This is a genomic window from Psychroflexus montanilacus (genome assembly GCF_020164535.1).
In the GTDB taxonomy this organism is placed as follows: Bacteria; Bacteroidota; Bacteroidia; order Flavobacteriales; family Flavobacteriaceae; genus Psychroflexus; species Psychroflexus montanilacus.
In genome coordinates this window covers 403,700-461,370 of record NZ_JAIQZC010000001.1, presented here as the reverse complement: position 1 = coordinate 461,370, position 57,671 = coordinate 403,700, and the positions used below count along the sequence as shown (strand labels likewise).

The following is a 57,671-nucleotide window of genomic DNA, read 5'->3' as shown; positions in this document are numbered from 1 at the left end:
TTATCCAAATCATGGTGCTGGTAGTGCTTGTGGTAAAATGATGAGCAAAGAGACCACAGATACGCTAGGCAACCAAAAACGAACTAATTACGCCCTGAGACCAGACATGACCAAAGAAGAATTTATAAAAGAATTGTTGGATGGTTTGGCACCACCTCCAGGTTATTTTCCAAAAAACGTATTGATGAATATTCAGGGTTATGAGAGCATAGATGACATCATCGATAGAGGTGAGCAACCTTTGGAGCCTGATGCTTTTGAAGCAGCAGCCAATGAAACCATGGCTTTAATTTTGGATACCAGAGAAGCCAAAGATTTCCACAAAGGATTTATTCCCAACAGCGTTAATATTGGTTTAGATAATAATTTTGCTCAGTGGGTTGGAGAACTTATCCCTGACATCAAACAGCAAATTCTTCTGGTTACAGAACCAGGTAAAGAAGAGGAAAGTATCATTAGGTTAGCTAGAGTAGGTTACGACCATGCTATTGGCTATCTGAAAGGGGGTATGGAGGCCTGGAAAGAATCAGGTAAAGAAATGGATACAATAAACAGAATTACTGTTGAGGAGTTAGAACATCAACTCAAATCTAAATCAGCGAAAGTATTTGATGTACGTAAGAAAAGTGAGTTCCAATCTCAACATATCAAAGGTGCAGAAAACACCCCTCTGAATGAAATAAACAAGCATTTGGCTGAGTTTCCAGACTCAGAATTCATCATTCATTGTCAAGGCGGCTACCGCAGTATGATTGCAGCTTCTATTTTGAAACAACGCGGTATCGACAATGTTGTTGACGTTATAGGAGGGTTTGATGAAATTTTAGAAAATGAAGCTATTCCTAAAACCAATTACGTTTGTCCTTCGACACTGTTGTAAATAAATAGGTATTTAATATTAAAAGCCCCGGTGGGGCTTTTTTTATAGATGCAAACCGCACTCTGTCTTTGGGTTGTTGTTCCAGCGACCGCTTCTGTCTTTCCCGGGAACCGTGCAATGTTTGCAGCCAATAGAATGGTAGCCTTTACTTACCAGGGGGTGGAAGGGTAAATTGTGTTTTTTAATAAAGTCATCTCTTTCTTCTCTGGAAACATCAAGCAGCGGATAAAACTTTAAAATTTCTCCGCGTTGTTCAAAAATATCCAGTGTATTTCTATGGTCGCTTTGCCACTCCATAAGACCAGATACCCACACAGTATATTTGTTCTTGATGATCTCCAAGGGCTTCACTTTATTGATAGAGCAGCAAAAATCAGGGTTCTTAGACCAGGTTTTGTCTTTTGTCGTGAATTCGTGTTCATGCTTCAAAGCACTCACAGATTTTACGTTGAGGTTATAAGTGTCAATGAGCTGTTTTTTGTAGTTCAAAGTTTCATCAAAATGATAGCCTGTGTCTATAAAATAGATGATTTGGTCGGTATTAACTTCAGAAAAAAGTTTTAATAGGAATGCTGATGTTGCTGCAAATGAGCTCGTGACCATTACTTCAGCTTGCTCGAAATCCTCGTACAAGGTTTTAATGCGATCTACTACGCTTAACGACTTATATTTTTGGTTTAATTCTTTTATTTCTTGCCTGGAAATGACTCTCTTTTCTGCAATTTCACTCATTCTATTTCTAGATATTTTAACTTTGCGAATATAAGTAACTGTTTACTTTTAGACTTTACTTATTAAATGTAATTATCGAGTTGATTTTCGACTCAATATAAAACTAAAATAATATGGGATTTTTTGACCAACTATTCAATACAAAATCAACTCAAAAGGAAGTAGAAACCAACAGTTCAAATTTTACCTGGAGAACATTAGAGGATATATCTCAACTGGATGCAGTCGAAAAACTTTCTGAGGAGAAACTGGTTGTCATTTTTAAGCACTCTGTAACTTGCGGTATAAGCAATATGGTTTGGCATCAGTTTCAAAATGAAATTGATTTTACAAATGACCATATTGAGATGTTGTATCTGGATCTTTTGGCTCATAGAGACGTTTCAAATGAAATCACCAGAAGATTTCAGGTTCTGCACCAGTCCCCTCAAATACTAGTCATAAAGAACGGAGAAGTTCTTCATCATGCGTCACATTCTGCTATCAGACTATCAAATATCAGGCAGTATTTACCAAAATAATAGGCATTATTGAATGACTAACTTCTGAGTTGTCGTCTGAGACTGGTAAGCTGATTTAACAAGATAAATTCCAGTTGAAAGTGAAGTTGTGTTTAGTTTTACTTCTGTATTTGATACGCGTTCAGTTGGAATTTCGACTTTTTGACCTACCATCGAATACACTTCGACTGAAAAGTCCTGACCAAAAGAATCATCATGTTTCAAGAATACTGTTCCACTTGATGATGGGTTTGGATATAGCTGGATTTTATTAGCCAGCTCATTATTTTGTGTAGATAAAGTGACAGGGTCAAAAGTAATCTCAAATCTGTCTGAAGCTTTTGATTCTGCAATAGAAGCATCTACAGAGAAAATAAGTTTGTTTTCATCATTTTCCAGCTGAATAACTTCATCGGTATAATTATCTTTCATGAATACATCATACCCCTCTATATCAGTAAGTTTTATCAGCATCGTATAATCTTGAGTTGTGTAATTACCAATCCAAAACGTCAATTTTTCATCTGCTTCTGGATACTCTCTTTTTTCAATAGCTAAATAATTCGCCCCACTGGTTAATATGCTAAAAGATTCTTCATTATTCCAAACTTTAGTCGCATCATTTTCATTTACTTCGTTGGAGTAATTTTCATTGAATTTGAACCGCACACCATCTACAATCTGGTTGGAATTATTTCTGATTAAAGTTAAATCAATCATTCCAACCTGCTCTGGAACACTGAAGGCTTCATTAGAAAATGTATTTCCAGTTTTGTGACTTTCTTTAAATACTAACGACGGTCTGTTTCCTTCACTTGCAGATGCTGCAGTTTCAACAAATACGGATTGATTGGGCTGAATATACCTGAACGACTCCTGATTAGTCGGATTATTTGTAGTTCTAGCTGGAATGTATTGAACAGGATCTGAATCTAAATCTACAGTAACGTATCCACCACTTGTTTGTAGAGCAGGAGACCAGGCATAGTAGAAATTCTGCTTTAAATGAGAAGAACTCTCTCTTAAAGCTTTTTTCAAGTCCACTTGAGCCTGATATGGATTTCCAATAAGAGAAAATCCAAATGCAGTTGGATTCAATTCTTCAGATACGTCTACATCTCCAGTAATTAATTCGCCTTTGCTTCTTAATGTTGTTGAACCCGTATATGCAGAATTACTTGAATATATATTTGTGCTTCGATCTCCTCTTACCAATAAGCTGTAAGACTTGCCAACTTCAAGTTTATTTTGATTTGTATTGCTAATTGCTTTCCAGGTTCCTGAACTTATATCCCAGGTAAAAAGAGATGCGTTACCAGTCAAAGATGCATCAAATCCATTAAGTCCCTGTTTGTTTCCTGTAATGTGTGTGCCATATCCTGGATTTGGATTTTGGTTGGAGGCATAATTATTCACGGTATTGTTGACTCCTTCCTGCCAGTCATCTCTAATGGATCCAATTGAATTTACTGAAGAACTTAAATATCTGTAGGCTCTATTTGAACTAGGTAGATAGCGTTCCGTTCTTACAGATCCAATGATTCTATTACCATTTTTTACTTCTGAAAGTATAGCGGTATGGACAGAATCAGATTTGAAAGTAATTAAATTTTCTTCAGAGTTATCTACGTTTGAGTTTGTATTTAGGTCACCATTTATCAAATCAATACTTTTAAAAATATCTAATGATCCTTTCTCTAAGCTTACACTGCTTCTATTATCGGTTACCAAAGTACCAACTTCGGCTTTAGAATTTAAAGTAATAACCTGAGGTTTATCACCTTTTAGATAAACTTCTCCCTCTTTTGAATTCAATTTACCTTCAGCCTTTAAGTTTCCGCTAAGTTCTAGTGAACTTTTGTTGGTAAGTTCAGCGTCTTCTCTTACAAATACATCAAATACTTTAAAACTTTTACCTATTACAGGGTTGTTTCTGGTTTTAGGAATTAGAATACTGCTATTGTTTCTGATTCTACCTGACCAGTTATTGTTATTATCTGTATCAGTAGAAAACTCACCGGTCCACACGACAACTTCAGAACCATTATCACATTTGTCTTTAGAAACGTTACCTGTCAATACCCAACTATTTGGAATTTTATTAAAACGTTTCACGTAAATGCTGCTGCCAGAGTTAGCAGATAGCTTTCCTCCGTGTCCAGACATTTTTTTAATATCTAAAGTGTTACAGCTAAAATCTGAAAAAATCTCACCTCTCAAGGTTAAATCTTCAAATTTAGCTTCGCCTAAAAATTTCAGCTTCGCGTTATTTTCAATAGTTGTTCTACCAGAGAATTCTAGTCCAGCACTAGCTTCAAGAGAACCATTCCAAAGGTTTACATTACCATCTATTTCTAAGACCCCATTTGCAACAGTAACTGCATCATTACTATTGCTATTGTAGCCCTCTTCAAATGCAAGACGCCCAGATAATGTGGTAAAACCTGTATTGATGAGCTTCTTATTAAATTCTGATACTCCGCCTAAAGTTAAATTGCCTTTGTTTTCAATATCTCCTTCAAAAAAAGCTTCCCCTTCAGAAGTAAATACCATGTCAGAACCAAAAGTTGTATAAGAACCTTGTTCTAATTCTAGTTTGGAATTGTAATCGTTGAATAAACTTCCAGAATTAAAATGACTATAGCCAGAAATTAGAAGATCAGCATTATTTATATTTTGCAGAGCACCTCCATTAAAGGCAAATTTAGATTCCATTTTTCCATAATTATAGATGAAGGAATCACTACTGATATCTATGGATTGACCGTATTCAAATTCACCATAATTATATATGGTTTTAGAGCCTTCAAAATTTAAGCCCTGAGACTCAAAGGTTACATTTTCTCCTACGCAAAGAGTTATATTATCACCTAAATTGTTCCAGTTTATCTCATAGTCAAAATCTCCCTGGAAGCAGATTGTCTTATCACGTGATTCTTGATAGCCATTGTAAGGAAAGCTTTGATCTTCATCTGTTATAATAACATCGCATTCACAATCAGATTCTATGTTTTGCGATTGCAAATCTGAGTTTGAAAAGCCTAATCCTAAAAGCAATATTGAAAATAGTAAACCTCTCATCTATGAAATTTTTTGCAAAAGTATGATGCAACTTTACTTTTAGCATTTTCATAATTGCTTCGTATTTATCAATATTGCTTTTTTTAAGTTAAATGTTTACAAATGAATTAACTAAGAAGTCAGTGTTTGTAAGACTTGTACTACTACATCGTTTGCGTTGAAATTCGACAGGAGTATGTATTTTAGTTTTTTTACATAAAAAAGCAATTTATATTAACTATAGTGATATAGGATAGTCTTATTGTTTCGCATTTGAATATCTTATGGTAGTATTTTGATATGAGATTAAATTTATCTCGTATACAATTGTTTTGTCTTAATTTGATCTCAAAACTAAATTATGCAACAAGTGAAATTAATAGATGCAGTAAAAAACCAAGACTTTGAGTTAGTAAAAAAGGTTTTAGAGTATCATCCAGAGCAAGTTAATCTTGTTGATGAAAGGGGTTTTACTCCTCTGCTATTTGCTACATATATGGGTAACTCAGAAATTGTAGATTATCTTTTTAAATTTAACCCTCATGTAGATGCGCAAGATATAACAGGTAATACTGCACTAATGGGTGTAAGCTTTAAAGGGAACCTAGAGATGGCTCAGTTACTGCTTGATCATGGAGCAAATACCGATTTAACTAATAAAAAAGGAGCTACTGCATTGATATACGCGGTAAACTTTAATCAGTCAGAAATTGTTGACTTGCTATTATCTTATGGAGCTGATGTTTCTATAAAAGATGAAAATGGCTTTACTGCAAAAGATCATGCCAGTAAATTAGGTTTGGAATCTATTGAAAGTAAATTTTAATAAATTGCACTTTAAGACAAAAAAATAGCCGAATCATATCGATTCGGCTATTCAAAATTCTAAGATTTGAGTAATTAGTCTTTAGAAGAATTAACTGCTAAAGAAAATACAACTAAACCAAATCCAATTTTGTTTACAGCATCACCAATGTTATAAACAACGTTCATAGACATTTGAGCTGCATCAATATCAGATACCAATTGTAATCCGAAAAGACCACCTTCAGTACCTAAAATGTATCCAAGTGGGTAGATAGCCCAACCTACTAATACAAACCAGCATAGTATTTTGTGAGCTTTTAATACTTGTCCACCAGCTGATATGGCAAGCTTTTTCGCCTCACCAAACCAGACAATGTATACAATAATGAAGTAGGCAATACCAGAGATAAGACCCCAAACCCATTGCATTGTTGGATTTCCAATAGCGATAGCTTCACCGAAGTAACCTGTAACAAGCATTACAACCGACCAGAAAATTAATTTCCACATCAATCCTACTTTAGCACCTGCTACTCTCAAGATTAAGAAAAATTCAACACACATAAGAGGTACTGTTAATACCCAGTCTACATATCTGAAAAATGTTGGAGATTCACCAACTTGATCCCAGTAATCTCTCATGTAGAAATAGTGTACTGCTGCAATAAAGGTAATTAAACCCGATACTAAAACTGAAGTTCTCCACTTTTTGTCAAATTGACTTAATGACAAAAAGAAAAAGGCAGATGCGGCCATCATAGCCATACTACCAACGAAAAAAGTAAAACCAACGTAATCGTCATTTGCGATCTTTGAGACGTCGGCCAATAAGTACATAAAAGTTCTCATAGCATTAAAAAGTTTAAGTTTGTTCAATCAAATGTAGGAAATAATTAAACATGAAATTTTACTTTTAAGAAATTTTTTGATTTATTTTTGTATTATATGAAACTTAATAAGACTAATTTTTACAATTACATAATTCTGTTAAGCTTCTTAGCAATAGGGGCTGCGGGAATCTTCCCGCAAGACGCTCAGTATGTTATAGCTCTTTTTGGCATCTTTAGCTTCGGGATTTTACACGGCTCAAACGATTTGTTTGTGATTGAAAATCTTAACACCAACAATAAACAAAACCAGTTTTTCAAATCATTATTTACTTATTTAGGGGTGGTTTTGGGTTTTGTAGTGATTTTTTATTTCATACCCCTTGTAGCCTTAATCGCTTTTATCATCATAAGTGGTTACCATTTTGGAGAACAGCACTTCCATCATCAACTTGAAAAACATGCCTCAGTATTAGCTTCAGTTTTTTATTTGAGCTACGGTCTATTGATTTTATTCCTTCTATTGTATTTGAATATGCATGAAGTTGTACTCATTATTGAAGATATGACAGGTTATAAAGTTCCAGAACCTGTTTTTTTGTATATTCTTATTACATCTTTTATCTTGAGTGTAATTCTATTTTTCATTCTGTCTTCAAATAATCCACGATTAAAAGCATCTACTTTTGCCAACGTTTTTTACTTAATCATGTTTTCAGTTTTATTTTATGTGAGTGATGTTGTCTGGGGGTTTGCAGTTTATTTTGTGCTATGGCATAGCTTACCTTCGCTCAAGGACCAGGTAAATGCTTTATACGGTGAATTCAAAGTTCAAAACTTTGTCAAATATTTCAAAAAAGCATTTCCTTATTGGCTGGCTTCCATAATTGGAATGTGCGTGGTTGTATGGCTTTTTAAAGACAGTAAAAATTTTTTATCGCTTTTATTTGCTTTCATTGCTGCCATCACATTTCCTCATGTATTTATAATGAGAAAACTTTTTGATCGTAATTAATCTTTGCTGATTTTCATTCTGAACGTTTTTGAAACCTCATCAAAGACTATAAAATCTGATGGGAACAAGCTGCTGAATGCTTTTTTTTGAATCAATTCTGAAGGAGATCCAAAAATCACTTTTTGCTGGTCAATTAATATGATTTTGTCACATAATTGAAGCGCTAGATTGATTTCATGGGAGGCAAAAAGAATACTTTTTAGAGAGGTTTTCACGATCGACTTTAAAAGTTGAAGCACATAAGCTTTGTGAAACATGTCTAAGTGCGTAGTAGGTTCGTCCATTAAAATTAAAGGAGTGTCCTGTGCTAAAGATCTGGCAATCAAAACTTTTTGAAATTGACCATCACTTAAGGAGTCACATAATTTGTCTTTCTTTTGAATTAAATCCACCTGGTTTAATGCCTTATTTACTTTAATTATATCCTCATCGTTCATTTGGCCAAGCCAGTTGGTGTAGGGATGTCTGCCTAAAGCTACCAGTTCAAATACCGTTAGTTGCCTGGAAACTGCTTCATTGGTTAAGACTAAACTTAAATAGGCTCCTAAGTTTTTTGTGTGCAAATCATCTAAAGATTGACCACCAATGTTTATCCCTCCTCCTAAAGCTGGAATTTGTCCTGATAGAGTTTTTAGCAAAGTAGATTTACCAGAACCGTTGATGCCGATCAAAGCAACCAGTTCTCCAGATGTTATTTCGAAATTGATAGCTTCAGCAATAGAAATGAGGTTCCTCTTTTCTCTATAACCAATGTTTAAAGAAGAAGTAGAAAGCAAAATTTTATTGTCATTAAATTCTGAAGGCATCTGTCAAAAATTGAGTTTTCGTTTTCTTAAAAGCAGCCAAATCACTACTGGAGCTCCAAATATAGAGGTTACTGCATTGATGGGTAAAGTATTTTCACTTCCTGGAAGTTGCGCGATGACATCACATAAAAGCATCAATATTGCTCCACCAATAATGATACTCGGCAGTAAGACTCTATGATCATTAGTAGGTATGAGTTGTCTAACCAGATGTGGAACAGCCAAACCTACAAAAGCAATTGGACCGGCAAATGCAGTAGCACTTCCTGCCAGAATAGATGTTGATATAATGATGAATACTCGGTTTCTTTTGAGCTGGACTCCCATACTTTTGGCATAATTTTCACCAAGAAGTAAGGCATTTAAATTTTTAAGGCAAAAAATAGCAAATCCAAGACCAATGAGCCAGCATGATGCCAAAATTCCAACTTCTTGCCATGATAAATTTCCTAAACTTCCAAAGGACCAAAAAATATACAGTTGAAGGTCGTCAGAATTGCTGAAATAGGCTAAAACACTTACGATAGCAGAAGTAAGGCTGGCGACCATCAAACCGATGATCAGTAGCGTCATAGTGTCTTTAACCCGCTGAGCAGTAGATAAAACAGCTAGCATTACCAGAATACTGCCACCACTAGCCGCTAAAATTATAGCCCATTTTGAAAAGATAAAGTCACCCAGAATTCCAGAAAGTAAACTCGCTCCCATAATCAAAAAGGCTACGCCAAGACTTGCTCCGCTGCTCAAGCCCAAAACGTAAGGACCAGCCAAGGGGTTTCTAAAGAGGGTCTGCATCAATAATCCACTTACGGCAAGCCCGGAACCAATAAGTATAGCGGTTATGGTTTTAGGCAGTCTATAATTCACGATAATATAATCCCAAGTTGAATTTTCTATCCTGAGTCCTGCCAAACTTTTGAAGATATCCTTTATAGGGATTGAAACAGAGCCCAAAGATAAACTCAAGAGGATTCCCAGAGATAGAAGCAGAAATAGTAAAAAATGATTTAAAACCGATTTACTCAAGATCCAAAGGTTTAAAGAAGGTAAATTTTTCGTTTTCTAAAATCTCTGGGTGAAAAATCTTAACGAGATCTTTCAGTACTAAATCCGGTCTGCTTGGACCTAATTCGTAGAAAAGCACACCACCCGTTTCACCAGTAGTTGATGCCATCGTGTAAATATTTTTTTCTTGAAATGCTTCAAATTTTTTGTAGTGCAGGTTGCTTTCTAGAAGCTGAGAATAAGAGGTGAATGGACCAGGTGAAATCCAAATATCTGCATTATTGGCATCTTGAAGGACTTTCTCAAAAGAAAATGCGGCACTGCCTTTTCCTTCAGTATGTTTGTAAATATAGTCGGCATTGGCATCTTCAAAAAACTGTGCTTGCCAACTTGTACCATAAGGCAAATACCAGCGGTCTTGATGCATTGCACCAGAAATAACAGTTGGTTTGTTGTCTAATTCTTCAGCTTTTCCTTTCAAAGAATTATATGCAGTTTTCACGTCTTCGAAGGCATCGACAGAAGCATCCAATTCCCCTAAGAATGCACCAAAAAATTTTATCCATTCAGCTTTGCCAAGCACATCATTTTCCAGCCAGTCTCCGTTATAAACCACTGGAATACCAGAGTTTTGAATTTGATTTAAGGTTTTATTCTGTCCTTCTATGGCAAAACTAAAGACGATGTCAGGCTCTATAGATAAAAGGATTTCGGTATTTAAAGATTCATTTTTACCCAGTTCTTTCACTTTTCCTGAATTTATTAATGCTCTGGCTTCTTCAGAAGAAATGTAATCCAGGTTGGGAAAGCCAACAAGTTTATCAATTTTATTTAAGGTAATGAGGGCGGGGATATGGGTAGTAGAGGTAATGACTAATTTTTGAATAGGCAATTCTATGATGGCGTCATAAGACTCACTTTCTGGAATGTTTACATTTTTATGTTTCAGCAAATAGACCAAATCTTTTTCAGCATCTTGCCACGGCGAATGGACTATAACTTTGGTAAAGTCTGAAAATTTCTGAATAGAAAATCCATTGGCATACTCAATGTTTATTTCGGTAAACTCTCTCTTTTCTTGTGCGGTTTCATCAACTTTTTTACAGGATAGAAAGCAAAAAATGAAAGCTAAAACAATAATTAATTTCATTCAGTAAAAAATTTAAACAAAAGTATGATTAATTATTTTGAATGTAATCCATGAAAATTTCAGTTTTATAAAATTTAAGTGAGAATAAGAAGGCTTTCTTTAAGAATTATCTATTTTTGCGATGCATTTTGGTTCTCAAAGGTTGTTTTAACTTTTGAAGATTAAAAGGGAATTTCGTTAAAATCGAAAGCTGTTCCCGCAACTGTAAGCTTAGTACGCCTAGGGCGTATGCTTGATTCCTCAACTTCGTAACCACTGTCAGCTTAAGGCTGATGGGAAGGTTGAATAAAGACGCAAGCCAGGAGACCTGCCTCAATGCTTAATTTAAAACGAAGACTTTCGGGATAAAGGTCTGGTGGTGTATGAATTATTCTATTATTTACAGTGCTTTGGCGTGTTTTATAACGACGCTAAGTTACTCACAGTTGGATTCCATCCAGAGATTGGATGAAGTGTTTGTAGTTGACCGTCAAATCAATCGGTTTTCTACGGGCCAACTCCTACAAGACATTTTAAGCTCTACTTTGCAGGATTCTCCAGGAACGCTTACGGATTTGCTGCAGCAAAACAATCCTATATTTTTAAGGCAAAATGGCTACGGCATGGTGTCGTCTCCTTCATTTCGCGGGACTACAGCTCAACAGACGGCCGTGGTTTGGAATGGATTTAACATCAATTCGCAACTCAATGGTCAGACCGATTTCAATACTCTGCTGGTAGATGGATTTGATGAGCTGTCTGTAAGACCAGGTGGGGGAAGCGTGATTTATGGAACTGGCGCTATAGGAGGTAGTGTTCATCTTAAAAATGAATTGAAATTCAATGGTGAAACCAAGGGTACCTTAAGTGCCAGAGCAGGCAGTTTTTCCACTTATCAAAACCTTCTGAAAGCATCGACTTCCACCGATAAGTGGAGTTTGTCGCTTTCTTTATCACGGTTTTCTTCTGAAAATGATTACGACTGGCCTGGGACTTCAAGACAAAATTTGAATGGTGAATTTGAACACTACAATGCCAACTTCAGTTTGTCTAGAAAATTAAATACAAACAATAGAATTACTTACCACGGCATGTATTTTAATGGTGACAGGAACTTTTCCCTTGTATTTCCTTCAGATCCGCCTTCCAGCTATTTTAACGAAGACCATAGACATCTTTTGGAATGGGAAAGTCAGCTATCTGATGTGACTTCCATTTTGAAGTTTGCTTTTTTCAATGAAGACTTTCGGTATACAGCAGACACAAGAACTCCAAGACCTACAGGAGCTTCCGCTCAAACTCTGCTTGCTCGCTACAGCTTGTTTTATACGTATAAGGCTTTCGATTTTAATGTGCTAAGTGAGTATAACTACAGCAGTGCCAGCGGAGATAATGTCCTGTCTGAAAGTCGGAACATCGCCAGTTTTGCTTTTTTGACCAAACACCATTGGAAAAAATTGACTTCAGAAGTAAGTGTAAGGCAAGAATATTCAGATGTTTATGATAGTCCATTTTTATTTAGCGGAGGCTTGAATTATAAGTTTTCAGAAGTGATTTCAGCTAAAGCAAATGTGTCCAAAAACTTTAGAATTCCAACCTTCAATGATTTGTACTGGGAGGGAAGTGGAAGAACCGATTTACTTCCAGAAACTTCCAATCAGATAGAAGCTTCTCTCATACTTTCAGATCCTGAGAATACTCATCAATTATCTTTTACGGGATATTACAATGATATTACCAATCTCATCCGGTGGATACCAAATTCTTCCAATGTCTGGCAGCCAGAAAATGTTGACGAAGTTGAAACTTACGGACTGGAAGCCAATTTAAGCAGCAGTTATGAGTTTGGTATGCATACATTCGACTTGAGATCTCTCTATGCCTATACAATTTCTGAAAATAAACAAACAGGCTTTCAACTCACGTATGTGCCAAAACATAAAGTTACCAACAGCTTGACTTATAGCATTGATCGGTTTTCAGTCGATGTTCAAAATTTATATAACGGGGAAGTTTTTACAAGATCCAATAACAGTGCGGGTGATGTTTTGGAAGATTATTGGCTTTGGAATGCCGGTATATCCTATACATTTCCAAAACTACAAAATCTAAAGCTTTCATTTCAAGTACGGAATGTAGGAGATATAGCTTACCAAACCATAGAAAATAGACCCTTGCCGGGCAGGCATTTTTTTATTAAAACCCAAATCAATTTTTAAAACCAAAGTAAATGAACAAGTACTCAACGTTATTTTTATTATTTTTTTCAGCTTTTATTATCTCATGTAGTAGTGATGACGATATCACCGAGCCAGTCATTCCAGATGGTGATTTTGCAAACGGAACCCTTATTTTGAATGAAGGAGGATTTTCAGGAGGCTCTTCGGTTTCATTTATTTCGAATGACCTCAGTGAAGTAGAAAATTCTATTTTCGAAAATACTAATCCTGGTCAAAGTGTTGGCCTATTTCCTCAGTCAATATTTTTTGATGGTGACAGAGCTTTTATAATTTCCAATGGTTCAAATATAATTAGTGTGGTCAATCGATTTACTTTTGAATTGATAGAAACTATAGATGGAGATTTAGATGTACCACGTTATGGAACTGTTCTTAACGGGAAAGTTTATGTCACAAACCAGGCTGCTTTTGACTCAGATCAAGACGATTTTATTGCAGTCATAGATCTTGAAACTTTGCAAGTACAAGAAACCTTCTTAGTAGGAGCAGTAGCAAATCACATAGTGAATTCGAATGGAATTATTTTTATACAAAATCCTTCCCTCTTTGGTAGTGAAAATCCAGTTTCTAGTATTTCTGTTTTTGATCCTTCAAGCAACAACATTGATGAAGTAATACAGGTAGGTGATGATTTAAATTCTTTAAAAGCTTTCAATAATAACGTTTATGCTCTAGATGATGATGGTTTGAAAATCATAAATACAGTAGATTTTAGTATTGAAACTGTAATTAATAAGCCTTCAAATTTGACATCTCTAAATAATTTAAGGATAGAAAGCGGACAAATGTATTACACTTCTGGAAATGCGGTCTATTCATCTTCTATTTCCTCAGGAGAACTTTCATCGGAGCCAATATTTGATTACGGAAGTGAACTTGCAAATGGAGCACTATATGGATTTGATGTTCATGAAGGTCAATTTTATTTGGCTGATGCTGGAGACTTTGCTTCTGACGGTACAGTATTTATTTATTCCTCTTCCGGAGATTTATTAGCCGACTTTACAGTTGGTTTAAACCCGAATGGCTTTTATTTTCAATAAATCTTAAAGCTTCATCCTGTTTTAAGTAAATAGCCTTGTACGTTCAGTATGAGGCTTTTTAAGTTGATAAGTTTAAATTTCGAAATACAAGTCTATATGTATTAAAATTGTAATTTCGATAATTAAAAGATCCAACTCGAACGTGATAAAACGGCTAAAAACTGTCATCCAGCAATCTACTTTTTTGAAAGTTAGCTCTTTCAACAGTCTATCGGTGGTAGTTAAAATGATAGCTGGCTTAGGCGTTTCTAAACTCACGGCACTTTATCTTGGCCCTCAAGGCATTGCTTTACTGGGTAACATGAGAAATGGTTTAGAACTATTTCAAAAGTTTTCAACTGGTGGTTTAGATAACGCTGTTGTAAAATATAGTGCAGAATATAAACAAGATGTAAAAGTTTTCTCTCCTTTTTTGTCAACCTTAATAGGGGTAGGGTTTGCCGTTTGTGTTTTAACGATGGGTTTTATTTTTATGTTTTCTGAATCTATCAATGCGCTTATTTTCAGAACCAAGGATTTTGTTTTTGTAATCAAATTGTTGGCATTTGTATTACCACTTCATGTGATGAATATTTATTTGATGGCCATTTTGAAAGGCTTTAGTGAATTCAATAAAGTCATCAAAATAAATATAGCCTCTCATATTTTGAATCTTACATTATTTGCTATTTTACTTTATATCCAAGGTTTGGAGGGCGCCTTATTAGCTGTCGTTTTGGTGCCTTCTGCAATGCTTTTTTTTACATTATATCACGTAAAAATTTATTCTGGTAAACTAATGGCATTTTCGTTTAGCCAGTTTTCCATACCCATGCTAAAGAATTTGGGTCAGTTTGCATTTATGACTCTTATTTCTAGCGCTACCTTTCCATTTGTTTATCTGGGAATTCGTAATTTTTTGATAGATACTATTGGCGAGGAAGAAGCTGGTTTCTGGGAGTCCACTCAAAGAATATCCAATTATTATCTGCTTTTTGTGTTGTCGCTATTGAATTTATATATTTTACCAAAGCTCGCAGAAGCCCAATCCAGGCAACAATTTAGAGATATTATTTTTTCATTTTATAAACAAATTTTGCCCATTTTTATTTTGGGTTTGTTTATAGTCTATGTATTAAGAGATTGGATTGTACGATTAATTTTTTCAGAAGAGTTTATACCAGCAACTGATTTATTTTTGTGGCAGATGGTTGGAGATTTTTTCAGAGTTCTAGCACTGGTTATGGTGTATCAGTTTCACGCCAAAAAAATGATGTGGCATTATATCCTTACGGATTTATTTTTAGCCTTAAGTTTATATTTTTCAGCCTTGTATTTCATACCCAAAGTGGGTTTGGAAGGTGTAGTTATAGGACATGCGCTAACCTATGTTGCTTATTTTTTAATTATTTTATTCCTCTTTAGGAAGCCTCTTATTTATAATCAGTAATGAAAACCAAACCAGCATTGGAGATTTTGATTTCTACTATGAACAGAAAAGACCTTTCGTTCTTAGAGAAGATGTTTCCAGTCCTGGACTTAGATCAGTATCAATTACTTGTCATCAACCAAACTAAACTTGATGAAGATTTAGTTTCTCATGATAAAAGAATTCGAGTTATCAATTCTCGAGAATTTGGGTTGAGTAAAAGTCGAAATCTAGCCATTGAAAATGCAATAGGAGATATTTTACTCATTGCAGATGATGATATAGAATATTTACCAGGCTTTAAACAGATTATTCTAAAAGCTTATGAAACCTATCCAGAAGCAAGTTTGATTTCGTTTCAATTTTTGGATGAGAATGGCAAATTGGCTAAACTTTATCCAAGATACACCGGCTATATAAAATCCAATAAGCGCCCCCTATCTTCTGTTGAAATATCAATAAGGAAAGAAGATATACTTCAGAATGAAATTTGGTTTGATGAGCGTTTTGGAATTGGGGCTACTTTCCCCTGTTCTGAAGAGCAAGTACTAAGACATCAAATTTTAAAAAAGGGTCTTGGAGTTGCCTATGTATCTGAACCTATTTGCATTCATACTGGCCTAACTTCTGGGCTAAAATTAAGCTCTGCTTCTATTTTAGAAGCCACCACAGCATATAAATTTATACAATACAATAACTTAGTGTATTTATGGTTAGTAAAATATGTTTTTTTTCTATTTAGACATACACATATATCTTTTTTTGGACAAATCAGAGCTTATCAAACTGGCGTAAAAGCAATTTCGAAACTTAAACGATTAAGAAATGAAGATTAACCTCAAGCCTTTTCTGTTTTGGATAGTTCCTGTCTGGATTTGTTTTCTGTTCGAGTTGTTATTTGCTGATTTTAGATGGTATAATTTCCAGAATTTGGTAGAGCATTTTGTGTATTTATCTTGTATATGGCTTGCTTTAAGTATGATTAAAATCCAAAAAGCAAAAGCCATTTTAACTTCACTAGCTTTTACTTTTTTTATCTATGGTTTGTGGTTTGAAACCTCCTTTTTCTATCTGTTCAGCACCTATTTTTCGGCTTCTTCTATTTTTATCTTTTTTGAAACCAATACAGCTGAAATTTCAGAATTCTTAAATCTTTATGTTGATATTAAACTATTAATTCTCAGTGGATTGTTGTTGGTTATTTTGATTTCGTATTTTATTAAAATCAAAAAACCTGCTTTGGTTTTGTCGAAAAATTTTCCTTTTAGTTTAAAAATAGGACTCATTATAATTTTTGTAGTTGGGCTGAAATGGAGTGGTTATATTGTAGCCAACTTTCCCTTTCAAGTACTGAAAGGAACACTAAGTTATGTTTACGAAACTTATAAATTTTCTGATCTAAATTTAGACCAGAGGTTTGGTCATTTTGAAAAAGTTACCTTCAAAGGAAATACAGAATCTCACACCTTTGTCCTTTTAATAGGGGAATCAACCACCAGAAGACAAATGGGCATATATGGATATGAAAGGGAGACTACTCCTTTGCTCTCTAAGATGAAGGAGGAATTATTGATTTATAATGATGTCATAAGTTCAGAGTCTCATACTATAGAATCCTTGGAAGATGCACTTATTTTTAAAGATTTTCAAAATAAAACTGAATCTTCTATCATTCAACTCATGAATCAAGCTGGGTTTAAAACTTTTTGGTTATCCAATCAAATGCCAATAGGAATGTACGAAACCTTCCTTACCAAAGTTTCCAAAGCTTCAGACCATTATATCTACACCAATACTACACGTTGGGGTTCTGTAACACCTTTTGACGAAGTACTACTCCCACACCTAGATAAGGCACTGGAAGACGAAGCTTCTAAAAAATTTATAGTCATAAATTTTTTAGCAACGCATTCCAATTATAATTTGAGATATCCAGATCAATTCAAGAAATTTCAAGATAACCCCAAGACCCCTTTTCCTTCAAAAGAAAATTTTGAACTTATCAACCACTATAACAATTCTATTGTGTACTTAGACTTTTTGATACATAGCATCATAGAAAAAGTAAAGGCAAAGGATGATAAAAGTTATGTACTATATTTTTCAGACCACGGCGAAGAAGTTTTTTTTGAAAGAGAGTTTGTAGGACATGTTTCATCAGATATTCCTACAAAATCTATGTTTGAAATCCCTTTTTTTCTGTGGACTTCTCCTGAATTTGACTCTGATTATAATTTTGAATTTAAGCCGGATAGGCCATATTCTTTAAGTAGCTTTATCCATTCTTTGAGTGATTTATCTCAAATAGACTTTTCTAAACTTGAAACGCAAAAAAGCATTTTTTCTGAAGATTTTAAACCGAAAAAGAGATTAATTTCAAACGGGATTGATTTTGACCTTTATTTTGAAAGGCAGAAGGATTCAATGAACTAACTTATCTAAAAGCTGTTAAATAGATATTTTTTTTAATAAGCAGCAACTGAATCTTTTTGAAAAATCTCAAGACGTTTGGTGAGAGTTTCATCAAAAACACTTGTTTTTGAGTAAGGTTTGTTCGATCAATGTCATTCACAACCACTTTCCATAGCTTACTTCCATCCATTTTGCATCTTACAACTAATGCATACCTAAAGACATCTAAGTATTTTTTGAGGGATAGGTTGTCTTTTTCTTGGTCTTTAAATTTTGAAATAAAATAGAGGCGGTCTTCATTGTATTTTGATTTAGCTAAGTTGTTTTCACTGTCTTTATAATATCGCATGCCAACCTTAGGATGAAAGGCAATTGAATATTTTAAGGCGGCTCTTGCAAAAAAATCTAGGTCCTGCGCTGTTCTCAATTTTATATCGAAAGGACCAATCTCTTGAAACTTGTCTTTGCTAAAAGCAGCCGATGAAGTCCAAATAATGGGGTTTATTAAACTGGATTCAAAATAATCACCTATAAGTTGCGGCTTATTGCCTAAATCAATATTAAAATTTGCCTTGCGGATGGTTTTGTTTTGCATCATAATTTCATAAGCATCGCAATAAATCCCAGCATTTGGAAATAACTCTATAAGTTGCTTAAGTGAATTAAGGTGATGGGGATACCAGTAGTCATCGGCATCTAGCAAGGCGATGAATTGGCCTTTGGCTTCAAAGATACCTTTGTTTCTGGCTACAGATACACCTTGATTTTCTTGGGAAATTACTTTCAGTCTTGGGTCTTTTACAGACTTTACTCTTTCTAGGCTATTGTCAGAAGAACCATCATTCACTACAATGATTTCAAAATCATTATACTCTTGTTTTAAGACACTATTTAAAGTTTTTAGGATATAATTTTCCTTATTAAAAAGAGGGATAACAACAGAGAAGAAGTGACTCATTGCCTGTTGATTTTACAGAAATAGCCTAATTTATAGATATTGAATAAGGTCACAGTGTTTCTCTCTGATGTTAATCTATTTCTGATATGATTTTCAAAATAAATGAATGTACGAGCAAAAATTCCTTCAAGTTTAAGAGATTTTAATTTTTCAAAAACATTCAAAATTTGAATTTCATCAGAGGGAATCAATTTCGAATCGTAGATAGTTTTCAAATTTCTTAAGGAAAATTCATTTTTATCAATAAACACAGAATCTTCATCTATGTCTTTGTGAATAACCGGATTGTTTATATGTTCTATATGACTTCGCTTTTTTTTCAATTCATATGCAAATAAAGTGTCTTCATGTCCGTATTTGGTGAGAATTTCATTAAATTTTATTTGCTCAAATAGTTCTTTCTTAATAAATAGATTGTTTGTTAATGTTGATAAATAAGGCTTTTTTAAACGTTCTACTACCGTTTTGTCTTCTTTGTAGTAGCCATATTTCCACCTCAATTTATTCTTATGTTCTATAGAATACTCATGCTTTCTTCCGCCATAAATGGCCTCAGTTTTTTTTGTGATTTTTGATAAATAGTTGGTCAAAAAAGAACTGGAATTTGGCATTACATCGCAATCTAAAATAAGTAGATAGTCAAAACTAGCATGTTCTGCTAATAAATTAATAATCCTGCCTCGACCTAAATTTTGGTCTAAATATTTATAATTTAGATTAAACTCTTGAGCTACTTTTCTATTTTCTTCAACAAAGGAAATTGAATGATCATCAAAAACTATGATTTCTATAGTTTCATTCAAGACCAAAGATTGATGATACAATTCTTTTATCAATGGGGATACATCAAAATTGTATGCAGGAATTAATATAGAAAGCATATCAAATTAGGTGTTTTTGTAGGAGTACATGAGTGGTTGCATATCTCAGCCATGTATTTTAAGGAGTATCTATGCAACATTTGAATTCAAATTTGGTATATCTGTACAATTCTAGATTTTAACTAACTTTACAAAGTTAACCAAATTCGGATGTGTTATTAAAAATCGACAACAAATAGCAAAGCATATTTACAATCATCTTGATAGCAATCGAGAAGAGATTCTACGTCAATTCCAAAATAATACAAATACGATCCCTTATTTCTATTTGGACGAGTTACTTCCTGTTGAATTTGCCAAACAACTTTTTGATGTGTTTCCAAAGAGTTCTGAGATGATGCATAAAAAAAGCATTAGAGAAGATAAGTATGTAGGTTTTAAAATGGATAAGTACAATGCATTGCTCGAGGAGTGTATTTATGCCTTTCAGGATTTAAGAGTTGTAGAATTAATTTCTGAAATATGCGGAATTGAATCAGCACTTCCAGATGAACATCTCTATGCAGGAGGACTCTCTAGCATGGGCAAAAATCAATTTTTGAATCCTCATTTAGACAATTCACATGATAAAGATAGAAAGCTTTGGCGAGTTTTAAATCTCTTATATTACATCACACCATCTTGGGAAAAAGCTTATGGTGGGAACTTAGAGTTATGGCCAAATGGATTAAACAATGAAGCCATTACTATACATTCTAAATTTAATCGATTGGTAGTCATGGCAACACATCAAGAATCTCTTCATTCGGTTTCACCTGTTACACACGAAGGTTTTAGATGTTGCATATCCAACTATTACTTTTCAGAAAAACCATTTCGCGAGGACGATGAATTTCACGTCACATCATTTCGAGGGCGACCAGAAGAAGCTTTAAAAGATAAAATCTTGAAATTAGATAGCAGCATTCGAATGGGAATTCGAAAAGTGTTCAAAAAAGGGATCATCAAGAATCCTCATGTTTACAAAAAAGATGAAGATTAATCCTTTGCTTTGGACTTAATTCCCAAGGCCTTATCTAAAAAATTCAAATGAATAAAACTGCATACTTTCAAATGCTTTAGTTTTCTTTCGATACAGGAAAACCTCTATCTCTCATCAAAGCATCAATTTCGGCATCTCTACCTCTAAATTGTTTGTAGGCTTCAGCTGGGTCTATAGCGTTTCTTGGAGCAAAAAGGAATTCAACCAATTTATTGGATAAGGTTTCATCATAAAATCCGCCTTCAGCTTCTGCGAAGGCTTCAGCCGCATCAGAAGTAAGCACATCTGCCCATAAGTATCCATAATAACCTGTGGCATAGCCTTCACCTGAAAAGACATGTCCAAAGTGGGGAGAGCGATGACGCATCACCAATTCTTTTGGCATTCCTAACTCGTCCAAAGTTTCCTTTTCAAAAGTTTTAGGATCTATTTCACTCGGATCTGTAGTATGATACTTCATATCCATAATAGCTGAAGCTAAAAACTCAGTAGTAGCAAATCCTTGGTTGAATTTTGAAGCTTTCTTGATTTTTGCTATCAATTCTGCAGGCATCGGTTCGCCGGTCTTGTAGTGTTTCAAATAAGTATTAATGACTTCATCTGTATATATCCATCGCTCCAATAATTGAGATTGAAACTCGGTATAATCTCTCACGCCACCATTTAAAGTGGGGTATTTCACGTCTGCACTCAAGAAATGTAAGGCATGCCCAAATTCATGAAAGAAGGTTTCCGCATCATCCCAGGAGACCAAAATCGGTTCTCCTTCTGCTGCTTTTACAAAATTCGAATTGTTGGAAGCCAGTACGTTGGTTTCACCATCAAAATTTGTATAAGATCTGTAGGTTGTAGCCCAAGCCCCAGAGCGTTTCCCTTTTCTAGCATATGGATCCAGATAAAACAAACCAATATGCTCTCCATCGGTTTTGCTAGTCATTTCATAAACTTTCACGTCCTCATTGAAGACAGGCACGCTTCCATCGGTGATTTCAGAAAACTCAAAATCAAATAATCGACCAGCAACATAAAATATGGCTTCTGTAAGGTTTTCTAAAACCAAATATTCTTTTACTTCTTCAGAGTCAAGATCGTATTTCTCTTGTCTTACTTTTTCAGCATAGTACCTGTAATCCCAGGCTTCTATTTCAATTCCTGCGTTTTCCTCATTGGCGACTTTTTGCATGTCCTCAACTTCTTCATCCACTCTGGCGATAGCAGAGGGCCACACTGCCATCAATAAATCCATGGCGTTTTCAGGAGTTTTGGCCATTCTATCCTGAAGTCTCCATTCTGCAAAATTATCATATCCTAAAAGCTCAACACGTTCATCTCTCAACTTCAAGATGTCTTTAATCAGTTCATTATTGTCGAATTCATCTCCGTTATCACCTCTGGAATAGTAATTTCTCCAAACTTTCTCTCTTAGATCTCTTTCATCAGAATAGGTAAGAAAAGGATCCATAGAAGACCTTGTGTTGACAATAGCATATTTATCTGGTTTTCCTTGTTTCTCAGCTTCTTTCTTGGCTGACTTTATAAATGAATCCGACAAACCACTTAACTGATCTTCATCCAAGAATGTAACATAGTTTTCTTCATCATGAAGTATGTTATTTGAGAAATCGGTATAGAGTTTTGAGAGTTCTTTATTGATTTCTGCATACCGCTTTTTACCATCTTTATCTAAATTGGCACCGTTCATTTCGAAGGATTTGTAGACCAGTTCTACAACGCGCTGCTTCTGTGGTTCAAGGGCTTGTTCTTGACTTTCGTCATAAACAGTTTTGATTCTCTTAAAAAGCTTCTCATTTTGACGAATTGTTGATTGATAGTCAGACAGTTTTGGAGATAGTTTTTGCTGGATTACTCTAAATTCTTCAGAAGAGTTGTTACTGCTCCAAATACCATAATATGTATAAACTCTATCTACCAACTTACCAGCTCTCTCCATGGCCTCTATGGTATTTTCAAAAGAAGCAGATTCACTATTATTAGTGATCTCTTCAATTTCAGATAGATGCTTTTCTATGGCATAATCCATAGCGGGCTCCAAATCTTTCAAATTCATGTCTTCAAAATTTGGCACCCCTTCGTAAGGTCCTTCCCATTCTTTTAAGAGTGTGTTTTCTGTCATCAACTTACCTTTAGATTCCTTTTCTTCAGAGCAAGCTAGACTTAATGCAAGCATGCCCAAAGCAATTAATTTAATATTGAATTTCATATTGTAAAATTTAATGCTGTTGTTGTTTTTGAACCACCTCAAAGAGACGCTGACCATCGCATTTTAAAGTTTTGGAAGGAAATTTCAGTAGTAAAGCATAATCGTGTGTCGCCATCAAGATTGTATTCCCGTTAGCATTAATTTCCTGAAGTACCTGCATTACTTCCACAGAGGTTTGCGGGTCTAAATTACCTGTTGGTTCATCTGCAAGGATGAGTTCTGGGTCGTTGAGCAGCGCTCTAGCAATGGCGATTCGCTGTTGTTCTCCACCAGAGAGCTGATAAGGGAACTTAAAACTTTTAGTCTTCATTCCAACTTTGTCCAGTACCTCATCAATCTTTTGCTCCATTTTAGACTTATCTTTCCAGCCGGTAGCTTTTAAGACAAAAATCAAATTTTCCTTGACATTCCTATCATTTAGTAATTTGAAATCTTGAAAAACAACACCAAGCTTACGTCTCAAAAACGGTATTTGTTTATCCTTTAGGTTTTGTAATTCTACACCTACAATTTGCCCGAAACCACTTTTTAAAGGCAAATCTCCGTAAAGCGTTTTCATAAAACTACTTTTACCTGTTCCTGTTTTACCGATGAGGTAAACGAATTCTCCTTTTTTTATTTCGATATTAACATCGGATAGGATGAGAGCTTCCCTTTGAAAGATGCTGGCATTACTGAGTTCTAGAATGGTTTCTGACATATGGAGTTAGAAAATTTACAAGTTATAAATATAGGATTATTTAATAGATGATGAAAAATCAATATGCGATTCATCATAATTAAAAATAAGCTTCAGCGTTATATGTGTATATAATTTTATCTTTGATTGATACTAAAAAACGTATAACAATGCCAAAAATTTTCTTTCTGTTCATCTTGTTTGCTTTAACCAACCTTCAAGCACAACAAACCCAACGTTCTACAGATGTCTTAGGGAAGTACCAAGACGCTTTACATTTTTATGAACAAAATCAATTTGATGCTGCCAGTACAGCTTTTCGATCGATTTATTCTGAAATTGATAGTGATCAGTTAAAGTCCAATGTCGATTATTTTTTGGCAAAGTGTGCAATTAAATTGGGTAAGCCAAATGCTGATGAACTGATGGAGGATTTTATTTCTGAAAATCCCACCAGCCTGAAGGCTAACAAAGCATATCTGGAGGTTGGTAACTATTATTTCACTAATAAGGATTACAATAAAGCGAATAAATGGTTGAATAAGGTAAACACCAATTCTTTATCCAGAGATGAACTTAAAACGTATCAATTCAACTTTGGTTATACCAATTTTAGAACCAAAAATTATAAAAAAGCCCAGCAGCTTTTCGAAAGCGTAAGAAACGATAAAGAATATGGGGCTCAAGCTAAATATTACATAGGGTTTATTGCTTATGAACAAAACGAATATGAGTCTGCATCAGAATTGTTTGACGAAGCTAGGAGCGAGGGCGTCAAGGGAAACAATATCTCCTACTTCCAAAGTGATATGAATTTCAAATTGGGAAATTTTGAAAAAGCTATCCAATTGGGTCTAGAGCAACTTCCAAAATCGAATGTCCGCGTACGTTCTCAGCTCAATAAAATTATTGGTGAAAGTTACTTCAACCTTAAAAATTATTCAAAAGCTATTGAGTATTTGAAAGAATATAGAGGCGATAGAGGAAAATGGAATAATACCGATTACTATCAATTAGGCTATGCGTATTATGAAACTGGTGATTATGAATCTGCTATTGAAGAGTTTTCAAAAATCATAGATGGACAGGATTTTGTTGCTCAAAATGCGTATTATCATCTCGCAAAAGCATATTTGAAAACAGACAGAAAAACTCAAGCTTTAAATGCCTTTAAGAATGTAACAGAAATGGACTTTGATAAGGATCTCCAACAAGATGCATTTTTGAATTACGCAAAACTGAGTTACGAGATTGGAAATGCCTATCAGTCTGTGCCAGAGGTTCTTCAAACTTATATTGAGACTTATCCAAATTCAGAAGAAACAACTACAGTTGGTGATCTTTTGATTGACTCTTACCTGACTTCAAAAAATTACGAAAAGGCAATTTCAATGCTAGAGGGCAGCAGAGACTATGACTACAAGCTTGCTTTTCAAAAAGTAGCTTACTATTACGGTATTGAACTCTTCAAAGATAATCAACTCAAAGAAGCCAAGACCTATTTCGATAAATCCTTATCTGAGAGATTAGACAGTGAGTACACTGCAAAAGCGACCTACTGGAAAGCTGAAGTGGATTATGCGTTAGGAAACTATGAAGAGGCTCTTGTAGGATATAAAGAGTTTAAGGGAATGGCAAAAGCAAAGGAATTGCCTGAGTACTATTCTATAGATTATAATATTGCTTATTCTTATTTTAAAACTAAAAATTATAGATTATCAGTTTCATTTTTTGAGGACTTTATAAAAGTAGAACGACCTTCACAGCGCCTGCATGATGCTTTTGTAAGACTTGGGGATGCTCAGTTTGCGTTAAGGCAATACTGGCCTGCTATGGAAGCTTACAATAGTGCAATTGAGATGAAGAATTATAAGAGTGATTATGCTTTTTTTCAAAAAGCATATAGTTATGGTTTTGTAGATAGAAATGAGCAAAAAATTCAAAACTTGAATTTATTCATTAAGAATTACCCAAAATCAATCTATAAAGACGATGCTTTATATGAACTAGGAAATACCTATGTGGCAGAAAATAAAGACAGACAAGCCATTCAAGCTTATCAAAATATTTTGACCAACCACAAGAATAGCTTGTATTACCCCAAGGCACTTTCCAAGCAGGCTTTGATATACTACAATCAGGAAAAATATGATGAATCTCTAACGAAGTTTAAACAACTGGTCAATGAGTTTCCAAATACGCAAGAAGCACTTCAGGCAGTACAAACTGTCCGATTGATTTATATTGATATGGGGCAAATCGATAAATACTCAAGTTGGGTAAACACCCTCGATTTTGTTGAAGTCGCCGATTCCGATATTGAAGAAGCTACTTATGAAGCTGCAGAAAATAAATTTCTTGATAATAACATTGAAAAAGCAATTTCAGGATTTAAGACTTATCTCAAAGAATTTCCAAATGGAAAAAATAGTTTAAAATCAAATTTTTATCTAGCTCAATTACTATACAATAAAGGAGAAATTCAAGAAGCCCTTCCTTATTATGAAACTGTAGTAGATAGCCGCTCTAGCGAATTTACTGAAGAATCTTTAAGACGAATCTCTCAGATTTATTTATCTAATGATGATTATGAGAAAGCCATAAGCAGTTTAGCTCGTCTGGAAACTGAAGCTAGTTTTTCTCAAAATGTAATATTTGCTCAGTCTAATTTAATGAAAGCTTACTTTGAAATTGAAAATTATGATAAAGCTTTGATTTATGCTGAATTGATTTTATCTAAAGACATTAGTGATGAAGAGGTGGTGAGCGATGCTAAAATTTTTATTGCAAGATCTTCGCTTAAAGTGGGTGATGAAAAGCGAGCAGAATCTGCCTACAAAGATGTGCTTGAGTCTGCTACAGGAAAATTGAAAGCTGAAGCCCTATACTACGATGCTTACTTTAAACATAAAGCTGAAGACTACGAAGCTTCTACAGCTGTAGTCCAGGATCTGACCAAAAATTATTCTAGGTATAGAGAATTTGGAGTGAAAGGCTTATTGCTGATGGCCAAAAACTTTAATGCTTTGGGAGATAACTATAATGCTACGTATATTCTAGAGAACATTATCAAGAACTTTCAGTCGTTTCCAGAAACAATTTCAGAAGCAGAAGAATTACTAAAAACCATCAAAGTTGAAGCTTCTGAAACCAATTCCTCTGTAGACGTAGATCAAAATTGATCTACAAGCTTTACCATTAAAAAAGCCCTCAATTGAGGGCTTTTTTGTATTGTAATAAAACTTCTGAAAATTAACCCAGATAAGTCTTTAATATTGTACTTCTAGAAGTATGCTTCAGTCTTCTCACCCCTTTTTCTTTGATCTGGCGAACACGTTCTCTGGTCAATCCAAAGGTTTCACCAATTTCTTCAAGTGTCATTGGCTGTTGATTTCCAAGACCGAAATAAAGTCTGATAACGTCAGCTTCACGAGTGGTTAAGGTTTCTAGAGCACGTTCAATTTCAGTCTGAAGAGATTCGTGCAGCAAGTCATTTTCCGGACTTGGTGATTCTCCAAATTTTAAAACATCGTAAAGGTTGGAATCTTCACCTTCAATAAGTGGTGCATCCATAGATAAATGACGACCAGAGTTTTTTAAAGACTCTTTTACGTCATTTACAGTCATTTCCAATTCCTTAGCAATTTCATCTGGACTTGGAGGTCTTTGATGACGTTGTTCTAAAATAGCAAAGGTTTTATTGATTTTGTTGATAGATCCAATCTTGTTAAGCGGTAGTCTTACCACACGAGATTGTTCTGCCAAAGCAGAAAGAATGGATTGTCTAATCCACCAAACGGCATAAGAAATGAATTTGAATCCTCTGGTTTCATCAAAGCGTTTTGCTGCTTTTATCAATCCTAAATTCCCTTCATTAATGAGGTCGGGTAGGGTAAGACCTTGATTTTGGTATTGTTTGGATACCGAAACCACGAATCTTAAATTCGCTTTAGTCAATTTTTCTAGAGCAAGATCATCTCCAGCTTTAATGCGTTGAGCTAATTCTACTTCTTCTTCAGCAGTAATTAAATCTACTTTTCCAATTTCTTGGAGGTACTTGTCTAGCGATGCAGTTTCTCTGTTGGTAACCTGCTTGGTAATTTTAAGTTGTCTCATTTAGATATGTCCTCGATTATCGTTTATCTACATATCATTTTACGATTGAATGTCTTCAAATGTTACAAGTACGGTGAAAATATTTTTAGAAGAACATCAATGATAATAGAAAAAAAGCCTGCTTATCAATGATAAACAGGCTTTTAAACTCAAAAATTATTTTAAAATTTATTCTCTGATGTGTCCATCACCCCAAACATAATATTTGTTGGTAACCAATTGTTTAAGACCCAGCGGACCTCTATGGTGTAACTTATCTGTAGAAATCGCAAGTTCTGCACCAACTCCCATTTGTCCACCGTCTGTAAATCGAGAAGACGCATTTTGGTAGACAGCTGCACTGTCTATTTGTTGCATAAAGTCTAATGCTTTATTATCATCCTTGGTGATAATTACTGAAGAATGACCACCTGAATATTTATTGATTTTCTCAACGGCTTCATCAAATGAATCTACAGAGGCTAAAACAATTTTTAGAGCTAAAAACTCTTCTTCCCAGGTATCTTCAGTAGGTAGGGTTGGATAATCTGTAACGTCTTCAACCTTACCGTCTGCGAGAATTTCTACTTTGTAGTCTTTCTCTAAGGTATGGGCTAGGTCTTTTACTCTTGCTTCAAAATCAGCCAGATTTGTGTCTATTAATACCTTATCTAAAGCATTGCAACCCGATATTTTATCAGTTTTAGCATTGATAATTACTTTTTTAGCAATATCCCAATCTGCATCTGGTGCAACATATAGAAAATTATTACCTCGTCCACTTACCAAAACAGCACCCTTAGCAGTTTTCTTTACGAAATCAATCAACTTGTCTCCACCTCTAGGGACAACAAGGTCTATTTTTTCTGGTGGGTTGCTTAGGAACTCTTGTGTTTCCTCTCTGTTGAGGTGTAATAAAGTGATCCAGTCCTTGGACAATCCATTTTCTTCTAAGGCCTGGTGCCAGCATTCTTCCAGAATAATATTACTATGATTTGCTTCTTTACCACCTTTCAAGAAAATTTTGTTATTTGCTTTAAAAGCTAAAACAGCAGCTTCAATTGTAACATCTGGTCTAGATTCATAAATGATTAAAATCGTACCAAACGGGTCGGTTTTATTTACGATTTTAAGACCTGTATCCAAAGTTCTTTCAGAAATAGTATTTCCAACAGGATCTTCTTGATCTTTTACTTCTTTGATGGCTTTTATCATGCCGTCGACTTTATTTTGATCGACAACGAGTCTGTCATACAAGGCCTGGTCATTTCTATTGAAGGATTCCAAATCCTTGCTGTTTTCTTCTATAATCTCGTTTCTCCTTTTATCTATAATATTCATCATAGATTGAAGAACTTCATTTTTTATTTGTGTGTTTAGTAATTTCATGTGTACTTAATTTTAAACTGTAAATTTTGTTCCTACTTCTTTTCCTTCAAGAATATCTATTATGATGTTCTCATCTTTACCATTTGCAATGTAAGTAGGTATATTTTTACTAGCAGTCATCTTAGCAATTTTTAACTTGGATTCCATGCCTCCACGTCCTTCGCCTTCACCTTTTTCATTTTCCTGGACATATTTCTCCACGTTATCGTGAACTCTTACGTGTCTCAATAATTCTGAATCTTCGTGATCTGGATGACCAGTGTAAAGACCTTCAATATCTGTGAGCATGATCAACATATCGGCACCTACCAATTCTGAAACTAAACTAGCTAACTCATCGTTGTCTGAAAACATAGACATTGACAAGGAAACAGCATCATCCTCATTGGCAATAGGAATAATACCTTCTGTTAACAGGCCTTCGTAACAATTGATCATATTTTCACGGTATTTCCCTGGAGCAAAATCTCTTTTGGTTGCCAGAACTTGACCGCATCGCATTCCAAAATCATGGAACATGGTGTAATAATGTCTCATCATCCTAGGTTGTCCAACAGATGAATAGATTTGTCGTCTTGTAGACTTATCTTCTGAGGAACATGTCCCCAAAACCTCTTTCCCAGCAATTGCAGAACCTGAGGAAACAAGAATTGTTATGATGTCTCTTTCATACAAATATGCAATTTGTCTAACTAGGTTTTTTAATATAGGACCAACAATTCTATTGTTTCTATTGGTCATAACATTTGTCCCAACTTTAACTACTATACGTTTAGCATGCATTCTATCTGAGTTTAAATTATTCATCACCTAATTCTACTGCTCTGTTGAAGGCTGCATAAGCTGCATCCTGAATAAGCTGTTTTACATTATTATCGTCCATAGAGTCTAGAGCAGCTCTGGTTGTACCTCCTTTTGAAGCTACTCTGTCCATCCATTTTTCAGGTGTTAGGTCAGATTCATTAAACAAATGAACTGCACCTTCAAACGTGTTGCTTACCAGGATTTTAGAATCATTGTCTGAGAATCCCATTTTCTTTGCAGCCTCTAGCATAGATGCCATAAAATAGAAGATGTAAGCAGGACCACTACCAGAAATACCAGTAGATTTGTTGATGAAATCTTCATCTTTTACGCGTATAGACTGACCTGTTGTATCCAGTAAATTTCTTATCATAAGAAGTTCTACTCTGGATACTTCCTTGGACTCTGTATAAGAAGTCACACCTTTTCCAACTTTTGCAGGAAGGTTGGGCATTGTTCTTACTACTTTTTTGACGTTTAAGCCATTTTGAATATTTTCAATTGTTACTCCTGCCATCAAAGAAACTATGATTTGTTGATCATTAAGCATGGGCTTCATCCTTTCGAATAATTCCTCGCTGTGATATGGCTTTACGGCCAAGAAAACAACATCTGCATCAGTCAGACAGTCTTCTAAATTATAAAAAGTATCATAATATGATACCTCGCTAAGTTTCTTTAATAAGTCCGAAGAGACATCATGGATCATTAAATTTTTTCGGTTCAATAAAGGGGATTTTGCCATTCCTTCAGAGTAGGTTAACCCCATATTACCTGCTCCAATTACTAATACTTTCATTTTATTTTTTTAAGATTTATAAAAATGATTGTTTAATACTGTGCAACCTTTATGCACATTTACTAAAATACTTATATTATTAATTTATTTTGTATTATTAAACATGTTTTGTGATAAAACAGAAGTTTTCATCAAAAAGACTCAACAAAACACGCAATTTTCGCATGAAATTGTGTCAGTTGCGCAAGTCTGTCAGTAAAAAAAAAGCGGCTTAGAATGTTCTAAACCGCTTAAGATGATTGGATTTTATTAAGACTTTGAGTTTTCGTCTTCTTTTTTTGGACTTCTTTCTGGTTTTTCGAGAAGCGCTTTTCTAGAAACTTTAGGTTTTTTGGTTCTAGGATCTACACCAAAATATTTGACTTCCAGAACATCACCAAGTTTCACAACATCGGCTACGTTTTCTGTTCGTTCCCAAGCCAACTCAGAGATATGAAGCAGTACCTCATTTCCCGGAGCAGCATTATATTCTACAACAGCTCCAAAGTCTAAAACTTTTACAACAGTTACTTCATAAACATTACCTTTCTCAGGCTTGAAAGTAACTGAATCAATTTTAGCTAATACTTTATCAATTCCTTCCTGCTTAGTTCCAAGGATTTCAACAATACCTTCTTCGGTTACAGGATCTTCGTTGATGACAATTTCTGTTCCTGTTGATTTCTGTAACTCCTGAATTACTTTTCCTCCTGGTCCTATTAAAGCACCAATGAATTCATTCGGAATTCGTCTGGTGATGATTTTAGGAGCATGAGCTTTTACATGTTCGTTAGGAGCTGGGATGGTATCAGTCAACTTCTCTAGAATATGTAGTCTTCCTGCTCTTGCTTGTTGTAAAGCTTCAACTAAGACTTCGTAAGGCAAACCTTTCACTTTTATGTCCATCTGGCATGCTGTAATCCCGTCTGCAGTTCCAGTAACCTTAAAGTCCATATCACCAAGATGATCCTCATCTCCTAAAATATCTGAAAGTACAGCGTGACGTTTACCATCAGAAATCAATCCCATAGCGATACCAGAAACAGGCTTAGTCATTTTGATACCAGCATCCATCATAGCCATAGTTCCTGCACAAACAGTAGCCATGGATGAAGAACCATTGGATTCTAAAACTTCAGAAACAACTCTTACTGTGTAAGGATTATTTTCCGGAATCATACCTTTAAGCGCACGTTGTGCCAGGTTTCCGTGACCAATTTCTCTTCTTGAAGTTCCTCTTATTGGGTAAGCCTCTCCTGTACAGAAAGGAGGGAAGTTATAATGCAAATAGAAAGTCTCTTCACCTTGGTGAGTAGGCATGTCTATCGTGTTGGCTTCTCTAGAAGTACCTAAAGTAACTGTCGCAAGAGCCTGTGTTTCTCCTCGTGTAAAAATGGCTGAACCGTGAACAGAAGGCAAATAATCAGTTTCACACCATATTGGTCTGATTTCGTCTGTTTTTCTACCGTCCAATCGCAATCCTTCAGCAAGGGTAAGTTCTCTTACGGCTGCCTTTTCTGTTTTATTGAAATAAGCTTTGATTTGCTTTTCATTTTCTTCCAATTCTTCTTCAGTAAACAAAGCTAAAACTTCATCTTTTACTGCCGAAAATGCTTCGCCACGCTCTCTTTTGCTGTGGCCTCCTTTTGCAATTTCATAAATCTTATCGTAAGCTGCATCATGAACTCTTTTTTCAAATTCTTCATTTTCTTCTTTTACAGCATACTCTCTCACTGGCTTTTTACCAAAAGCTTCAGCCAAACGGATTTGAGCTTCTACTTGTTTTTTGATATGCTCGTGAGCGAATTTAATGGCTTCTGCCATTTCTTCTTCAGAAATTTCTTTCATTTCACCTTCTACCATCATGACAGAATCTGCAGACGCTCCAATGATCATGTCTATGTCAGATTCTTTTAATTGGCTTCGGCTTGGATTGATGATGAATTCACCATTAATTCTTCCGACTCTAGCTTCAGAAATAGCAGTTTCGAAAGGAATATCAGACAATTGAATAGCCGCTGAAGCAGCTAGCCCTGCAAGTGCATCTGGCATAACTTCTTCGTCATGAGACATCAATTGAATCATGACTTGTGTTTCTGTTTTATAATCTGAAGGGAATAAAGGACGCAATACACGGTCAACTATTCTCATCGTAAGTACTTCACCATCGCTAGGTCTTGCTTCTCTTTTGAAAAAGCCTCCTGGGTACCGGCCAGCTGCTGCAAATTTTTCTCTGTAATCCACAGTTAAGGGGAAAAAGTCCATCGTGCTTTCTTTGTAAGATGATACGACTGTACAAAGCAACATAGCGTCGCCCATTTGAACAACCACAGAACCGTGAGCTTGTTTTGCAAGTTTACCAGTCTCGAGTTTGATTTCTCTACCATCTCCGAGATCGATGATTTCACTAAATGTTTTTGGAATCATAAATAATGATTTAAAGGTTATACGTTTTTCTTAATTACGTGTTGTTGTGTTGTCGTTTAGAAAAAATGTAAAACCAATTGAAGTCGTTCCAAGGAACGCTTTTAAACTAAAAAAGGGGCAAATTTGCCCCTTTAGTATTATTTTCTTAATCCTAATTCTTTTACAATTGCTCTATATCTCATAATGTCTTTTTTCATGAGATAATCAAGAAGATTTCTTCTTTTACCAACCAATTTTACCAAAGATCTTTCAGAATTAAAATCTTTTCTGTTTGTTTTCAGGTGTTGTGAGATGTGCTCGATTCTTTTTGTCATCAAAGCAATCTGTCCTTCTGCAGAACCAGAGTCTTTCTCGTCTTTACCGTGTTTAGCAAATAATTTGCCTTTTTCTTCTAATGTTAAGTACATGCCAATATTATTTCAATAATTTTTATGCTAGAATAGATTTTCTATTCAATCGTGCAAAAGTAATCTTTTAAATTTAATTGCAAAGTAAATCTTTGAGATTTATGCTCTTACAGGCTGGTTCATAATGAGATCAATATATAAATTGATCTTATGTTTGAGTTCTTTCCTGTGGGAAATGAAATCTAAAAACCCATGTTCTTTTAAAAATTCTGAAGATTGAAATCCTTCTGGCAGGTCTTTCCCAGTCGTATCTTTTACAACTCTGGGTCCGGCAAATCCTATTAAAGCTCCTGGCTCACCGATGTTGATATCGCCCAGCATAGCAAAAGACGCTGTTGTTCCACCGGTTGTAGGATCAGTACATAAAGAAATATATGGCAAATTTGCTTTTGCCAATTGTGTAAGTTTTATAGACGTTTTAGCAAGCTGCATAAGTGATAGCGCTGCCTCCATCATTCTTGCTCCACCAGATTTTGATATAATAATGAGGGGGCAGTTGTTTTTAATAGCATGATCTACGGCTCTTGCAATTTTTTCTCCAACGACAGAACCCATAGATCCTCCTATGAATTTAAAATCCATTGCAGCAATCACTATATCCTTACCTTTAGACTTTCCAATAGCTGTTCTTATCGCATCTTTGAGGTGTGTCTTTTCTTCAACTTCTTTTAGTCTGTCTTTATATTTTTTGGTGTCCTCAAATTTCAAAGGATCTTTGGATTTTAATTTTGCATCCAACTCCTCAAATTTTCCATTATCAAATAATATATCAAAGTATTCGGCACTTCCTATTCTTACATGATAATCATCTTCAGGACTTACAAAGAAGTTTTTTGCAAGCTGTTCTGCATCAATAATTTTTCCAGTAGGGGATTTATACCACAAACCCTTTGGAACATCTTTTTTGTCCTCAGTTGCTGTTTGTATACCTTTCTTTTTTCGTTTAAACCAAGCTGCCATATAATATAGATGCTAAATTATAATGTATTGATATTGTTCAAATCCTTAAATGCTTTCTCTAATCTAGTAATGAATGTAACTTCACCTTCTCTTAGCCATTTTCTTGGATCATAGTGTTTTTTGTTGGGAACGTCATCTCCTTCTGGATTTCCTATTTGAGTGGAAACATAGTCTTTTTTACCGATCATATAATCTCTTATTCCTTCTGTAAAGGCATATTGAAGATCGGTGTCAATATTCATTTTGATTACACCGTATCCAATGGCTTCTTGGATTTCTTCTACAGTAGAACCACTTCCTCCGTGAAAAACAAAGTCGATATGATTTTCTTGTACCTTATATTTTTTGGAAACATATTCCTGTGAATTCTTGAGAATTTTAGGTGTTAATTTTACATTCCCAGGTTTGTAGACCCCGTGTACGTTGCCAAATGCAGCGGCAATGGTAAATTGGTCAGAAACTTTACTCAATTCTTCATAAGCATAAGCTACTTCTTCTGGCTGAGTATATAACTTAGACGAATCAATATCTGTATTATCTACACCGTCTTCTTCACCACCAGTTACTCCTAATTCTATTTCCAGAGTCATTCCCATCTTTTTCATACGTTCAAGATAGGTTTTGCATGTTTCGATATTTTCCTCGATCGGTTCTTCAGAAAGATCAATCATGTGTGAACTGTAAAGTGGTTTACCATGAACTTCATAAAACTTTTCACCCTCATCCAATAAACCATCTATCCAAGGCAATAATTTTTTGGCGCAGTGATCTGTGTGAAGAATTACAGTTGCTCCGTAGGCTTCTGCTAAATCATGAACATGTTTTGCACCAGTGGCAGCACCTTTGATGGCAGCAAGCTGATCTTCATTAGACAAGCCTTTGCCTGCGTTAAATTGAGCCCCTCCATTAGAGAATTGAATAATGACTGGGGAGTTTAATTTGGCTGCAGTTTCAAGAACAGCGTTTATTGTGTTGGAACCTACAACATTTACAGCTGGAAGTGCGTAACTGTTGTCTTTGGCGTGCTGAAAAATCTCCTGAACTTCTTTTCCTGTAGCTACGCCTGGTTTTATATTATGACTCATAATGTCTTATTTTTAAAATTAAACGAATGTAAAATTAATAAATATATATCTACTAGAACGGATAATTGATTCCGAAGTTAAATACTGCATTGCTGAAATTGTAATCTTTAAACCATTTTGAGCCCTCACTTCCAGGATTATAGGTTTTGAATCCTAAATCCATCCTAATCACAAAAAACTCAATATCATAGCGTAACCCAAAACCTGAAGCTATCGATAATTCACTAAGATCTTCTATACCATCGAAGGTGGCTGCGGGATCATCTACATTGTCAAAAACATTCCAGATATTTCCTGCGTCTATAAATAAAGCACTGTTAAGACTTCCAAATAAATTGAACCTGTATTCTGCATTGAAAGACAGTTTAAAATTAGCTTCGTTGAAATCATTTACGCCATTGGTTCGTCCAGGCCCTAAGTCATAAGGTCGCCAGCCTCTATTATCGTTGGGTCCACCGCCAAAAAAACTCCTAGGGAATGGGATCGAATTTGCGTTGCCGTAAGGAATAGCTATTCCGCCATATGCTCTAGTAGCTATTACTTTTTTGTTTCCTAAATCCCAATGTTTAATATAGTTAAGCTCTGGTTTGATGTACTGTGAAAATTGTACACCAAACAATCTGTAATTTCCATTTTGAGTTTCTTCCAGGCCAAGTGGTTCTGCAAATAATGATAATAGATTCCCTGCCCATTCTATCTTCGCTCTGAATTGTGAAAAATTTTCATCAAATAAATCTCGTCTTGTGCTGTAATCAAAGGTAAAATTTGAAGCAACTATCAGGTTGTTTTCCGTGAGTCGTTCTCTTCTTTCGATAAGGGAATTTGCAGTTACACGATCTTCATTATTAAGATTTACGCTTTGATTATTAATATCTTCAATAAAACCTCGGGTACCTTCAGGAATAATCAAATTTTGTTCTCCTTGCTCATTTTCAAAGAGAAACTCTGGGTTTACTTGGTCTAAATTGTTTCTTGATATTTGATTTAATTCTGTGTAAGAGTTTCTAAATACATTAAAAAAATTGGCGGCATTCAAATTATTCACAAACTGAACATTCATAAGGTCAAATTGATAAGAAGTCCTGTCTTTTGGTTTCCATCTGTAACCAAATTTAGCATTTAGGTTTCGTCTATCAAGACCAATGTTTTGCTGTGTACTAAAGCCAACGCTGGCAGTTGTAAAAGGTGACATTGTATTTTTAATAATTTGATCTGTAGGCAGAGGAAAAATAATTCGTGGAAAGTTCAACCTTAAATCCATACCATACTCAAGTATATCCAAAAACTGATCTCCAGAATTTCCGAGGTCTCTGGATGAGCCAAAATTCCCTCTTCCAGATAGCTCAAGAGTTTCTGCTCCTCTGAAAATATTTCTAGAAAGAATCGAAGTATTGAACCCTACACCAAATTGCTGGATATTACTCTGGCTAACATCAATACCAAAGTTGGTAGAAAACCTTTCTTTAGGAGTCAACAAAACATTTGCAATTAACCCTGTTCCTGTCGTGTCTCTTGGGTCTTCTTCGTATAAAATATTAGGATATTTAAAAATACGTGTTTCTGCAATTCTATTATTTGTTCTAGACCTGTCAATGTCTCTGTAAATACTGTCTTTTTTGATAAATACAAATTTTGCTAGGACTTCAGGGTTTAACTTTAGGTTTCCAAAGGAATATACATTGGTATTTTGATAAACTACAGAGTCTTCAACTTTTGTCGTGATACCATCATAGTCTGCAAATACGTTGACCTCACTAATTCTATGTACTTTAAAGGGGATAGAAGCAACAGTATCTCTTACATCTATAAGCCGATTTGCAATATTTAGTTCGAGGTTAATTTTTTGATTGTTATTCAGGGTGTCTGCATAATAGGATATGTATTCTTTTTCAAAATGATACAATCCATGATTTCTGAAGTACCTACTTATAAAGTCTCTGTCTATGTTGAACTCTTCTGTATCGTAAGGTTTGCCAATTTTTACTCTATTGTTTTTCTTTATTAATTGGTAAAGGGAGTCTGCAGCGGCAGATTCTATATTTTCTGATATACTATCGATAATGTATAAATTCCCTGGGGTGATTTTATAGTCGATTTCTACAGTTTGATCCACAGAATCCCTTTTTACTTCGTATTCAGCTTCAGCATTGAACCAGCCATGATTCCAATACCATGACTTAAGTTTTTTTAGTGAGGTTTCAGTCTTGCCCTGGTCAAATAGAGTAGGGGCTTCCCCCGTTTTTTTGATGGAATTATTCACATTTACCCATGTTTTCTTGAGCTGAACGACCTGGCGTTTGGATAGCAGGGAAACAAGCCGGTCGGAGCGTTTTTCTGTTTTACCCACCCAATTGATAAAGCGATTTTCAGGATTGGTTTGCGCGAGATTATAAATTTGAAGCTTTAGAGGGAAACCCAGTAATTTTGAATTGGTCTGCTGGGAAAGCTGTTTGTATATTTCTCTTTTGTTAACTAAAGTATCACTGCTTAATATTTTTTGTTTGGTAATCAAAAACTCATCAGTCTTTAGCTTTCTAGTGACATCGCAGGAGAAAAACAGGAGAGGAATTAAAAGAATTAATGGTAGTTTTGTGAGTCCGTAGTTCAAGTGTGTGATGTTTTCAAAAAATATAATTTCAAATGCTCAGCAAAAATCAAATTAAGCTTATAAAAAGTTTGAACAAAAAAAAGCACCGTTTAGAGCATGATCTCTTTGTTACTGAAGGTGTAAAAGTAATCAAAGAATTTTTAAAAAGTTCATTCAAGTTAAACGCATTATATTCAGTTGCAGATATTTTTCATGTAGAGCAAGGCGAAAGCCATATTATTTCAACCAAGGAGTTGGATAAAATTACAAATTTGAAAACTTCACAGACAGCTTTGGCTGTTTTTGAAATTCCAAAAGCCATTCAGCCTAAGGAAAATGCGAAGCTGAGTCTGGCTCTGGATGGAATAAGAGATCCTGGGAATTTAGGAACTATAATTCGCATTTGTGACTGGTTTGGGATAGAGCAACTCATCTGCTCACAAGATACTGTAGATTGTTTTAATCCTAAAGTGGTTCAGGCGACAATGGGTTCGCTTACACGTGTGAACATAATTTACACAGATCTGGACTCTTTTTTATCGGCTTCTTCTGCTCATAAATATGGAGCTTACATGGACGGTAAAAACGTCTATAAATCTTCAATCCAAACTGAAAATTCAATTATTGTTTTGGGTAATGAAGCGAATGGAATTACACCAGAAATATATGCCCATATAGATGACAAAATTTCGATACCTAGCTATGGAACATCCAAAGGAGCAGAAAGTCTTAATGTAGCAATGGCAGGAGCTATACTTCTGAGTGAGTTTAAAAGAAGATAGTTTACTGAAAGGTAAAATTGAGAAAAATACCTCGGGTTTTAAGCGATTCTATATTGGAGGTCCAGGGGCTGTTTGGGTCTTCATCTCTTACAAGCTCGTTCCCCATTCCAAAAACTCCTCTAATTGAAGGAGTGAATTTGAAATAATCAAAGTAAATATCCACTCCAAAGCCTACTTCGTAATAGTAATTTTGAGTTTTTAATCTGAACTGACCTGCAGAATTGTCCTGTGGATTGTCTTCATTACTCGATAAATTATGAGAAACAGATGCACCTCCAACTATGAAAGGCTTGAAGTTATTGATTCGTTTTGCAGAAAATTTTAATAGTAGAGGAATGTGCACATAGGAGGAATTGACATCTCTGAAGCGATCATTTTCCTCTGTGAAATTTGGAAAAGTGAGAGTCCGGTTGGAAAAAACTACTCCTGGTTCTAATCTCAAATCCAGATATTCATTTATCCTCAAGTTTCCAATGAGTCCAACATTGAAACTTGGACTTTTACCTACATCAATATCCTCTCCCTGGTCGTTATACTTGATTTGAAAATCATACATGTTCATGCCCAGGTAATATCCCCATGACCAACGTTTCTTATCAAAATTTTCTTTGTTTAAGACCCTTTCCTTATTGAAAAGCTGGGCGTTGGTATAATTAAACCCCAGCAAGAAAATCAGTATAAAAAGTAACCTCATAACTATTTTTTAGATGCAGAATATATCGTAGAAACACCAAATGTTTGCGGATGGTCTTCTACGTCTGTAAACCCGATTTTCTTTAAAATATTGTTGAATTTTTCACCATAGGGAAAAACAGATGCACTTTCGCTTAAATATTGGTAGGCGCTTTTGTCTTTTGAAAACAACTTTCCTATAGTTGGTAAGATGTAATTAGAGTAAACCCTGTACCCTTGCTTGAATGGAAATTTGGTAGGCACAGAAGTTTCCAGCACTACAAAAATCCCACCAGGGGAAAGCACGCGATAAATTTCTGCTAGACCTTTTTCTAGATTTTCAAAGTTACGAACTCCAAAGGCTACAGTTATAGCATCAAAAGTATCATCTGGGTAGGGCAGGTCTTCAGAATCTGCCTGCACCATTTCAATGCGTTTATTTAGATTTTTGGCGTTGATTTTATTTTTGCCAACCTGAAGCATGCCAGCAGATATATCCAAACCAATTATTTTCTCGGCATTGGAGTCTGCCATAGCAATGGCTAAGTCTCCAGTCCCTGTAGCCACATCCAATATGAATTTCGGCTGAGTTTCCTTCACCATTTTTATAACTCGCCTCCGCCACTTTAAATCAATCCCAAAAGATATGACTCGGTTAAGTCCATCATAGTTTTCTGAAATATTGTCAAACATCTGTTCGACTTGTTTTTTCTTTTCTACCTCAGAATCTTTATAGGGTTTCACATTTTTACTCATTCAAGTTTTTTGTTGCGAAGATACATCTTCTTGAGAATACACTTCTTTAATATGAAGCCTCTTAGTACTTCTTTTTTAAAATTTTGCATTAGTTTTGTTATCATGAAAATAATAATTGCAGGTGCTGGAGAAGTTGGTTTTCACTTGGCTAAACTTTTCTCTTACGAAGCCCACGCCATTACTTTGATAGACATTGATGAAGAGCGCTTGGAATATGCAAACAAGCATCTTGACATAAAGATTTCCTACGGAGATGCTACACTTCCGAGCTCACTAAAGGAGGCTGATGTGGCCAATGCAGATATGCTTGTTGCAGTGACTTCCAACCAATCCATCAATATTTCTATTTGTGTTTTTGCGAAACAAATGGGGGCTGGCAGAACAGTAGCCAGAGTTTCTAACCAGGAGCTATTGGATAGTGAAGATGTAATAGACATGAAAGCTTTAGGTATTGATGAAATGATTTCACCAGAAGCATTGGCAGCCAATGAAGTGAAAATGCTTCTCAATCAGTCGGCATTTACAGACACTTTTAAGTTTGATGACGGGGCATTAACTATGATGGGACTCACTTTGAGATCTAAAGCCCCATTTATAGGGAATACCGTTCAAGAAGCAGCAGATATTTTTCCTGGATTGCACTTTGTTCCTATTGCTTTACAGCGTTACGGGACACAATATACCATTATCCCAAGGGGTGATACAGAGTTTAAAAGAGGGGATAGGGTCTATTTTATCACAGATTCTGAAGGCGTTGAAGAACTCTATAAATTGACAGGAGCCGAAAGGCGTTCCATTAAGAAAGTAATGATTCTTGGAGGAAGCAACATTGGTAGAACATTGGCCAAAGACCTTTGTAAAGAAAATTTTTCAGTTAAAGTAATTGAGAAGGATCATAAGAAAGCTGTCGACCTTGCCAACATTTTGCCCAATGCTTTAGTGATAAATGCCGATGGTAGAAATGTCGAGATTTTAAAAGAAGAAAACATAGGCAAGATGGATGCTTTTGTAGCAGTTACAGAAGATTCTGAAACCAATATCATTACTTGTCTGGTTGCTAATTCAAAAGGGGTGCGTAAAACCATAGCTTTGGTAGAAAATATGGATTATTTTCAGTTAAGTCATTCCATAGGTATTCATTCTTTGGTCAATAAAAAATTATTGGCTGCCAACAGCATTTTTAGATATTTGAGAAAAGGAGATGTTGTAGCCATGACTAAACTCAATAATATGAACGCGGAATTACTTGAGTTTGTTGTTAAAGCAGAATCTAAAGTAACCAATAGTAAAATTGTGGATATTAATTTTCCAAGAACAGCTGTTGTTGGTGGTGTGATTCGCGATGGAAAGGGAATTATTGCTTTGGGAGATTTCAAAATAAGAGAAGGCGATAGAATTGTGGTTTGTACGCTACCTAAATCTATAAAAAGTGTAGAAAATTTATTCTGTTAGTGTGGCAAATTTAAATCTTAAAATCGTTGCCCATATCATGGGTGTTCTCCTCGTTTTCAATGGAGGGTTTATGATCATCCCTTCTATTTACAGTTGGATCATTGGTGAATCTGTTGCTCTGGCTCTTGCAGAATCTGCATTGATATCAATTTTTATTGGACTTACTGCTATGTTCTTTACCAGACATCACGATAAGGACATCACACAGAAGGAAGGATATCTCATCGTGAGTTTAGGCTGGCTTTTCATGGTTTTGAGTGGAATGCTTCCCTATGTCATTTCAGGAAAAATTGATGGCATCGAAAACAGTTTTTTCGAAACCATGTCTGGTTATACAACAACAGGTGCATCCATTTTAAATGATATCGAATCCCTTCCCAACGGAATCTTGCTCTGGAGAAGCTTTACGCATTGGATTGGAGGTATGGGAATTATTGTTTTGGCAGTGGCTATTTTACCTTTATTTGGTATAGGGGGTATGCAGCTGTTTTCTGCAGAATCTCCAGGACCAAGTGCAGATAAAGTAAAACCTAAAATTGCTGATACTGCCAAACGTTTGTGGCTTATCTATTTTGGTTATACAGTCTCTGAAACTATTTTACTAAAGGTTGCTGGGATGGACTGGTTTGATGCCACCAATCATGCTCTTAGTACTCTATCAACTGGTGGTTTCTCTACTAAAAATGCGAGCATTGCTTATTGGAATGATTCCCCACTCATCCAATACATTATCATCCTATTTATGTTTCTTGCGGGTACCAATTTTGTTGTAAGTTACTACGCTTTTAAAGGTAAAATCAGTAATGTGCTTCACAACGAAGAATTTAAATGGTTTTTCTTTTTTATAGTAGGATTCACCGCCATTACTTCATTTTCTATTTATTTTTTTGCAGATACTAGTGTTGCTAGTATAAATTACCCTATGGTATTAGGGGAGGCAGAAAGTGCTTTCAGACATGGTATTTTTCAAGTTTTGGCGATTATCACGACTACAGGTTTTGTCACAGCAGATTATACTTTGTGGACGCCACTGCTTACCATATTATTTTTTGGCCTTTTCTTTTTAGGTGGGTCAGCGGGCTCTACCTCTGGAGGTGTAAAGGTGATTCGTCATTTGATCATGATTAAAAATGGTTTTCAAGAATTTCGAAGAATATTGCATCCTAATGCTGTACTGCCAGTTAGATATAAAGGTTCTTCCGTAGATCAAAAAATCGTTTATAACATTCTTGGCTTTTTTATTTTATACTCACTATCCTTCATCATTGGAGCTGTAGTGTTTGCGGGTACTGGTTTGGATTTTGAATCTGCTATAGGGGCGTCAGCTTCTTCGCTAGGTAATGTTGGTCCGGCATTTGGAGAACTAAGTCCTGTCGACAATTATGCTTCACTTACTGTATTTGGCAAGTTTTGGAGTTCATTCCTTATGTTGATAGGTCGACTTGAGCTCTTTACCGTACTCATCATATTTACACCTTATTTTTGGAAAAGTACATAAAAAAATCTGCTAATTTTTTATTAGCAGATTTGTAAATCAAAGCTTAACTTTCAATAATTAAAATCCTATTTTTTCTGAAGCTCTGGTGTATTCTCTTTGGAATAGTTCCTGTTCTTCAATCATTTCGGCAGTTTTTTCTGGTAGGGCTAGCTGCCATCCATCTTCTCCATTTGATATTTTCTGAAGAATATCTCTTGAGAAATAACCAAGGATGTCTTCATTGTAATCCTTAATATCAACAACTCTTCCATTGTATTTAAAGAACTTGTACAATTCTTTCATCCTAGGATGGACTTTCAAATTATCACTATCTGTAAGTTTTCCTGTCTTAGGATCTTTGTATGGATAGAGGTAAACTCTTAAATCTTTGAAGAACAATTTCCCAAAGGCTTCGAGAATTCCACCGCTAAGATGTCTATAGTATTTCTCATCAAAAACATCTATGAGGTTATTGACACCCATCGCTAATCCCATTCTTTCTTTAGTGTAATTTGAAAAATACTCTACAAGCTTATAATATTCCTGAAAATTAGAAATCATAACTGTGTGACCTAACGCACAAAGCAATTTTGCTCTATCCATGAAGTCTTCCTCATTGATTTCTCCCTCAGATCTTAAGTTGGAAAGTGTAATTTCAAAAACAGGTTGAATGTTATCTTTTTTAACCTTCTTCTCTTTTTCAAAGAGCTCTAATGCAGTTTCATAGATGTCCATATTTACTTTAGTCACTGGTCTAAAGCTGCCACGCAAAGCAAGAATATTTTTTTTGTAGAGTGCTTTTGCAGGTAAGATATTATTTCCATCTGGTGCAAACATGACAGCTTCCGTCATGCCATTTTTCACTAACTGTAAGCTCATTAACCTATTATCAACTTCTTCAAATACAGGTCCTGAAAAATTGATTGTATCTATTTCTATTTGATCTTTATGTAAGTGATCATAAAGCTCATTTAAAATTTGTTTTGGGTTATTATGTGCATAATATGCAGCATAAATTAGATTGGTACCTAGAATACCCAATGTGTTTTGTTGCAATCTCGCATCATTTTCTTTAAAACGAATGTGCAATACAATTTTGTTGTATTCAGATTTTGGTTTCAACTGGTATTTTATACCAACCCAACCATGTCCTTTATAGCGTTTAGCGAAGTCAATAGTTGCTACCGTGTTGGCGTAGGTAAAAAATAATTTGTTAGGATGTTTGCTTCTGTGTATGCGTTCTTCAATTAGATTGGTTTCATGGTCCAGCATCTTTTGTAGTCTGCTTTCAGTAACATAACGCCTGTCCTCTTCAATACCGTAAATAGCATCACTAAAGTCTTTGTCATAAGCACTCATCGTTTTAGCAATCGTACCCGAAGAACCTCCAGCTCTAAAGAAATTTCTGACGGTTTCTTGACCAGCTCCTATTTCTGCAAATGTGCCATAAATATTTTCATTGAGGTTTATTCTTAAGGATTTGTCTTTGATGGAAGGTGCGCTTTCAAAATCTTTGTCACCCATTATTGTAATAGACATAAGCTGAGGTTTTATGAAGTCTTAAACAGTTTTTAAACTCTAAACAAATGTAATATATAGTCATAGCTTAAGAAAAAAAAACTATAGTTTTGTATCAAAAATAACGTTTTGAAGGTAACATTTTTAGGAACAGGAACATCTCAAGGTGTTCCTATTATAGGAAGTGAGCATCCAGTTTGCTTAAGTAAAGACCCCAGGGATAAAAGACTGAGAGTTTCAGCTTTGCTGGAGTGGGATAACTACACCTATGTTATTGATTGCGGTCCAGATTTTAGACAGCAAATGTTAGCTAATAATGTAAAGAAAATCGATGGTATTCTCTATACTCATGAACACAATGATCACGTTATAGGCCTGGATGACGTAAGACCATTTTATTTCAGACAGGGAAACATTTCTATTTATAGTCATAAACGTGTTTTAGAAAGCTTGAAACACAGGTTTGAATATGTGTTTGAAACCGAGAATAAATATCCAGGAGCTCCTACTATGGATACGAATATTATCGATGATTCTCCGTTTATTTTGGGCAATAAAGAGGTGATTCCTATGAATGTGTATCATCCAGAGCTTCAGGTTTATGGGTTTAGATTTGGAGATTTCGCCTATGTGACAGATGCAAAAGTAATTCCTGATGAAGAACTCAATAAACTTAAGGGGGTAAAAACTTTAGTGCTGAATGCATTGAGAAAGGAAGAGCATAGGTCTCACCTTAATCTAGAGCAGGCTATAGATGTAGTGAATTATTTAAAGCCTGAAAAAGCGTATTTTACTCACCTGAGCCACCACATGGGATTTCATGAAGAAGTTCAAAAAGAGCTGCCTGATGGAATGTTTTTGGCTTATGATAATCTTCAAATAGATGTGTAATGGCTAAAAATATATACCTTTATCTCTTTGTTTTAAGTGCCTTGCTGGCTGTTTTTCTTTACTTTAATAGTAAAAAAATTATAGATGACCAGGAAGAAACCATACGAGAACTTCAAGAAAAAGTAGAACTGCTTGAAACTAAAAAATAAATTTTTCATAATTCAGCCTTATTTACTTTTCATTTTAAGAAATTACACAAAATTTTATATCTATGAACATCAAAGCATTCACCGCAGTTATTTTATGTACAGGATTTTTCGCCTGTGCTCAAGAAGACAATACTATAGAATCTTTAGAAACAGATTACTCTCATGAAGTTATAATCGATGATATCGAAATTACCTGGGGCATGGATTTTTTTGAAGATGGAAGCTTTTTAGCAACATCCAAAGAAGGACAATTGTACTATCATAAAGACGGTAATACCGCTAAAGTTGCTGAGATCCCAAACGTTTACAATAGAGGTCAAGGAGGCCTTCTCGATGTAAAAATTCATCCAGAATATCCTCAGAAGCCTTGGATATATTTGACTCATGCTTCAACTGAAGGGGATGAAGAAGGTGGTCATACTGCCTTAGTAAGAGCTGAATTTCAAAATGGTCAAATCTCAAATATGGAAACCCTTTACAAAGCCGGTCCCAATACTACTAAAGGGGTTCACTTTGGAAGTCGATTGGAATTTGATAGAGATGGTTATTTGTACATGTCCATCGGTGAAAGAGGAGCTAGAGATGAAAATCCACAGGATATCACTAGGGATGGTGGCAAGATTTACAGATTTCATGAAGACGGCTCCATTCCTGAGGATAATCCATTTTATAACGAAGAAAACGCTAAAAAGGCAATTTACTCGTACGGGCATAGAAACCCACAGGGAATGGAAATTCATCCAGAATCTGGAGAAATTTGGGTTCATGAACATGGACCAAGAGGTGGAGATGAAATCAACATCATTAAGAAAGGCGCTAACTATGGCTGGCCAGTAGTGAGTTACGGAATCAATTATGACGGAACGGAACTTACAGATGAAACCTCTAGACCAGAAATGGAAGACCCTTATTATTACTGGGTTCCTTCAATTGCTCCAAGCGGGATGACTTTTGTAACCTCAGATAAATACCCTGAGCTAAAAGGTAATATTCTAGCTGGATCTTTAAAATTTCAATATTTAGAACATTTAGCTATTGGTGAAAATGGTGTTCAGAAAAGAGAAAAACTTCTGGATAAAATTGGAAGAATACGAAGTGTAAAACAAAGCACAGATGGTTTTATTTATGTTGGTGTAGAGGGTGTAGGAATAGTTAAAATGCTACCTAAGTCATAACTTTATGAAATTTTATTTGATTCCTGTAATTGTTATTTTTGGCTATTTAATCAATGGTTTTGAAACTGAAGCAACTTTTACTTATGAGGAAATCTTACAAGAAAAAAACCTGCAGCAAAGTATATCAGATGGTGAAGGTATTTACTCTGAATTTTGTATGCGTTGCCATTTAAGCAAAGGAGAAGGTGTTGAAGGTATCTATCCACCACTGGCAGATTCCAATTGGCTTTCAGAGAAAAGAACTGAAAGTATTAAGTCAGTCAAATATGGACTAAAAGGAGAAATTGAAGTCAATGGTAAAACTTACAATAATAACATGACCTCAATGGGCTTATCAGATCGTGAAGTAGCTGACGTGATGAATTATGTCATGCACAGTTTTGGAAACGAAAAAAATGATTACAATCAGGTCACTTTAGGAGAAGTTGCTAGTCTTTCTAAAAAATAAATTACTAATTAAAATATTTAAAATTCAAGACTTTAAAGTCTTATTAACTTAAAACAGTTCTATTTATCATAAATTGAAAATAAAAATTATGATAATTAGAACTGTATTTATTTGTTTACTATTTATTTCTATAACAATTCATGCTCAATCCAATTTTGAATTTGAAAATGTCAAATCAAATGTTCCTCAAACTGAAGAGGTAAGAAATTCTTCTTCAGATTTGCTTCAGCAAACTTTACATGAGTTAATCGATCAGTACCATGCATTACAGCAAATGCATTGGAATACCAAAGGCCCTCATTTCATATCTATTCACGAACTGACAGAGGAATTTTACACTGAATTGGCCGGTCAAGTGGATATTGTTGCTGAGCGTAAACTCGCTTTAGGTCAATCAGCAGATGGTAACCCTAAGAATGTTTCCGAAAAATCTGGTTTGAAAGCCTATTCTTCAGAATATTCCAAAGATCATGAATCAGTGAAATTTTTGATAAAGAGGTATGGGACTTTATCAAAAAGATTAGGAGAAAGAATTCAAAACACTTCGGAAAAGGATTTAGTTACTCAGGATATTTTCATTGGGTTGAGAGGTGTGATAGATCACCACTTATTTTTATTAAGATCATTAAGTTATTAATCAATAAAATTTTTTAGAATGAAAGCAGCACAAATAAAAGAAGCAAAGGGAGAGTTTCATATCGTAGATATCGATAAACCGTCCCCAAAAGCAAACGAAGTTTTAATTAAAGTTCAGGCTTGCGGCATTTGTCATTCAGACGCGTTTGTAAAGGATGGTACATTCCCAGGTTTGGAATACCCTAGAGTTCCAGGTCATGAAGTGATAGGAATTGTAGAAGAAGCTGGCGATCATGTAAATATATGGAACAAAGGTCAGCGTGTAGGAGTGGGCTGGCATGGCGGACATTGTTTTGAATGTGAACCTTGTAGAAGAGGAGATTTTATTTCCTGTGAAAATGCCAAAGTGAGTGGTATTTCTTATGATGGAGGTTACGCCGAATATATGTGTGCTCCACAGGAAGCTCTAGTCGCAGTTCCGGATGAACTGAAATCTGAACAGGCCGCACCGCTTTTGTGTGCAGGTATCACTGTGTTCAACGCCTTAAGAAATTCAGGAATTGTAGCCGGAGACTTGGTTGCTATACAAGGTATTGGCGGTTTAGGTCATTTGGCCATTCAGTATGCTCACAAAATGGGAATGAAAACGGTTGCCATTTCCACCAGTGATGATAAAAAGGAATTAGCGACTAAGTTGGGTGCACATCACTTTATCAATGCAAAATCTGAAGATGCCGCCAAAAGACTTCAAGAATTAGGTGGCGCAAAATTAATATTAGGAACAGCACCAAGCGGTAAAGCTATGACATCCGTTATAGGTGGACTTGGTATCGATGGTAAATTATTGATGGTTGGCGCAACTCCAGAACCTGTTGAAGTAAGTCCAATGGAAATGCTGATGGGAAGAAAATCTGTAGCAGGCTGGCCAAGTGGAACGCCAACCGATTCTGAAGATACTTTGAATTTCAGTGCTTTATTTCATACTGAAACCATGATCGAAGAATACAGTCTGGATCACGTGAAAGAAGCTTACGATAGAATGATCAACAACGAATCAAGATTCCGAGTGGTTTTAAAACCATAGGAATTCTGATTTTATTAAACAAGCTGTCTAAAAACATTAAATGGTGACCTTGTTGCCACGCTTCGGGAGTTTCAAGGTTTAAATATAAATTGATAATCAATTATTTAAGATTCTGAAATAATCATGCCTGCTTGATGCAGTCAGGCAAATTCAGAAAGACAAAAAAATGTGTATTGAGACAGCTTTTTTATCTTACTCCTTTTTTATTCAACTTAACTCTGTACAATGAAGTTCGGGCTGTGATATAAAGATCATTCATATCTTTTCCTCCAAAACACACATTAGCAGGTTGTTCTGGAATGCTTACAGAAGCTATCAATTCACCTTCAGTAGAAAAGATGTCAATCGCCTTCTTCCCGTCGGTAGTCAGATAGATATTGCATTCAGTATCGATAGTCATTCCATCACCACTCACATCTACAAATAAGGATTTGTCCGATAAAGACCCATCATTCTCAATGCTGTATTTGTAAGTTTTACCAGCGCCAGGATCAGTGATATATAAGGTTTTGCCATCTGGAGTTCCAATCAATCCATTGGGTTTTACCAAGTCTTCCGTCACTCTCCTTACCTTATCCCGCTTGGAGTTCACATGATACACCTGCATGCTTTCTTGAGGGAGTTCAAGATCATTACTGTATTTAGGATCCGTAAAATAAGCGCCGCCTTTCCCATCAGCCCATATATCATTTGGCTGATTGAAGCGCTTACCCATATATTCTGTGGCCACTTGGGACTCCGTTCCATCTGGAGCAATGGAAAGGATTCGCCCCTCTTGACCTTCACAGAGCAAAAGATTTCCATCCTGGTCAAAATATAATCCATTAGCGCCACCTGTATTTTCCTTAAAGGTTTCAAGCTCATTTTCTGTAGTCCAAACGTAAATTTTATTTTCAGGTATGTCTGTGAAATAAACATTTCCATCGGCATCCACTGCTGGGCCTTCAGTAAACACAAAATCGCCAGCTAATTTTTCAACGTCCTTAAATTTGACATTAGAGTTATTCTTTTCAACTGATTCAGCTTCAGCAGAGGTTTTTTCAGTCTTTTCTTTAGTCGTGTTTTTGCAAGAAACAACTAAGGCAAGGATGCTGAAGTAGTATATGATTTTCATAGGTGATGATTTTATGGTAATGGTTAAAAATAGCAATTTAAGTAAAAGATGCCTTAAGTTTAAATTGAATTAGGAATCTTTCTATTGAATTTGATATTAGAAAATAATCAGGATCTGGTTTTTAAAATGCAATTTTGATATTAAATCAATGATTGAATTATCAACTATTTAATTTTAGAGAAAAAGATTAAAGTGTCTTTTGTTTCAAAATAAATATGTCGTCATTTGTAAGGTATTTTAACTATTTTTAACTAAAAATGCTTAGTGTGAATTAAAATCAAGAAAAATGGAGGTATTAAAATTTGGAGGTTCTTCAGTAGGGAGTGCAAAGCGAATCCGTCAGGTAGTCGATATACTCGATCGGTATGCAAAAAACGGAAATGTAATTGGTGTAGTGTCTGCAGTAGGAGGTATTACAGATAAACTCTTAAACGCTGGTCAGCTGGCTTTAGCCAAAGATGAAGATTATATCACCGAATTTGAAAATATTAAGACCATTCATCTTTCAATTGTTTCAGAACTGATTCCTAATGAAAAGGATACGGTTTTAAATTATCTCAATGAGGAGCTAAGCTATCTTAAAAACCTTCTGAATGGCATTTATCTCATTAATGAGTTGACTCCAAAAACATCAGATAAACTCACAAGTTTTGGAGAATTGATGTCTTCTTTTATCATTACTGAAGTTGCTAAACGAAAGGGAATTGATGCCGTGCGAAAGAATAGTCAGAATTTGATTGTAACCAATTCCAATTTTACCAAAGCCGAAGTCAATTACTTTGCCACCAATAGCAATATAAAAGCCTACTTCAAAACACCGGCTCAACTCACCATATTGCCTGGGTTCGTATCAAAATCAAATCTTGGCGAAATCACGACTTTAGGTCGTGGAGGTTCAGATTTTACGGCTTCCATTGTTGCCGCTGCACTTAAAGTTAAGCAGCTGGAAATTTGGACCGATGTCAGCGGCATGTACACAGCAAACCCAAAGTTGGTAAAACAAGCGGTTCCTATCGAGGTTTTATCTTATCAGGAAGCCATGGAATTGTCTCATTTTGGAGCGAAAGTATTGTTCCCGCCTACAGTTCAGCCAGCTTTAGATTCTGAAATCCCAATCCTCATCAAAAACACTTTAAAACCTGAAGATAAAGGGACGTTAATTAAAACTCATGTAAGTACAACCTCTGGAAGTGTAAGTGGCATCACAAGTGTAGATGATATTGCATTACTAACTCTGGAAGGTAACGGAATGGTAGGTATTCCCGGATTTTCAAAACGTTTGTTTGAAGTTTTGGCTCTGGAAAAGATTAATGTGATTTTCATTACTCAGGCCTCCTCAGAACATTCTATTTGTTTTGGAATTTCAGAGTCTGATGCCGATTTAGCGGTAACTTCCGTGAACGAGTGTTTCGAATACGAAATCTCAACCCGAAAAATACGACCTGTAAGTGTTGAAAAAGACATGTCTATCGTTGCTTTAGTCGGTGATCGCATGAAGAATCACCAGGGCATCAGCGGTAAAATGTTCAGTGCTTTAGGGAAAAATAATATCAATGTAAGAGCTATCGCTCAGGGTGCTTCAGAAAAAAATATTTCGGCAGTTATTTTTCAAAAGGATGTCAAAAAAGCCTTGAACTCACTACATGAATCTTTCTTTGAAGTCAAAACCAAACAGCTCAATGTGTTTGTTACGGGCGTTGGAAATGTGGGTCAGCGTTTGCTGTCTCAGATTGAACAGCAACGTAAATTCCTAAAAAACGAACTGCGAATAAATTTGAGAGTGATCGGCATTTCCAATTCCAAGAAAATGTATTTTGATGAAGACGGAATAGATTTAGTCAATTGGAAAGAAAATCTGGAAAACGGAGAAACCTCTTCCTTAGATGGATTTCTAAAAAAAGTTACTCAGCTCAACAAACGAAACAGCATTTTTATAGACATCACCGCAAATGAAGCTGTTTCTAAGATGTATGCAGAGTATTTGAAAAGAAGTATTTCTGTAGTGGCTTGCAACAAAATTGCCTGTTCAAGTGACTTTGAAAATTATAAAAATCTCAAAGACTTAGCCAAAAAATACAATGCTTCTTTCTTATTTGAAACCAATGTTGGTGCTGGCTTACCAATAATAGACACGCTCAACAACCTGGTAGCGTCTGGGGATAAAGTAACCACTATACAGGCTGTGCTTTCAGGAAGTTTGAATTTTGTATTCAATAATTTCAATAGTTCGACTAAATTTCATGATGTGGTCAAAGAAGCTCAGAAAGAAGGTTTTACAGAACCCGATCCAAGGATAGATTTAAGTGGAATAGATGTGGCCAGGAAAATTCTCATCCTCGCCAGAGAAAGCGGTTATGAAATGAATTTGGAAGATATTGCTAATGAATCCTTTTTAACCAAAGCTAATTTGGAAAGTAATACTGTAGATGATTTCTTTGAGACCTTAATCAAAGACGAAGATCATTTTCAGAAGTTATTTAGTTCCGCTCAAGCCAATAATTCTCAATTGAAATACGTTGCAGAGTTCAACGACGGACAAGCCAAAGTAGGCCTTAAGGAAATTCCGCAGGGACATCCGTTTTATAATTTAGAAGGAAAAGACAATATAGTGATGTTCTATTCTCACCGATATCCGGAACAACCGATTATCGTTAAAGGAGCTGGTGCTGGAGCAGATGTAACGGCCTCTGGGTTATTTGCAGACATCATAAGGGTAAGCAACAAATAGACATAAAATCATTTAGGTATTTTGAAGAAAGAAATTAGAATTTTTTCACCAGGAACGGTTTCCAATGTGTCTTGTGGCTTCGATGTTTTAGGCTTTTGTCTGGATCATATTGGGGATGAGATGGTGGTAAGAATTACTGAAGAAAAAGGAATTTCCATAACCAAAATCGAAGGCTACGATTTGCCTTTCGAAACCGAAAAAAATATGGCGGGAGTATCTGCCATGGCTTTAATCAAGGATTTTCAACCAGATATTGGGTTCGAAATCGAAATTTATAAGCGCATCAAACCTGGGAGCGGCATTGGGAGTAGTGCGGCGAGTGCGGCAGGAAGTGTGTTTGCTATCAATGAATTATTGGGCAGACCCTATAACAAAATCCAGCTCACTCAATTTGCCATGAAAGGTGAGGCTATTGCCAGTCAGAGCGAACATGCCGATAATTTAGCACCAGCTATTTTTGGTGGTTTTGTGTTGGTGAAAAGTTTAGACCCCTTGGAAATTTTGGACTTGCCAACTCCAGAAGAGCTCTACGCGGTTATTATTCATCCTCAGATTGAAATCAAAACCTCAGAGGCAAGAGCGATTTTGCCCAAAGCCATCTCGATGAAAGAGGCGATCACGCAGTGGTCAAATCTGGGAAGTCTCGTTCATGCGCTGCATACCCAAGATTACGAGTTGATGCGGCGTTCACTTCAGGATGTGGTGGCAGAACCTTACCGAAGCAAATTGATTCCTCATTTTGAGGAGGTCAAACAAGCGACTATAAGTGCGGGAGCGCTCGGACATGGCATTTCTGGCTCCGGGCCATCTATGTTTGCACTGGCTAAGGGAGAATCCTCAGCCATCGCTCTAGAAAAAGCCATGAGAGAGGTTTACCAAAACTCTGAGATTGACTTTGAAACCTATGTTTCTAAAGTCAATAAAGAAGGAATCAAAGTAATGACGATTAGTTAAAAATTAAGAGGTATGGATTTCTACTCACTCAATCATAAAGCTCCAAGCGCTTCTTTTAAGGAAGCCGTTATCAAAGGTCTGGCTCCAGACAAAGGCCTGTATTTTCCTACGTCTATTGAAAAGTTACCAGCCTCGTTTTTTGATTCTATTTCAAAGTTATCTCACAACGAAATCGCTTTTGAAGTCATTAAGCAATTCGTAACTCCAGAGGTTCCAGAAGTCGAGCTGAAAAAAATCATAGAGGAAACTCTGTGCTTCGATTTTCCTGTCGTCAACATCAATGATAAAATTTCATCTTTAGAGTTATTTCATGGACCCACCATGGCGTTTAAGGATGTGGGTGCCAGATTTATGTCGCGATGTTTGGGGTATTTCAATCAAAATCAGCAGAAAGGAACCACCGTTTTGGTAGCTACTTCTGGAGATACTGGGGGTGCGGTAGCCAACGGATTTTTAGGCGTAGAAGGCATCAAAGTCGTGATTTTATATCCTAGTGGAAAAGTAAGCCAAGTCCAGGAAAAACAACTCACGACCTTGGGGCAAAACATCACCGCGCTGGAGGTGGATGGTGTGTTTGACGATTGCCAGGACATGGTGAAACAGGCGTTTTTGGACAAGTCCATCACAGACCATATTCAGGTCACTTCAGCCAATTCTATCAATGTGGCTCGCTGGTTGCCACAAATGTTTTATTTCTTTTTTGCATATCAGCAGCTTCACAAACAATACAACAAGCTTGTTTTTTCAGTGCCAAGTGGCAATTTCGGTAATATTTGTGCTGGATTTATGGCACAGCAGTTAGGCCTGCCCATCCATCATTTTATTGCGGCCAATAATAAAAATCAGGTGGTTACTGAATATTTAAAATCACAAGATTACACCCCCAAGCCAACGGTTCAAACCCTTAGTAACGCAATGGATGTGGGGAATCCTAGTAATTTTGTGAGAATTCAGGAGATTTTCAAGAACGAATTTCAAGCTCTAAAATCCCACCTCAGCTCCTACAGTTTCACAGATGAAGAAACTTTAGAAGGTATGGAAACTTTATATAATTCTTATAATTATACTGCAGATCCGCACGGTGCCATTGGCTTTTTGGCAGCAGAAGCCTATCAACAATCCCATCCAGAGACACACTGTGTTTTCCTGGAAACCGCTCACCCAACCAAATTTTTGGATGTAGTCGAACAGGTCATTCCAGAGAAGATTGATCTTCCGCCTCAAATTCAGAAAGTGATGAATCAAAAGAAAAAATCAATTTCTATTTCGACTTACGAGGAGCTTAAGCAAATCTTACTCAGTAATCATAAGTAAGTTTTTCTCTGTTGATTTTACCACAGCACAATTCAATGTTTTAAGACATCAAGCTTTAGACCTAAAGTTCACTTCGTCTGTCGTCTTGGTGTTCAGATAAAACTGAAGGTGAGGAAGAAATTTAATTCATTTTAGAAAAATTGAAGCTTTTAACCAAAAAAACGATTTTTTTTCAGGAATTGACTATTCCAATATTGAGTAGTTAAGATTCTGTTTAATAGAGAGTTAGTATTGAATTACTGGCATTGAATTTAACAGCGATACAATTCCAATAGGATTGAAGAAGACACTAAAATTTAATTTTGAACCTAAACTGAATTCAGAAGAATGGAATTGAATAAATACAGTAAAACCGTTACTCAAGACCCTACACAGCCAGCAGCTCAAGCCATGCTTCATGCTATTGGTTTAACCAAAGAAGATTTCAACAAATCTATAGTGGGTATTGCAAGTACAGGATACGAAGGTAATCCCTGCAATATGCACCTTAACGATTTGGCAAAGCTTGTAAAAGAAGGTACAGCCAATGCGGATATTGTGGGGTTGATTTTCAATACCATTGGAGTAAGTGATGGCATTTCTATGGGAACGCCAGGCATGCGTTATTCCTTACCTTCAAGAGATATTATTGCCGATTCAATGGAAACTGTGGTGCAAGCCATGAGTTACGACGGCTTGGTTACTGTAGTTGGGTGCGACAAAAATATGCCAGGGGCTTTAATGGCTATGATTCGTCTTGATCGTCCAAGCATTTTGGTGTATGGCGGAACCATAGATTCTGGTTGCCATAACGGAAAAAAACTAGATGTTGTTTCCGCTTTTGAAGCCTGGGGAGGAAAAGTTTCAGGAACGCTGGAAGAATCTGAATATCAAATTATCATCGAAAAAGCCTGTCCAGGCGCAGGAGCCTGTGGTGGTATGTATACCGCCAATACCATGGCGTCTGCTATAGAAGCTTTAGGGATGACGCTTCCGTTCAATTCTTCAAATCCAGCGCTGAGTGAAGAGAAACAACAGGAAAGTATAAAAGCTGGGGAAGCCTTAAGGTTATTGATTGAAAAAGACATCAAGCCTTCAGACATCATCACCAGAAAATCGCTTGAAAATGCTATTCGACTAATCACCATATTAGGAGGCTCTACTAATGCCGTGCTTCACTTTTTGGCCATAGCAAGAGCAGCTCAGATAGATTTTACGCTTCAGGATTTTCAGAAAATCAGTGATAACACGCCATTTCTAGCGGACTTAAAACCTAGTGGTAAATACCTGATGGAAGATCTTCACGAAGTGGGAGGAATTCCTGGGGTTTTAAAATATCTACTTAAAAAAGGTTTACTTCATGGAGAATGTCTCACAGTGACAGGACAAACTTTAGCAGAAAATTTATTGGATGTTGATGATCTACAGGAAGGTCAGGATGTCATTCATACGATAGAAACGCCTATCAAAATTTCAGGCCATCTGAGAATGCTTTACGGAAACCTGGCAGAGGAGGGGAGTGTCGCTAAAATCACCGGAAAAGAGGGACTTCAGTTTAGGGGTAAAGCTAAGGTTTTTGAAGGCGAATACGCTGCCAACGACGGCATCAAAGAAGGTAAAGTACAAAAAGGTGATGTTGTGGTGATCAGATACGAAGGACCTAAGGGCGGTCCAGGTATGCCGGAGATGCTAAAACCTACAGCAGCTATCATGGGTGCTGGCTTAGGAAAAGATGTAGCCCTCATTACGGACGGAAGATTTTCCGGGGGAACTCACGGATTTGTGGTAGGACACATCACCCCGGAAGCTCAGGATGGAGGAAGTATTGCTTTGGTGAAAGACGGGGATTTTATCACCATTGATGCTGAGACTAATACTATAAATCTCGAAGTATCCGATGAAGAACTAGAGAAAAGAAGGCAAACCTGGAAAGCACCAGCCTTAAAATTTAAGCGAGGTGTGCTTTATAAATATGCTAGATCTGTAAGTTCAGCCTCTAGAGGTTGTGTGACAGATGAATTTTAAAATTGAAATAGAGTTGAAGGAGTAGCATGTAAAAAAATAAAACATGAGAGAGCATTTTACATTAGAAGAAAATAAAGACACTTTAGTGGCAGAGAAAATGTCGGGGAGTGAAGCAGTCATCAAGTGTTTGCTTGCTGAAGGTGTAAAGACCCTGTATGGTTATCCAGGAGGTGCTATTATGCCTGTTTACGATCAGTTGCACCAATACCAGGATCAAATACATCACGTTTTGGCCAGACATGAGCAAGGGGCCACACATGCTGCTCAGGGTTATGCAAGGATTTCCGGTCAGGTAGGGGTGGTTATGGCAACGTCTGGTCCAGGCGCAACCAATTTAATAACGGGTATTGCTGACGCACAGATAGATTCTACACCCTTGGTATGCATTACAGGTCAGGTGAATTCAAAGCTATTAGGAAGTGATGCTTTCCAGGAAACTGATATTGTCGGGATTTCTACG

At 35.9% G+C, this 57,671-nt stretch carries 48 protein-coding genes and 1 riboswitch (2 of these 49 running past the window's edge); of the genes, 25 read left to right on the top strand and 23 right to left on the bottom strand.

The genetic code is table 11. The features are described 5' to 3' along the window. Positions 1-880, top strand: the 3' portion of a protein-coding gene (locus LB454_RS02165; protein WP_224462671.1) for an MBL fold metallo-hydrolase. It extends 536 nt beyond the left edge of the window; only the last 880 of its 1,416 coding nucleotides appear in the window; its start codon lies off the left edge, out of view; its stop codon occupies positions 878-880. Between the two features lie 42 nt (positions 881-922). On the opposite strand, the gene LB454_RS02160 is transcribed toward LB454_RS02165, so the two are convergent. Beyond that, entirely contained in the window at positions 923-1,612 is a 690-nt protein-coding gene (locus LB454_RS02160; protein WP_224462670.1) for a phosphoadenylyl-sulfate reductase, read from the bottom strand. 113 nt (positions 1,613-1,725) lie between these two features. Between LB454_RS02160 and ytxJ the strand changes: the two genes are divergently transcribed. Next, entirely contained in the window at positions 1,726-2,133 is a 408-nt protein-coding gene (gene ytxJ / locus LB454_RS02155) for a bacillithiol system redox-active protein YtxJ (protein WP_224462669.1), read from the top strand. A gap of 6 nt (positions 2,134-2,139) precedes the next feature. On the opposite strand, the gene LB454_RS02150 is transcribed toward ytxJ, so the two are convergent. After that, the gene (locus LB454_RS02150; protein ID WP_224462668.1) at positions 2,140-5,193 is read right to left on the bottom strand and encodes a T9SS type A sorting domain-containing protein; all 3,054 of its coding nucleotides are present in this window, start codon (positions 5,191-5,193) and stop codon (positions 2,140-2,142) included. A 340-nt stretch (positions 5,194-5,533) separates the two neighbouring features. Here LB454_RS02150 and LB454_RS02145 point away from each other — a divergent pair, with 340 nt between their 5' ends. Continuing rightward, positions 5,534-5,998: an ankyrin repeat domain-containing protein gene (locus LB454_RS02145; protein WP_224462667.1), complete on the top strand. Its 465-nt coding sequence runs from the start codon at positions 5,534-5,536 to the stop codon at positions 5,996-5,998. Between the two features lie 74 nt (positions 5,999-6,072). Here LB454_RS02145 and LB454_RS02140 read toward each other — a convergent pair whose 3' ends face one another. Further along, positions 6,073-6,828: a bacteriorhodopsin-like gene (locus LB454_RS02140; protein WP_224462666.1), complete on the bottom strand. Its 756-nt coding sequence runs from the start codon at positions 6,826-6,828 to the stop codon at positions 6,073-6,075. A 96-nt stretch (positions 6,829-6,924) separates the two neighbouring features. Between LB454_RS02140 and LB454_RS02135 the strand changes: the two genes are divergently transcribed. Beyond that, positions 6,925-7,821 (top strand): Brp/Blh family beta-carotene 15,15'-dioxygenase, encoded by an 897-nt coding sequence (locus tag LB454_RS02135; RefSeq protein WP_224462665.1) that lies wholly within the window; start codon positions 6,925-6,927, stop codon positions 7,819-7,821. Here LB454_RS02135 and LB454_RS02130 read toward each other — a convergent pair. The 3 genes from LB454_RS02130 to LB454_RS02120 are packed head-to-tail and all read right to left on the bottom strand — an operon-like array spanning position 7,818 to position 10,782. Next, positions 7,818-8,627, bottom strand: a complete 810-nt coding sequence (locus tag LB454_RS02130) for an ABC transporter ATP-binding protein (RefSeq protein WP_224462664.1) — start codon at positions 8,625-8,627, stop codon at positions 7,818-7,820. The two genes, LB454_RS02135 and LB454_RS02130, sit on opposite strands and share 4 nt — an antisense overlap. A 3-nt stretch (positions 8,628-8,630) precedes the next feature. After that, positions 8,631-9,653 (bottom strand): FecCD family ABC transporter permease, encoded by a 1,023-nt coding sequence (locus tag LB454_RS02125; protein WP_224462663.1) that lies wholly within the window; start codon positions 9,651-9,653, stop codon positions 8,631-8,633. Next, the gene (locus LB454_RS02120) at positions 9,646-10,782 is read right to left on the bottom strand and encodes an ABC transporter substrate-binding protein (RefSeq protein WP_224462662.1); all 1,137 of its coding nucleotides are present in this window, start codon (positions 10,780-10,782) and stop codon (positions 9,646-9,648) included. Before LB454_RS02120 ends, LB454_RS02125 begins: the two co-directional genes overlap by 8 nt. 112 nt (positions 10,783-10,894) lie before the next feature. Continuing rightward, a riboswitch (cobalamin riboswitch) is annotated at positions 10,895-11,111 on the top strand. A gap of 33 nt (positions 11,112-11,144) precedes the next feature. Between LB454_RS02120 and LB454_RS02115 the strand changes: the two genes are divergently transcribed. From LB454_RS02115 to LB454_RS02095, 5 genes are all read left to right on the top strand, one after another. After that, positions 11,145-12,980 carry a TonB-dependent receptor plug domain-containing protein gene (locus LB454_RS02115; RefSeq protein ID WP_224462661.1) on the top strand — a complete coding sequence of 612 codons (1,836 nt, stop codon included), beginning with the start codon at positions 11,145-11,147 and terminating at the stop codon, positions 12,978-12,980. Between the two features lie 11 nt (positions 12,981-12,991). Then, the gene (locus tag LB454_RS02110; protein WP_224462660.1) at positions 12,992-14,044 is read left to right on the top strand and encodes a YncE family protein; all 1,053 of its coding nucleotides are present in this window, start codon (positions 12,992-12,994) and stop codon (positions 14,042-14,044) included. Between the two features lie 184 nt (positions 14,045-14,228). Beyond that, positions 14,229-15,473, top strand: a complete 1,245-nt coding sequence (locus LB454_RS02105) for an O-antigen translocase (protein WP_224462659.1) — start codon at positions 14,229-14,231, stop codon at positions 15,471-15,473. Further along, on the top strand, positions 15,473-16,288 hold the full coding sequence (locus tag LB454_RS02100) for a glycosyltransferase family 2 protein (protein ID WP_224462658.1): 816 nt from the start codon (positions 15,473-15,475) through the stop codon (positions 16,286-16,288). The genes LB454_RS02105 and LB454_RS02100 overlap by 1 nt, the downstream gene beginning before the upstream one ends. Continuing rightward, the gene (locus LB454_RS02095; protein ID WP_224462657.1) at positions 16,278-17,885 is read left to right on the top strand and encodes a sulfatase-like hydrolase/transferase; all 1,608 of its coding nucleotides are present in this window, start codon (positions 16,278-16,280) and stop codon (positions 17,883-17,885) included. Before LB454_RS02100 ends, LB454_RS02095 begins: the two co-directional genes overlap by 11 nt. A 1-nt stretch (position 17,886) precedes the next feature. Here LB454_RS02095 and LB454_RS02090 read toward each other — a convergent pair whose 3' ends face one another. Both LB454_RS02090 and LB454_RS02085 read right to left on the bottom strand, forming a co-directional pair. After that, positions 17,887-18,822 carry a glycosyltransferase family 2 protein gene (locus LB454_RS02090; RefSeq protein ID WP_224462656.1) on the bottom strand — a complete coding sequence of 312 codons (936 nt, stop codon included), beginning with the start codon at positions 18,820-18,822 and terminating at the stop codon, positions 17,887-17,889. Then, a complete protein-coding gene (locus LB454_RS02085; RefSeq protein ID WP_224462655.1) occupies positions 18,819-19,703 on the bottom strand; it encodes a glycosyltransferase family 2 protein in 885 nt (294 codons plus the stop codon). The genes LB454_RS02090 and LB454_RS02085 overlap by 4 nt, the downstream gene beginning before the upstream one ends. A gap of 268 nt (positions 19,704-19,971) precedes the next feature. On the opposite strand from LB454_RS02085, the gene LB454_RS02080 reads away from it, so the two are divergent. Then, positions 19,972-20,685 carry a 2OG-Fe(II) oxygenase gene (locus LB454_RS02080; RefSeq protein WP_224462654.1) on the top strand — a complete coding sequence of 238 codons (714 nt, stop codon included), beginning with the start codon at positions 19,972-19,974 and terminating at the stop codon, positions 20,683-20,685. Between the two features lie 76 nt (positions 20,686-20,761). On the opposite strand, the gene LB454_RS02075 is transcribed toward LB454_RS02080, so the two are convergent. Next, complete coding sequence (locus LB454_RS02075; RefSeq protein ID WP_224462653.1) at positions 20,762-22,906, bottom strand: M3 family metallopeptidase; 2,145 nt, start codon at positions 22,904-22,906, stop codon at positions 20,762-20,764. A gap of 10 nt (positions 22,907-22,916) precedes the next feature. Beyond that, positions 22,917-23,606, bottom strand: a complete 690-nt coding sequence (locus tag LB454_RS02070; protein WP_224462652.1) for a cell division ATP-binding protein FtsE — start codon at positions 23,604-23,606, stop codon at positions 22,917-22,919. Positions 23,607-23,755: 149 nt separating this feature from the next. On the opposite strand from LB454_RS02070, the gene LB454_RS02065 reads away from it, so the two are divergent. Continuing rightward, positions 23,756-26,767 carry a tetratricopeptide repeat protein gene (locus LB454_RS02065; RefSeq protein ID WP_224462651.1) on the top strand — a complete coding sequence of 1,004 codons (3,012 nt, stop codon included), beginning with the start codon at positions 23,756-23,758 and terminating at the stop codon, positions 26,765-26,767. Positions 26,768-26,837: 70 nt separating this feature from the next. On the opposite strand, the gene LB454_RS02060 is transcribed toward LB454_RS02065, so the two are convergent. From LB454_RS02060 to tamL, 9 genes are all read right to left on the bottom strand, one after another. After that, positions 26,838-27,701, bottom strand: coding sequence for a sigma-70 family RNA polymerase sigma factor (locus tag LB454_RS02060; RefSeq protein WP_224462650.1), 864 nt, complete (start codon positions 27,699-27,701; stop codon positions 26,838-26,840). Between the two features lie 168 nt (positions 27,702-27,869). Then, positions 27,870-29,069 carry a glutamate-5-semialdehyde dehydrogenase gene (locus LB454_RS02055; protein ID WP_224462649.1) on the bottom strand — a complete coding sequence of 400 codons (1,200 nt, stop codon included), beginning with the start codon at positions 29,067-29,069 and terminating at the stop codon, positions 27,870-27,872. 12 nt (positions 29,070-29,081) lie between these two features. Next, positions 29,082-29,876, bottom strand: a complete 795-nt coding sequence (gene proB / locus LB454_RS02050; RefSeq protein ID WP_224462648.1) for a glutamate 5-kinase — start codon at positions 29,874-29,876, stop codon at positions 29,082-29,084. After that, positions 29,869-30,672: a pyrroline-5-carboxylate reductase gene (gene proC / locus LB454_RS02045; protein ID WP_224462647.1), complete on the bottom strand. Its 804-nt coding sequence runs from the start codon at positions 30,670-30,672 to the stop codon at positions 29,869-29,871. The genes proB and proC overlap by 8 nt, the downstream gene beginning before the upstream one ends. 249 nt (positions 30,673-30,921) lie before the next feature. Then, positions 30,922-33,078: a polyribonucleotide nucleotidyltransferase gene (locus LB454_RS02040; protein ID WP_224462646.1), complete on the bottom strand. Its 2,157-nt coding sequence runs from the start codon at positions 33,076-33,078 to the stop codon at positions 30,922-30,924. Positions 33,079-33,215: 137 nt separating this feature from the next. Further along, a complete protein-coding gene (rpsO, locus tag LB454_RS02035; protein ID WP_093366043.1) occupies positions 33,216-33,485 on the bottom strand; it encodes a 30S ribosomal protein S15 in 270 nt (89 codons plus the stop codon). Positions 33,486-33,584: 99 nt separating this feature from the next. Continuing rightward, positions 33,585-34,445 (bottom strand): acetyl-CoA carboxylase, carboxyltransferase subunit beta, encoded by an 861-nt coding sequence (gene accD / locus LB454_RS02030; protein ID WP_224462645.1) that lies wholly within the window; start codon positions 34,443-34,445, stop codon positions 33,585-33,587. Positions 34,446-34,462: 17 nt separating this feature from the next. Continuing rightward, entirely contained in the window at positions 34,463-35,530 is a 1,068-nt protein-coding gene (fbaA, locus tag LB454_RS02025; RefSeq protein WP_224462644.1) for a class II fructose-bisphosphate aldolase, read from the bottom strand. A gap of 52 nt (positions 35,531-35,582) precedes the next feature. Next, positions 35,583-38,138, bottom strand: coding sequence for a translocation and assembly module lipoprotein TamL (gene tamL, locus LB454_RS02020; RefSeq protein ID WP_224462643.1), 2,556 nt, complete (start codon positions 38,136-38,138; stop codon positions 35,583-35,585). A gap of 32 nt (positions 38,139-38,170) precedes the next feature. Between tamL and LB454_RS02015 the strand changes: the two genes are divergently transcribed. Continuing rightward, on the top strand, positions 38,171-38,899 hold the full coding sequence (locus LB454_RS02015) for a TrmH family RNA methyltransferase (protein WP_224462642.1): 729 nt from the start codon (positions 38,171-38,173) through the stop codon (positions 38,897-38,899). Between the two features lies 1 nt (position 38,900). On the opposite strand, the gene porT is transcribed toward LB454_RS02015, so the two are convergent. Next, positions 38,901-39,593 (bottom strand): type IX secretion/gliding motility protein PorT/SprT, encoded by a 693-nt coding sequence (porT, locus tag LB454_RS02010; protein WP_224462641.1) that lies wholly within the window; start codon positions 39,591-39,593, stop codon positions 38,901-38,903. 2 nt (positions 39,594-39,595) lie between these two features. Continuing rightward, positions 39,596-40,327: a bifunctional demethylmenaquinone methyltransferase/2-methoxy-6-polyprenyl-1,4-benzoquinol methylase UbiE gene (ubiE, locus tag LB454_RS02005; protein ID WP_224462640.1), complete on the bottom strand. Its 732-nt coding sequence runs from the start codon at positions 40,325-40,327 to the stop codon at positions 39,596-39,598. A 102-nt stretch (positions 40,328-40,429) separates the two neighbouring features. Here ubiE and trkA point away from each other — a divergent pair, with 102 nt between their 5' ends. Beyond that, the gene (trkA, locus tag LB454_RS02000; RefSeq protein WP_224462639.1) at positions 40,430-41,779 is read left to right on the top strand and encodes a Trk system potassium transporter TrkA; all 1,350 of its coding nucleotides are present in this window, start codon (positions 40,430-40,432) and stop codon (positions 41,777-41,779) included. Between the two features lie 37 nt (positions 41,780-41,816). Further along, a complete protein-coding gene (locus LB454_RS01995; RefSeq protein WP_224462638.1) occupies positions 41,817-43,277 on the top strand; it encodes a TrkH family potassium uptake protein in 1,461 nt (486 codons plus the stop codon). Between the two features lie 57 nt (positions 43,278-43,334). Here the strand turns inward: LB454_RS01995 and LB454_RS01990 are convergent, their stop codons facing one another. Further along, on the bottom strand, positions 43,335-44,795 hold the full coding sequence (locus LB454_RS01990) for a TonB-dependent receptor (protein ID WP_224462637.1): 1,461 nt from the start codon (positions 44,793-44,795) through the stop codon (positions 43,335-43,337). A 108-nt stretch (positions 44,796-44,903) separates the two neighbouring features. On the opposite strand from LB454_RS01990, the gene LB454_RS01985 reads away from it, so the two are divergent. The 6 genes from LB454_RS01985 (at position 44,904) to LB454_RS01960 (ending at position 49,097) form a co-directional block, all read left to right on the top strand. Continuing rightward, positions 44,904-45,665: an MBL fold metallo-hydrolase gene (locus LB454_RS01985; protein WP_224462636.1), complete on the top strand. Its 762-nt coding sequence runs from the start codon at positions 44,904-44,906 to the stop codon at positions 45,663-45,665. After that, positions 45,665-45,814 (top strand): hypothetical protein, encoded by a 150-nt coding sequence (locus LB454_RS01980; protein WP_224462635.1) that lies wholly within the window; start codon positions 45,665-45,667, stop codon positions 45,812-45,814. The genes LB454_RS01985 and LB454_RS01980 overlap by 1 nt, the downstream gene beginning before the upstream one ends. Positions 45,815-45,876: 62 nt before the next feature. Continuing rightward, positions 45,877-46,989 (top strand): PQQ-dependent sugar dehydrogenase, encoded by a 1,113-nt coding sequence (locus LB454_RS01975; protein WP_224462634.1) that lies wholly within the window; start codon positions 45,877-45,879, stop codon positions 46,987-46,989. A gap of 4 nt (positions 46,990-46,993) precedes the next feature. After that, a complete protein-coding gene (locus tag LB454_RS01970; RefSeq protein ID WP_224462633.1) occupies positions 46,994-47,437 on the top strand; it encodes a c-type cytochrome in 444 nt (147 codons plus the stop codon). Positions 47,438-47,525: 88 nt separating this feature from the next. Then, positions 47,526-48,074, top strand: coding sequence for a Dps family protein (locus tag LB454_RS01965; RefSeq protein WP_224462632.1), 549 nt, complete (start codon positions 47,526-47,528; stop codon positions 48,072-48,074). A gap of 18 nt (positions 48,075-48,092) precedes the next feature. Beyond that, positions 48,093-49,097: an alcohol dehydrogenase gene (locus LB454_RS01960; RefSeq protein WP_224462631.1), complete on the top strand. Its 1,005-nt coding sequence runs from the start codon at positions 48,093-48,095 to the stop codon at positions 49,095-49,097. A 187-nt stretch (positions 49,098-49,284) separates the two neighbouring features. Here LB454_RS01960 and LB454_RS01955 read toward each other — a convergent pair whose 3' ends face one another. Next, positions 49,285-50,211: an SMP-30/gluconolactonase/LRE family protein gene (locus LB454_RS01955; protein WP_224462630.1), complete on the bottom strand. Its 927-nt coding sequence runs from the start codon at positions 50,209-50,211 to the stop codon at positions 49,285-49,287. Positions 50,212-50,497: 286 nt separating this feature from the next. Here LB454_RS01955 and thrA point away from each other — a divergent pair, with 286 nt between their 5' ends. From thrA to ilvB, 5 genes are all read left to right on the top strand, one after another. Then, on the top strand, positions 50,498-52,939 hold the full coding sequence (gene thrA / locus LB454_RS01950; protein ID WP_224462629.1) for a bifunctional aspartate kinase/homoserine dehydrogenase I: 2,442 nt from the start codon (positions 50,498-50,500) through the stop codon (positions 52,937-52,939). A 21-nt stretch (positions 52,940-52,960) separates the two neighbouring features. Further along, a complete protein-coding gene (locus tag LB454_RS01945; protein ID WP_224462628.1) occupies positions 52,961-53,893 on the top strand; it encodes a homoserine kinase in 933 nt (310 codons plus the stop codon). Positions 53,894-53,905: 12 nt separating this feature from the next. After that, complete coding sequence (gene thrC / locus LB454_RS01940) at positions 53,906-55,207, top strand: threonine synthase (RefSeq protein WP_224462627.1); 1,302 nt, start codon at positions 53,906-53,908, stop codon at positions 55,205-55,207. A gap of 327 nt (positions 55,208-55,534) precedes the next feature. After that, positions 55,535-57,211: a dihydroxy-acid dehydratase gene (gene ilvD, locus LB454_RS01935; protein ID WP_224462626.1), complete on the top strand. Its 1,677-nt coding sequence runs from the start codon at positions 55,535-55,537 to the stop codon at positions 57,209-57,211. 43 nt (positions 57,212-57,254) lie between these two features. Next, positions 57,255-57,671, top strand: partial view of a biosynthetic-type acetolactate synthase large subunit gene (ilvB, locus tag LB454_RS01930; RefSeq protein ID WP_224462625.1) — the 5' end (the start) only. Its footprint extends 1,317 nt past the window's final position; 417 of the gene's 1,734 nt are visible here — the first part of the coding sequence; the start codon lies at positions 57,255-57,257; the stop codon falls past the right edge of the window.

What these genes read in the sequence shown, in the direction of transcription:
- LB454_RS02160 (WP_224462670.1), bottom strand. Translation starts at nt 1,612, where the DNA reads ATGAGTGAAATTGCAGAAAAGAGAGTCATTTCCAGGCAAGAAATAAAA.
- ytxJ (WP_224462669.1), top strand. Translation starts at nt 1,726, where the DNA reads ATGGGATTTTTTGACCAACTATTCAATACAAAATCAACTCAAAAGGAA.
- LB454_RS02150 (WP_224462668.1), bottom strand. Translation starts at nt 5,193, where the DNA reads ATGAGAGGTTTACTATTTTCAATATTGCTTTTAGGATTAGGCTTTTCA.
- LB454_RS02145 (WP_224462667.1), top strand. Translation starts at nt 5,534, where the DNA reads ATGCAACAAGTGAAATTAATAGATGCAGTAAAAAACCAAGACTTTGAG.
- LB454_RS02140 (WP_224462666.1), bottom strand. Translation starts at nt 6,828, where the DNA reads ATGAGAACTTTTATGTACTTATTGGCCGACGTCTCAAAGATCGCAAAT.
- LB454_RS02135 (WP_224462665.1), top strand. Translation starts at nt 6,925, where the DNA reads ATGAAACTTAATAAGACTAATTTTTACAATTACATAATTCTGTTAAGC.
- LB454_RS02130 (WP_224462664.1), bottom strand. Translation starts at nt 8,627, where the DNA reads ATGCCTTCAGAATTTAATGACAATAAAATTTTGCTTTCTACTTCTTCT.
- LB454_RS02120 (WP_224462662.1), bottom strand. Translation starts at nt 10,782, where the DNA reads ATGAAATTAATTATTGTTTTAGCTTTCATTTTTTGCTTTCTATCCTGT.
- LB454_RS02115 (WP_224462661.1), top strand. Translation starts at nt 11,145, where the DNA reads ATGAATTATTCTATTATTTACAGTGCTTTGGCGTGTTTTATAACGACG.
- LB454_RS02110 (WP_224462660.1), top strand. Translation starts at nt 12,992, where the DNA reads ATGAACAAGTACTCAACGTTATTTTTATTATTTTTTTCAGCTTTTATT.
- LB454_RS02100 (WP_224462658.1), top strand. Translation starts at nt 15,473, where the DNA reads ATGAAAACCAAACCAGCATTGGAGATTTTGATTTCTACTATGAACAGA.
- LB454_RS02095 (WP_224462657.1), top strand. Translation starts at nt 16,278, where the DNA reads ATGAAGATTAACCTCAAGCCTTTTCTGTTTTGGATAGTTCCTGTCTGG.
- LB454_RS02090 (WP_224462656.1), bottom strand. Translation starts at nt 18,822, where the DNA reads ATGAGTCACTTCTTCTCTGTTGTTATCCCTCTTTTTAATAAGGAAAAT.
- LB454_RS02085 (WP_224462655.1), bottom strand. Translation starts at nt 19,703, where the DNA reads ATGCTTTCTATATTAATTCCTGCATACAATTTTGATGTATCCCCATTG.
- LB454_RS02075 (WP_224462653.1), bottom strand. Translation starts at nt 22,906, where the DNA reads ATGAAATTCAATATTAAATTAATTGCTTTGGGCATGCTTGCATTAAGT.
- LB454_RS02070 (WP_224462652.1), bottom strand. Translation starts at nt 23,606, where the DNA reads ATGTCAGAAACCATTCTAGAACTCAGTAATGCCAGCATCTTTCAAAGG.
- LB454_RS02065 (WP_224462651.1), top strand. Translation starts at nt 23,756, where the DNA reads ATGCCAAAAATTTTCTTTCTGTTCATCTTGTTTGCTTTAACCAACCTT.
- LB454_RS02060 (WP_224462650.1), bottom strand. Translation starts at nt 27,701, where the DNA reads ATGAGACAACTTAAAATTACCAAGCAGGTTACCAACAGAGAAACTGCA.
- LB454_RS02055 (WP_224462649.1), bottom strand. Translation starts at nt 29,069, where the DNA reads ATGAAATTACTAAACACACAAATAAAAAATGAAGTTCTTCAATCTATG.
- proB (WP_224462648.1), bottom strand. Translation starts at nt 29,876, where the DNA reads ATGAATAATTTAAACTCAGATAGAATGCATGCTAAACGTATAGTAGTT.
- proC (WP_224462647.1), bottom strand. Translation starts at nt 30,672, where the DNA reads ATGAAAGTATTAGTAATTGGAGCAGGTAATATGGGGTTAACCTACTCT.
- LB454_RS02040 (WP_224462646.1), bottom strand. Translation starts at nt 33,078, where the DNA reads ATGATTCCAAAAACATTTAGTGAAATCATCGATCTCGGAGATGGTAGA.
- rpsO (WP_093366043.1), bottom strand. Translation starts at nt 33,485, where the DNA reads ATGTACTTAACATTAGAAGAAAAAGGCAAATTATTTGCTAAACACGGT.
- accD (WP_224462645.1), bottom strand. Translation starts at nt 34,445, where the DNA reads ATGGCAGCTTGGTTTAAACGAAAAAAGAAAGGTATACAAACAGCAACT.
- fbaA (WP_224462644.1), bottom strand. Translation starts at nt 35,530, where the DNA reads ATGAGTCATAATATAAAACCAGGCGTAGCTACAGGAAAAGAAGTTCAG.
- LB454_RS02015 (WP_224462642.1), top strand. Translation starts at nt 38,171, where the DNA reads ATGCTCAGCAAAAATCAAATTAAGCTTATAAAAAGTTTGAACAAAAAA.
- porT (WP_224462641.1), bottom strand. Translation starts at nt 39,593, where the DNA reads ATGAGGTTACTTTTTATACTGATTTTCTTGCTGGGGTTTAATTATACC.
- ubiE (WP_224462640.1), bottom strand. Translation starts at nt 40,327, where the DNA reads ATGAGTAAAAATGTGAAACCCTATAAAGATTCTGAGGTAGAAAAGAAA.
- trkA (WP_224462639.1), top strand. Translation starts at nt 40,430, where the DNA reads ATGAAAATAATAATTGCAGGTGCTGGAGAAGTTGGTTTTCACTTGGCT.
- LB454_RS01995 (WP_224462638.1), top strand. Translation starts at nt 41,817, where the DNA reads ATGGGTGTTCTCCTCGTTTTCAATGGAGGGTTTATGATCATCCCTTCT.
- LB454_RS01990 (WP_224462637.1), bottom strand. Translation starts at nt 44,795, where the DNA reads ATGTCTATTACAATAATGGGTGACAAAGATTTTGAAAGCGCACCTTCC.
- LB454_RS01980 (WP_224462635.1), top strand. Translation starts at nt 45,665, where the DNA reads ATGGCTAAAAATATATACCTTTATCTCTTTGTTTTAAGTGCCTTGCTG.
- LB454_RS01975 (WP_224462634.1), top strand. Translation starts at nt 45,877, where the DNA reads ATGAACATCAAAGCATTCACCGCAGTTATTTTATGTACAGGATTTTTC.
- LB454_RS01970 (WP_224462633.1), top strand. Translation starts at nt 46,994, where the DNA reads ATGAAATTTTATTTGATTCCTGTAATTGTTATTTTTGGCTATTTAATC.
- LB454_RS01965 (WP_224462632.1), top strand. Translation starts at nt 47,526, where the DNA reads ATGATAATTAGAACTGTATTTATTTGTTTACTATTTATTTCTATAACA.
- LB454_RS01960 (WP_224462631.1), top strand. Translation starts at nt 48,093, where the DNA reads ATGAAAGCAGCACAAATAAAAGAAGCAAAGGGAGAGTTTCATATCGTA.
- LB454_RS01955 (WP_224462630.1), bottom strand. Translation starts at nt 50,211, where the DNA reads ATGAAAATCATATACTACTTCAGCATCCTTGCCTTAGTTGTTTCTTGC.
- thrA (WP_224462629.1), top strand. Translation starts at nt 50,498, where the DNA reads ATGGAGGTATTAAAATTTGGAGGTTCTTCAGTAGGGAGTGCAAAGCGA.
- thrC (WP_224462627.1), top strand. Translation starts at nt 53,906, where the DNA reads ATGGATTTCTACTCACTCAATCATAAAGCTCCAAGCGCTTCTTTTAAG.
- ilvD (WP_224462626.1), top strand. Translation starts at nt 55,535, where the DNA reads ATGGAATTGAATAAATACAGTAAAACCGTTACTCAAGACCCTACACAG.